This window comes from Nocardioides taihuensis, from assembly GCF_042657275.1.
Taxonomy (GTDB): Bacteria; Actinomycetota; Actinomycetes; order Propionibacteriales; family Nocardioidaceae; genus Nocardioides; species Nocardioides taihuensis.
In genome coordinates this window covers 224,486-280,618 of the sequence record NZ_JBHSKD010000027.1, presented here as the reverse complement: position 1 = coordinate 280,618, position 56,133 = coordinate 224,486, and the positions used below count along the sequence as shown (strand labels likewise).

51 protein-coding genes (2 of these 51 only partly in view) are annotated in these 56,133 nt (G+C 73.1%); 25 read left to right on the top strand and 26 right to left on the bottom strand.

Annotation, left to right across the window (positions count from 1 at the left end):
• Positions 1 to 60, bottom strand: partial view of a LacI family DNA-binding transcriptional regulator gene (locus ACFPGP_RS19350; RefSeq protein ID WP_378592587.1) — the 5' portion only. 978 nt of this gene lie to the left of the window's left edge; the window shows 60 of its 1,038 coding nt (coding positions 1-60); its start codon is at positions 58 to 60; the stop codon falls past the left edge of the window.
• A gap of 193 nt (positions 61 to 253) precedes the next feature.
• Between ACFPGP_RS19350 and ACFPGP_RS19345 the strand changes: the two genes are divergently transcribed.
• The 5 genes from ACFPGP_RS19345 to ACFPGP_RS19325 all read left to right on the top strand — a co-directional run bounded on the left by ACFPGP_RS19345 (position 254) and on the right by ACFPGP_RS19325 (position 7,816).
• On the top strand, positions 254 to 2,311 hold the full coding sequence (locus tag ACFPGP_RS19345) for an acyltransferase family protein (RefSeq protein ID WP_378592586.1): 2,058 nt from the start codon (positions 254 to 256) through the stop codon (positions 2,309 to 2,311).
• Positions 2,312 to 2,397: 86 nt separating this feature from the next.
• Positions 2,398 to 3,324 carry a CPBP family intramembrane glutamic endopeptidase gene (locus tag ACFPGP_RS19340; RefSeq protein WP_378592585.1) on the top strand — a complete coding sequence of 309 codons (927 nt, stop codon included), beginning with the start codon at positions 2,398 to 2,400 and terminating at the stop codon, positions 3,322 to 3,324.
• Positions 3,311 to 3,736 (top strand): hypothetical protein, encoded by a 426-nt coding sequence (locus tag ACFPGP_RS19335; protein ID WP_378592584.1) that lies wholly within the window; start codon positions 3,311 to 3,313, stop codon positions 3,734 to 3,736. Before ACFPGP_RS19340 ends, ACFPGP_RS19335 begins: the two co-directional genes overlap by 14 nt.
• A gap of 43 nt (positions 3,737 to 3,779) precedes the next feature.
• Positions 3,780 to 4,655 carry a CPBP family intramembrane glutamic endopeptidase gene (locus ACFPGP_RS19330; protein WP_378592583.1) on the top strand — a complete coding sequence of 292 codons (876 nt, stop codon included), beginning with the start codon at positions 3,780 to 3,782 and terminating at the stop codon, positions 4,653 to 4,655.
• 230 nt (positions 4,656 to 4,885) lie between these two features.
• Entirely contained in the window at positions 4,886 to 7,816 is a 2,931-nt protein-coding gene (locus ACFPGP_RS19325) for an nSTAND1 domain-containing NTPase (protein ID WP_378592582.1), read from the top strand.
• On the opposite strand, the gene ACFPGP_RS19320 is transcribed toward ACFPGP_RS19325, so the two are convergent.
• A complete protein-coding gene (locus ACFPGP_RS19320) occupies positions 7,813 to 8,574 on the bottom strand; it encodes a GDSL-type esterase/lipase family protein (RefSeq protein WP_378592581.1) in 762 nt (253 codons plus the stop codon). The genes ACFPGP_RS19325 and ACFPGP_RS19320 overlap by 4 nt on opposite strands.
• Positions 8,575 to 9,183: 609 nt before the next feature.
• Positions 9,184 to 9,903 carry a TetR/AcrR family transcriptional regulator gene (locus ACFPGP_RS19315; RefSeq protein ID WP_378592580.1) on the bottom strand — a complete coding sequence of 240 codons (720 nt, stop codon included), beginning with the start codon at positions 9,901 to 9,903 and terminating at the stop codon, positions 9,184 to 9,186.
• A 130-nt stretch (positions 9,904 to 10,033) separates the two neighbouring features.
• Here ACFPGP_RS19315 and ACFPGP_RS19310 point away from each other — a divergent pair, with 130 nt between their 5' ends.
• Positions 10,034 to 10,975: an NAD-dependent epimerase/dehydratase family protein gene (locus ACFPGP_RS19310; RefSeq protein WP_378592579.1), complete on the top strand. Its 942-nt coding sequence runs from the start codon at positions 10,034 to 10,036 to the stop codon at positions 10,973 to 10,975.
• A 15-nt stretch (positions 10,976 to 10,990) separates the two neighbouring features.
• Here ACFPGP_RS19310 and ACFPGP_RS19305 read toward each other — a convergent pair whose 3' ends face one another.
• Complete coding sequence (locus tag ACFPGP_RS19305) at positions 10,991 to 11,638, bottom strand: cyclase family protein (RefSeq protein ID WP_378592578.1); 648 nt, start codon at positions 11,636 to 11,638, stop codon at positions 10,991 to 10,993.
• Between the two features lie 103 nt (positions 11,639 to 11,741).
• On the opposite strand from ACFPGP_RS19305, the gene coaE reads away from it, so the two are divergent.
• Both coaE and ACFPGP_RS19295 read left to right on the top strand, forming a co-directional pair.
• Complete coding sequence (gene coaE / locus ACFPGP_RS19300; RefSeq protein WP_378592577.1) at positions 11,742 to 12,323, top strand: dephospho-CoA kinase; 582 nt, start codon at positions 11,742 to 11,744, stop codon at positions 12,321 to 12,323.
• Complete coding sequence (locus ACFPGP_RS19295; RefSeq protein ID WP_378592576.1) at positions 12,320 to 13,138, top strand: alpha/beta hydrolase; 819 nt, start codon at positions 12,320 to 12,322, stop codon at positions 13,136 to 13,138. Before coaE ends, ACFPGP_RS19295 begins: the two co-directional genes overlap by 4 nt.
• Positions 13,139 to 13,220: 82 nt before the next feature.
• On the opposite strand, the gene ACFPGP_RS19290 is transcribed toward ACFPGP_RS19295, so the two are convergent.
• The 3 genes from ACFPGP_RS19290 to ACFPGP_RS19280 form a co-directional block, all read right to left on the bottom strand.
• Positions 13,221 to 14,177, bottom strand: coding sequence for a sigma-70 family RNA polymerase sigma factor (locus ACFPGP_RS19290; RefSeq protein ID WP_378592575.1), 957 nt, complete (start codon positions 14,175 to 14,177; stop codon positions 13,221 to 13,223).
• A gap of 238 nt (positions 14,178 to 14,415) precedes the next feature.
• Positions 14,416 to 15,525: a prolyl oligopeptidase family serine peptidase gene (locus ACFPGP_RS19285; protein ID WP_378592574.1), complete on the bottom strand. Its 1,110-nt coding sequence runs from the start codon at positions 15,523 to 15,525 to the stop codon at positions 14,416 to 14,418.
• 17 nt (positions 15,526 to 15,542) lie between these two features.
• The gene (locus ACFPGP_RS19280; protein ID WP_378592573.1) at positions 15,543 to 16,532 is read right to left on the bottom strand and encodes a S9 family peptidase; all 990 of its coding nucleotides are present in this window, start codon (positions 16,530 to 16,532) and stop codon (positions 15,543 to 15,545) included.
• A gap of 22 nt (positions 16,533 to 16,554) precedes the next feature.
• Between ACFPGP_RS19280 and ACFPGP_RS19275 the strand changes: the two genes are divergently transcribed.
• The 3 genes from ACFPGP_RS19275 (at position 16,555) to ACFPGP_RS19265 (ending at position 19,177) form a co-directional block, all read left to right on the top strand.
• Positions 16,555 to 17,247, top strand: a complete 693-nt coding sequence (locus ACFPGP_RS19275) for a 5-oxoprolinase subunit PxpA (RefSeq protein ID WP_378592572.1) — start codon at positions 16,555 to 16,557, stop codon at positions 17,245 to 17,247.
• A gap of 422 nt (positions 17,248 to 17,669) precedes the next feature.
• On the top strand, positions 17,670 to 18,263 hold the full coding sequence (locus ACFPGP_RS19270; RefSeq protein WP_378592571.1) for a 5-oxoprolinase subunit B family protein: 594 nt from the start codon (positions 17,670 to 17,672) through the stop codon (positions 18,261 to 18,263).
• Positions 18,260 to 19,177 (top strand): 5-oxoprolinase subunit C family protein, encoded by a 918-nt coding sequence (locus tag ACFPGP_RS19265; RefSeq protein ID WP_378592570.1) that lies wholly within the window; start codon positions 18,260 to 18,262, stop codon positions 19,175 to 19,177. Before ACFPGP_RS19270 ends, ACFPGP_RS19265 begins: the two co-directional genes overlap by 4 nt.
• Here ACFPGP_RS19265 and ACFPGP_RS19260 read toward each other — a convergent pair.
• Entirely contained in the window at positions 19,104 to 20,486 is a 1,383-nt protein-coding gene (locus ACFPGP_RS19260) for a DNA polymerase IV (RefSeq protein ID WP_378592569.1), read from the bottom strand. The two genes, ACFPGP_RS19265 and ACFPGP_RS19260, sit on opposite strands and share 74 nt — an antisense overlap.
• A 127-nt stretch (positions 20,487 to 20,613) precedes the next feature.
• On the opposite strand from ACFPGP_RS19260, the gene ACFPGP_RS19255 reads away from it, so the two are divergent.
• Positions 20,614 to 21,549 (top strand): DUF4192 domain-containing protein, encoded by a 936-nt coding sequence (locus ACFPGP_RS19255; protein WP_378592568.1) that lies wholly within the window; start codon positions 20,614 to 20,616, stop codon positions 21,547 to 21,549.
• A gap of 39 nt (positions 21,550 to 21,588) precedes the next feature.
• The gene (locus ACFPGP_RS19250) at positions 21,589 to 23,052 is read left to right on the top strand and encodes a glutamate-cysteine ligase family protein (protein WP_378592567.1); all 1,464 of its coding nucleotides are present in this window, start codon (positions 21,589 to 21,591) and stop codon (positions 23,050 to 23,052) included.
• Positions 23,053 to 23,055: 3 nt separating this feature from the next.
• Here the strand turns inward: ACFPGP_RS19250 and ACFPGP_RS19245 are convergent, their stop codons facing one another.
• Both ACFPGP_RS19245 and ACFPGP_RS19240 read right to left on the bottom strand, forming a co-directional pair.
• Positions 23,056 to 23,550 carry a GNAT family N-acetyltransferase gene (locus tag ACFPGP_RS19245; RefSeq protein WP_378592566.1) on the bottom strand — a complete coding sequence of 165 codons (495 nt, stop codon included), beginning with the start codon at positions 23,548 to 23,550 and terminating at the stop codon, positions 23,056 to 23,058.
• Complete coding sequence (locus tag ACFPGP_RS19240) at positions 23,547 to 23,951, bottom strand: hypothetical protein (RefSeq protein WP_378592565.1); 405 nt, start codon at positions 23,949 to 23,951, stop codon at positions 23,547 to 23,549. Before ACFPGP_RS19240 ends, ACFPGP_RS19245 begins: the two co-directional genes overlap by 4 nt.
• Positions 23,952 to 24,133: 182 nt before the next feature.
• On the opposite strand from ACFPGP_RS19240, the gene ACFPGP_RS19235 reads away from it, so the two are divergent.
• The 3 genes from ACFPGP_RS19235 (at position 24,134) to ACFPGP_RS19225 (ending at position 26,767) form a co-directional block, all read left to right on the top strand.
• Positions 24,134 to 24,538 carry a universal stress protein gene (locus ACFPGP_RS19235; RefSeq protein WP_378592564.1) on the top strand — a complete coding sequence of 135 codons (405 nt, stop codon included), beginning with the start codon at positions 24,134 to 24,136 and terminating at the stop codon, positions 24,536 to 24,538.
• Between the two features lie 2 nt (positions 24,539 to 24,540).
• Positions 24,541 to 25,110: an HhH-GPD-type base excision DNA repair protein gene (locus tag ACFPGP_RS19230; RefSeq protein ID WP_378592563.1), complete on the top strand. Its 570-nt coding sequence runs from the start codon at positions 24,541 to 24,543 to the stop codon at positions 25,108 to 25,110.
• Positions 25,111 to 25,225: 115 nt separating this feature from the next.
• A complete protein-coding gene (locus ACFPGP_RS19225; RefSeq protein WP_378592562.1) occupies positions 25,226 to 26,767 on the top strand; it encodes an RNA polymerase sigma factor in 1,542 nt (513 codons plus the stop codon).
• Positions 26,768 to 26,779: 12 nt separating this feature from the next.
• Here the strand turns inward: ACFPGP_RS19225 and ACFPGP_RS19220 are convergent, their stop codons facing one another.
• Positions 26,780 to 28,318 (bottom strand): xylulokinase, encoded by a 1,539-nt coding sequence (locus tag ACFPGP_RS19220; RefSeq protein ID WP_378592561.1) that lies wholly within the window; start codon positions 28,316 to 28,318, stop codon positions 26,780 to 26,782.
• 7 nt (positions 28,319 to 28,325) lie between these two features.
• Positions 28,326 to 29,729 carry a pyridoxal phosphate-dependent decarboxylase family protein gene (locus ACFPGP_RS19215; protein WP_378592560.1) on the bottom strand — a complete coding sequence of 468 codons (1,404 nt, stop codon included), beginning with the start codon at positions 29,727 to 29,729 and terminating at the stop codon, positions 28,326 to 28,328.
• Positions 29,730 to 29,834: 105 nt separating this feature from the next.
• On the opposite strand from ACFPGP_RS19215, the gene ACFPGP_RS19210 reads away from it, so the two are divergent.
• Together ACFPGP_RS19210 and ACFPGP_RS19205 are read left to right on the top strand one after the other, a co-directional pair.
• Positions 29,835 to 30,533, top strand: a complete 699-nt coding sequence (locus ACFPGP_RS19210; RefSeq protein ID WP_378592559.1) for a zinc metalloprotease — start codon at positions 29,835 to 29,837, stop codon at positions 30,531 to 30,533.
• The gene (locus ACFPGP_RS19205; RefSeq protein ID WP_378592558.1) at positions 30,530 to 31,189 is read left to right on the top strand and encodes an HNH endonuclease family protein; all 660 of its coding nucleotides are present in this window, start codon (positions 30,530 to 30,532) and stop codon (positions 31,187 to 31,189) included. The genes ACFPGP_RS19210 and ACFPGP_RS19205 overlap by 4 nt, the downstream gene beginning before the upstream one ends.
• Before the next feature lie 14 nt (positions 31,190 to 31,203).
• On the opposite strand, the gene ACFPGP_RS19200 is transcribed toward ACFPGP_RS19205, so the two are convergent.
• The 3 genes from ACFPGP_RS19200 to ACFPGP_RS19190 form a co-directional block, all read right to left on the bottom strand.
• Positions 31,204 to 32,046 (bottom strand): EamA family transporter, encoded by an 843-nt coding sequence (locus ACFPGP_RS19200; RefSeq protein ID WP_378592557.1) that lies wholly within the window; start codon positions 32,044 to 32,046, stop codon positions 31,204 to 31,206.
• A 9-nt stretch (positions 32,047 to 32,055) separates the two neighbouring features.
• On the bottom strand, positions 32,056 to 32,532 hold the full coding sequence (locus ACFPGP_RS19195) for a DUF456 domain-containing protein (protein ID WP_378592556.1): 477 nt from the start codon (positions 32,530 to 32,532) through the stop codon (positions 32,056 to 32,058).
• 102 nt (positions 32,533 to 32,634) lie between these two features.
• Positions 32,635 to 32,889 carry a DUF7455 domain-containing protein gene (locus ACFPGP_RS19190; protein WP_378593557.1) on the bottom strand — a complete coding sequence of 85 codons (255 nt, stop codon included), beginning with the start codon at positions 32,887 to 32,889 and terminating at the stop codon, positions 32,635 to 32,637.
• A gap of 496 nt (positions 32,890 to 33,385) precedes the next feature.
• Between ACFPGP_RS19190 and ACFPGP_RS19185 the strand changes: the two genes are divergently transcribed.
• The gene (locus tag ACFPGP_RS19185) at positions 33,386 to 35,371 is read left to right on the top strand and encodes a DNA gyrase/topoisomerase IV subunit B (protein ID WP_378592555.1); all 1,986 of its coding nucleotides are present in this window, start codon (positions 33,386 to 33,388) and stop codon (positions 35,369 to 35,371) included.
• 13 nt (positions 35,372 to 35,384) lie between these two features.
• Here the strand turns inward: ACFPGP_RS19185 and ACFPGP_RS19180 are convergent, their stop codons facing one another.
• Positions 35,385 to 36,518 (bottom strand): site-2 protease family protein, encoded by a 1,134-nt coding sequence (locus tag ACFPGP_RS19180; protein WP_378592554.1) that lies wholly within the window; start codon positions 36,516 to 36,518, stop codon positions 35,385 to 35,387.
• A gap of 193 nt (positions 36,519 to 36,711) precedes the next feature.
• Here ACFPGP_RS19180 and ACFPGP_RS19175 point away from each other — a divergent pair, with 193 nt between their 5' ends.
• Positions 36,712 to 37,353, top strand: a complete 642-nt coding sequence (locus ACFPGP_RS19175; RefSeq protein WP_378592553.1) for a phosphoribosyltransferase — start codon at positions 36,712 to 36,714, stop codon at positions 37,351 to 37,353.
• 63 nt (positions 37,354 to 37,416) lie between these two features.
• On the opposite strand, the gene ACFPGP_RS19170 is transcribed toward ACFPGP_RS19175, so the two are convergent.
• From ACFPGP_RS19170 to ACFPGP_RS19140, 7 genes are all read right to left on the bottom strand, one after another.
• Positions 37,417 to 37,962 (bottom strand): hypothetical protein, encoded by a 546-nt coding sequence (locus ACFPGP_RS19170; RefSeq protein ID WP_378592552.1) that lies wholly within the window; start codon positions 37,960 to 37,962, stop codon positions 37,417 to 37,419.
• Positions 37,959 to 38,210 (bottom strand): DUF4242 domain-containing protein, encoded by a 252-nt coding sequence (locus ACFPGP_RS19165; protein WP_378592551.1) that lies wholly within the window; start codon positions 38,208 to 38,210, stop codon positions 37,959 to 37,961. The genes ACFPGP_RS19170 and ACFPGP_RS19165 overlap by 4 nt, the downstream gene beginning before the upstream one ends.
• An 84-nt stretch (positions 38,211 to 38,294) precedes the next feature.
• Entirely contained in the window at positions 38,295 to 40,907 is a 2,613-nt protein-coding gene (locus tag ACFPGP_RS19160) for an ATP-binding protein (RefSeq protein ID WP_378592550.1), read from the bottom strand.
• 43 nt (positions 40,908 to 40,950) lie between these two features.
• Positions 40,951 to 41,445, bottom strand: coding sequence for a beta-class carbonic anhydrase (locus ACFPGP_RS19155; protein WP_378592549.1), 495 nt, complete (start codon positions 41,443 to 41,445; stop codon positions 40,951 to 40,953).
• Between the two features lie 59 nt (positions 41,446 to 41,504).
• Entirely contained in the window at positions 41,505 to 43,268 is a 1,764-nt protein-coding gene (locus ACFPGP_RS19150) for an MFS transporter (protein WP_378592547.1), read from the bottom strand.
• Complete coding sequence (locus ACFPGP_RS19145) at positions 43,258 to 43,971, bottom strand: LppX_LprAFG lipoprotein (protein WP_378592545.1); 714 nt, start codon at positions 43,969 to 43,971, stop codon at positions 43,258 to 43,260. Before ACFPGP_RS19145 ends, ACFPGP_RS19150 begins: the two co-directional genes overlap by 11 nt.
• A gap of 5 nt (positions 43,972 to 43,976) precedes the next feature.
• Positions 43,977 to 46,430, bottom strand: coding sequence for a DNA gyrase/topoisomerase IV subunit A (locus tag ACFPGP_RS19140; RefSeq protein WP_378592543.1), 2,454 nt, complete (start codon positions 46,428 to 46,430; stop codon positions 43,977 to 43,979).
• 66 nt (positions 46,431 to 46,496) lie between these two features.
• On the opposite strand from ACFPGP_RS19140, the gene ACFPGP_RS19135 reads away from it, so the two are divergent.
• Entirely contained in the window at positions 46,497 to 49,205 is a 2,709-nt protein-coding gene (locus ACFPGP_RS19135) for a bifunctional acetate--CoA ligase family protein/GNAT family N-acetyltransferase (RefSeq protein WP_378592541.1), read from the top strand.
• Positions 49,202 to 49,591, top strand: coding sequence for a GFA family protein (locus ACFPGP_RS19130; RefSeq protein WP_378592539.1), 390 nt, complete (start codon positions 49,202 to 49,204; stop codon positions 49,589 to 49,591). Before ACFPGP_RS19135 ends, ACFPGP_RS19130 begins: the two co-directional genes overlap by 4 nt.
• 304 nt (positions 49,592 to 49,895) lie before the next feature.
• On the opposite strand, the gene ACFPGP_RS19125 is transcribed toward ACFPGP_RS19130, so the two are convergent.
• Positions 49,896 to 51,227, bottom strand: coding sequence for an HNH endonuclease signature motif containing protein (locus ACFPGP_RS19125; protein WP_378592536.1), 1,332 nt, complete (start codon positions 51,225 to 51,227; stop codon positions 49,896 to 49,898).
• A 263-nt stretch (positions 51,228 to 51,490) separates the two neighbouring features.
• Between ACFPGP_RS19125 and ACFPGP_RS19120 the strand changes: the two genes are divergently transcribed.
• The 3 genes from ACFPGP_RS19120 to ACFPGP_RS19110 are packed head-to-tail and all read left to right on the top strand — an operon-like array spanning position 51,491 to position 54,531.
• Positions 51,491 to 52,792 (top strand): MFS transporter, encoded by a 1,302-nt coding sequence (locus tag ACFPGP_RS19120; RefSeq protein ID WP_378592534.1) that lies wholly within the window; start codon positions 51,491 to 51,493, stop codon positions 52,790 to 52,792.
• A gap of 12 nt (positions 52,793 to 52,804) precedes the next feature.
• Complete coding sequence (locus ACFPGP_RS19115) at positions 52,805 to 53,392, top strand: DUF5998 family protein (protein WP_378592532.1); 588 nt, start codon at positions 52,805 to 52,807, stop codon at positions 53,390 to 53,392.
• Positions 53,389 to 54,531, top strand: a complete 1,143-nt coding sequence (locus tag ACFPGP_RS19110; protein ID WP_378592529.1) for an alkaline phosphatase family protein — start codon at positions 53,389 to 53,391, stop codon at positions 54,529 to 54,531. Before ACFPGP_RS19115 ends, ACFPGP_RS19110 begins: the two co-directional genes overlap by 4 nt.
• Positions 54,532 to 54,556: 25 nt before the next feature.
• Here the strand turns inward: ACFPGP_RS19110 and ACFPGP_RS19105 are convergent, their stop codons facing one another.
• Positions 54,557 to 55,150 (bottom strand): GNAT family N-acetyltransferase, encoded by a 594-nt coding sequence (locus tag ACFPGP_RS19105; RefSeq protein WP_378592527.1) that lies wholly within the window; start codon positions 55,148 to 55,150, stop codon positions 54,557 to 54,559.
• Positions 55,151 to 55,186: 36 nt separating this feature from the next.
• Positions 55,187 to 56,133, bottom strand: partial view of a multicopper oxidase family protein gene (locus ACFPGP_RS19100; RefSeq protein ID WP_378592525.1) — the 3' portion only. 502 nt of this gene lie beyond the right edge of the window; only the last 947 of its 1,449 coding nucleotides appear in the window; its start codon lies off the right edge, out of view; the stop codon is at positions 55,187 to 55,189.

Here is a 56,133-nt window from a genome sequence, read left to right as displayed (position 1 = left end):
CGCCAGCGCGGCCACCTGCTGCATGGTGGCGCGCCGCTGTCTCGGGTCGCCGACGGGCATCCGACAACGATGTCACCACGGTTCTTCTCGACCGTGGACTGGACCTCTGGCCTGCCAGGCGCGCTAGACGTCGGTGTGACGAACCTGTGCAGGCCGTTTCTTGCCGGGGCGCCGGTTCGTCACCCTTTCCTGACAACGTTGTCTGCCCGCCATGCCGCTGCCGGGCCCGGTCACCCGTGAGGAGAGGGTCCCGATGCCCCGTCCGGTCGACGGACGCGCCCCCTACCTGCCCGGGCTCGACGGCATCCGCGCGATCGCGGTGGCCGCGGTGGTCGCGTTCCACGTCGGGGTGCCGTGGCTGCCCGGCGGCCTGCTCGGGGTGAGCATGTTCTTCACCCTCAGCGGGTTCCTGATCACCTCGATCCTGCTGCGCGCCTGGGACCAGACCGGTGGCTTCGAGCTGCGCCGCTTCTACCTGCACCGGGCCCGGCGGCTGCTGCCGGCACTCGTCCTGGTGCTCGTGACCGTGTTGGGCGTGGCGTGGGTCGCCGACCGCACCACGTTCGCCACGCGGTGGCAGGAGACGCTCGCTGCGGTCTTCTACGTCAGCAACTGGCAGACGATCGCCCAAGGACAGAGCTACCTGGACTTCTTCGCGGGTCCCCAGCCGCTGAGCCACCTGTGGTCGCTGGCGGTCGAGGAGCAGTTCTACCTGGTGTGGCCGCTGCTGCTGCTGGTGATGATGCGGTTCCTGCGCGGCGACCGGCGCGCGGTGGCTGGGCTGACCGTGGGGCTGGCCCTCGTCTCCTTCCTGCTGCTCGCCATGCACACGGCGCCGGGGCTCGACCACACCCGCTCCTACGAGGGCACCGACACCCGCGCCGGCGAGTTGCTCGTCGGCGCGGTGCTCGCGCTGTGGCTGCGCCCGGCGAGGTTGCAGCGGCCGTTCACCCGGGCGCGACGGCTGCGCATGAACCTCGCCGGTCTGGCGGGGGTCGCGGTGGTCGGAGTGATGTTGGTGACCTCGGACTACTACGCGCTGTGGCTCTACCGCGGCGGGCTGCTGGTCTTCAGCGTCGCCATGGCGGTGGTGATCGCGTCCGTCGTCTACCCCGGTTCGGTGCTCGGCCGGGCCCTCGGGGTGACCCCGTTGCGGTGGGTGGGTGAACGCTCCTACGGCATCTACCTGTGGCACATGCCCGTGCTCGCCTTCGTGCCCGCCGCGGCCGCTGACGGGTTCTCCTGGCGGCTCGCGACCGTTCAGGTCGGCCTCACCGTGCTGCTGGCTGCCGCTTCGTGGGCGTGGGTGGAGGACCCGATCCGCACCCACGGCCTGCGGCACGCGTTCCGGCTGCCCCGCCTCGAGCTCGCGGACCTGCGGCCCGGACGGCAGGCCACCACCGCGGCCGTCGGCTGCGTCGCCGTGCTAGCCGTGGGCTGCGGCACCCTGAGCGCCACCAAGACGGTCGCCCCCCGCAGTGCGACCACGGCCGCGGCGTCGCCTGCCGACCTGGACATGCCGCCGATCCCCGACGACGCCACGGCCGCCGCGGGACCCTCCGGCCCCCACGTCCCTGCACCGGCGGCGGGGGCTTCCGGAGGCCGTGACCAGGTGACGGCACCGTCGACCGGGACAGGCGTAGCGGGGACGAAGGTCGCCGGAGCCGAGGCGGTGGCCGTGGAGACCTCGTGCGACGCGGTGGTCCATGTCGGCGACTCCACCTCCGTCGGGCTGGTGAACGCCGCCTACCTGCCCCAGGGGCGGTGGCGGATCCCTTCCCAGTACCGGCGCGTGGGTGTGGAGCGCCCCGACACCGACATCAGCGGCGCCCGCTCGATCGTGGAGACCTACCACGACGAGCCGAACGCCGAGACCGCCGTCGCCGGTCGCGTGGACGACGGGTACGACGGCTGCTGGGTGCTGGCCATGGGCACCAACGACACCGCGAACCAGTACGTCGGAGGTGTCTACCCGCTGGCAGAACGCATCGACAAGGTCATGGGCCACCTCGACGCCCAGCCCGTGCTGTGGCTGACCGTCAGGACGCTCCTGTCCAGCGGGCCGTGGGCCGAGCAGAACATGCAGGACTGGAACGCCGCCCTGCGCGACGCCTGCGAGCGGTACCCGAACATGCGGGTCTACGACTGGGCCAGCGAGGTCCAGGACTCCTGGTACGTCCCCGACGGCATCCACTTCACCTCCGCCGGCTACCGCGAACGCGCCCACCGCATCGCCGACGCCCTGGCGACCGCCTTCCCCGCCGTCGGGACGCCACCCGCGTCCTGCCTCGTCGGGTCCGGGGACCGGTGAGCGCCGTGAGGTCCGACCGACACTCCCGGACGCCGCACCAGCGCCGCCACCTGCTGCCCGCCACCCTCGCCTGAAGGAGCAGACGCATGAGTCACGCCGAACCCGACCTGCCGACCGAGGTCGACAACTACCTGGACTGGTCCGACAAGGGGCGAGCGGGCATCGCCCGCTACCTGGTCGGGCTGGTGCTGATCCTGGTCGTCTTCTTCCTGCTGGGTCAGGTCCTGAGCCTCCCGGTCGCGGTGGCCTACCCCGACCACGAGGACTCCCTGATCCAGAGCACCGTGATCCTGCTGCTGTCCTTCGTCATCCCGTTCTTCGCGATCCCCGCCCTCACGCACTGGGTCCACCAGCGTCCTTCGTGGAGCGTGGCCATGCCCCGCCGGGAGCTGCGGGGCTGGGACTTCGGCGTGGGCTTCGGGGTCTCGGCGGTGGTGGGGCTGGCGACGGTGGCCGGCGCGGCACTCGTCGGTGCGATCGACCTCGAGTGGGGCGGGATGGACTGGTCGCGGTGGCTGCCGCTGCTGGCCATCGGCCTGGTCGGGCTGTTGATCCAGACCGGTGCCGAGGAGATGCTCTTCCGCGGCTACCTCACCCAGCTGATGCGCCGGCTGACCAGCCACCCCGCGGTCTTCCTGGCCGTGCCGGCCCTCGTCTTCGCCGCTCCGCACATCTCCAACGTCAAGTCCCTCGGCGGCGGGCCGCTGGTCATGCTGCCCTACTTCGCCACCGGCCTGCTCTACGGCTGGGCGGCCTACCGCTCCGGCTCGCTCTACCTGTCGTGGGGCCTGCACTTCAACAACAACCTGTTCAACCTGCTCGTGGTCGGCGCCTCCGACGACATCTTGAAGTCGGTCGCCCCGCTGCAGTTCCCCGGGCCCGACCTCCTCGTCACCACCGTCATCATCGTCGTCCAGTGCGCGCTGACCCTGGCGGTGCTGCTGCCGCTGATCCGCCGGCGCGAGGCCGCTGGTTCTCTGCGCGTGAGCGAGGTGGCTCATGGCCACGCGTGAGACCTTCACCGACGAGGAGTGGCAGGACCTGCAGTGGGCGCTGATGCTGGCCGGGTCGCACGTGACGGCCTCCGACTGGCCGGGATGGCGCAAGTCGTTCAAGGAGGCGGCAGGTGGCTCCCGGTTCCTGACCCTCATGCAGTCCAGCGACAACGCCCTGGTCGCCGCCCTGACCAGCGACCAGGCCCGCCGGCGCCCGCCCGACGTGTCCGACCGGTCCACGCTGGCCGGTGAACCGGCACTCGCGCGGATCCGGGCGGCGACCGCGCTGGTGCGCGAGAAGGCACCCGAGGATCTCGAGGACTTCCGGCAGGTCCTGCTCGGTGTCGCCCAGGTGATGGCCGACGAGGTCGACGGCACCTCCGAGGCGGAGGGCCTCGCACTCGAACGGATCAGGGAAGCACTTGCCTGACCAACGCTCACCCCAGGGTGAGCCCCACCCCGAGGAGAAGACGATGAGACACCGCAGCTCGCCCCGCGCCGTACGCCGGGACGACCCGGCGCTCGACACCCGCCGCCTCGTCGTCTTCTTCGCGGGCCTGGTCATCACCTACCTCGGCGTGATCGCCGTGGCTCGGCCGGACTGGAGCCAGGGCGAGGACGCCCTGAAGCCGATCGCCGTCGGCATCATGTTCGCCCCCACGGTCGGGGCACTCGCTGCGGTGCTGCTGGCCCAGGGACGGATCGTCCTGGGCCGCCCCAACCGGTGGCTGCTGGCAGCGTTCGTCCCCGTCCTGGTCATCTTCGTCGCCACCCTGCTGGTGGGCGTGTCGGGCGGCGTGGACCTCCACCTCGGGAACGCCCTCCCCGCCCTGCTGCTCACCCCGGTCTTCGCCGTGGTCGGCAGCCTCACCGCGGTCGGTGAGGAGCTCGGCTGGCGCGGGTTCCTGTGGCCGCTCCTGCGTCGTCGCAGCACCTTCTGGGTCAGCTCGGCGTTCTTGTTCGTGGTCTGGTGGGCCTACCACGCGCCCTTGGTCTTCCTCGGTGTGTACGGCAGCCTCGGCGGCCTCCCGGCGTTCACCCTCGCCGTGGCCGGCTTCGTCCTCTTCGTCGGCGTCCTGACCGACCGGTCCGCCTCGGTCTGGCCCAGCGTGCTCACCCACGGAGCCTGGAACGCCATGGTGATCAAGCACTTCAGCGCCACCGGCAGCGACGGGAGCCACGAGACCTTCACCGGCAGCAGCAGCCTGCTCGGCGAGTTCGGCTGGATCGCTGCGCTCTGCATGCTGGCCTGCGGGCTGGCAGCCGCCCGGTGGCACCTCCAACACCCGATGACGACCCACGAAGCGGCCATCACCACGACCACCTCCTCCGCGACAACCGAGGCATGAGGACCGCGGCGACGTAGGCCTTCTGGACTCCGGCTGTGACCCGCGAGGCGAAGTCGACATCGAGGTTTCGAAAGGCCTCCTGAGCCATCCGCACATGCCGCGGGTCGCGCGCGTGACCCTCGTTCGGTCGCGGCCACCGTCACGATCCGACGGCGATTGCGAGCGATTGCGTAGGAGGGCGAGGCATCCGGAAGGCGTGACGATCATGACCCGGTGTGTGACATTGGGGCGTGGAAATCAGGGTCCTGGGTCCGGTCGGGGTGCCTGGGCGGGATGAGCTGCAACCTCGGGATCGAACAGTCCTGGCGGCGCTGGTGGCACGTCGCGGATCCGTGCTGACAGTCGAGGAGATCGGCTCTGCGTTGTGGGGCGACGACCCTCCTCCGTCGTACCGCAAGGTGGTGCAGGGGGCTGTGGTGCGGCTGAGGCGGACGTTGGGCCCTGACGCGATGCTCGCGACCGAGACAGGCGGGTACCGCCTGACTGTTCCCGAGGCTGAGCTGGACCTGACCTGCTTCGAGGTCCGGGTGCGTCACGCCCGGGAGACGTTCGCGTCGGGGCTGGCGGACCGCGCTGCTCGGGAGGTCTCCGAGGCGCTGGAGCTGTGGCAGGGTTCGCCCTTCCCCGAGCTGGGGGACTGGCCGCCGGCGGTGGCCGAGGCTACCCGTCTGGAGGGCCTCCTGGAGTCGGCGCAAGACCTGCACCTGGAGGCGATGCTGGCTGCCGGTCGTGCGGTGGAGGTGGTGGAAGAGGCGCGTCGGCTTGCCGAGCTGACACCGTTTCGTGAGGCGCGCTGGGTGATCTTCGCGCGCGTGCTCTATGTCGCGGGAAGGCAGGCCGATGCCCTGGCCGCTCTCGATCGCCTCCGGTTGACCTTGCGGGAGGAGCTGGGGATCGACCCGAGTCCCGAGGCAGCTGCCCTGGAGCTGGCGATCCTGCGGCATGAACCCGGTCTCGAGGTCCCGCCCGCCGTCGATCCGCGGGCCGGGTGTCCCTGGCCGGGGCTGCTCGCTTACCAACCGGACGACGCGGACGTCTTCTGCGGCCGCGATGAGGAGATCGCCGTCTGCCTGGACCGCCTTCACAGCGCGGGCAGCCTGGTCGTGGCTGGGGTGTCTGGCAGCGGCAAGTCCTCGCTGGCCAGGGCCGGGCTGGTTCCACGCCTCCCGGGAGCTCGGGTGCTCACGCCGGGCTCGCACCCGTTGACCGCGTTGGAGGGCGTGGACGCGAACGAGGGGCTGGTGATCGACCAGGCCGAGGAGGCCGTCACCTTGTGTGCGGACCCCGAAGAGGCACACGCCTTCTTCCACAGGGTTGCCGCGCACCCCGGACACGTGGTGGTGGTGACCCGGGCGGACCACCTCGAGGCACTCTCGGCGTACGACGGCTTCGTGACCCTCGTCGAACGAGGTCTGTACGTCTTGCGGCCGCTGGACGAACCAGGACTCCGCCGGGCCATCGAGGATCCGGCGAGGCAGGTGGGACTGCGTCTGGAGCCGGGTCTGGTGGAACTGCTCGTACGGGACTGTGGCGGCGAACCGAGCGCGTTGCCCCTGCTCTCCCACGTGCTGGTCGGCACGTGGCAGCGAGTGGAGGGGAACACCTTGACGGTCGTGGGCTATCAGGCGTCGGGCGGCGTTCGTCAGGCAGTCGCGAGCACCGCCGATGGGGTCTATCAGGGCCTGGATCCGCATGATCGAGAACGCGTCCGCTCGTTGTTCCTGCGGCTGGTCACCTCCGACGGCGGCACACCGGTGCGCGTCAGCGTGCCCAGATCGACCGTCCCCGACCACCCGGTCATCGACCAGTTGCTGGACGAGCGGCTGCTCGCCCTGACCGAGCAGGTGGAGCTGCAGCTGGCCCACGAGGCCCTTGCTCAGCACTGGCCCCGGCTGGTGGGCTGGCTCGAGGAGGATCGCGAGGAGCAGCGGTTGTTGCGGCACCTCTCGGTGGAGGCACTGGAGTGGGACCGGCTCGCGCGTGCCCCCGAGGCGCTGTACCGCGGTGCCCGGCTCGACGCCGCACTCCAGTGGGGCAGCGCGCACCCGCAGGAGCTGACCGACCTCGAACGCGAGTTCCTTGCTGCGTCCCGGGACCAGGCCGATGAGGAGCTGCGACGCACTCGCGAGCTGCTCGCCGCGCAGCACCGCGCGAACTCGCGGCTACGGCTCGCGCTCGGGGTGGGCGTGATCTTCCTCGTCGCCGCCCTGGCCGCATCGGTCGCCTCGGTTCGCCAGACCGGCGCGGCCAGAGCCGCGCGCGACCAGGCGGTGAGAGCCGAGCAGCAGAGCGAGGCACTGCGCATCGGTGCGATCGCCGAGACGGCCCGCAACCCCACGGTCGCCTTCGCCCTGGCAGCGCAAGCGCTCAGCATGGACGACTCCGAAGCGGCCCGGCGCCACGCCCTGGAAGTCTTCGCCAGGTTCCCCGGCCTGGTCTCCGTCGACCCGGCACCACGCTCCACTGACGGACTGGTGCTCGACCGATCGGTCGTGTTCCACCCGACCAGGGACAGGCGGATCGAGATCGACGTCGCGCGCTCGCGCGTGACGTCGTACGACGCGCGCTCGGGGAGGCCGCTCGCGCGCCTGTTCGTCGACGGCCTGTCCGACGAGCCGGACCAGCCCGGCTTCGCGGCGCTCTCACCCGACGGGCAGAAGCTGGCCGTCGCGGGGCCGGTGGGCATCGAGGTCCTCGACGCACGCACCCTGGACACGACCAGGAAGATCCCGACTCCGTCCACGCCCAACGCTCTCGCCTTCAGTCCCGACGGTCGGCTGCTGGCATGGGGCATCAGCGAGGACGGGTTCTCCGACGAGGGAACGACGACTGTCTTCGACCTGGTCGCGGGACGCGAGGTCATGCAGGTCAAGAACAGCGACGATCCGGTGTGGGCGCACACCTTCGACCCCGCAGGAACCACAGTGACGGCCTCCGGGCCGGGGGGCAGCCGGACCTGGGCGCTGCAACCGGTTCGTGGCGTGATCCGCGACAACGAGGGCGAGGTCGTGTCGTTCCGTCTCGACTCGACACTGATCTCGCCCTGGGACGAGTCCGTCCAGCCGTGGATCGCCGAGGCGTGCCGCCTGGCGGGCCGAGGCCTGAACAGCGAGGAGTGGCGCACGAGCATCGGCGCCACTCCCGCCGTCTCCACCTGCTAGTTGGGATCGAGCGCGCTGAGGTCCACCTGGGCGATCAGGTCGGCGATCAGGTCGTGACCCGCCTGGTTCGGGTGACCGCCTCCCGCGCTGAACTGCGCGCCGGGGTCCGTGCCGTCCGGTCCGTTCAGGGCGTGGTAGATGTCGACCAGCTGGAAGCCGGCAGCCCGGGCCCGCTCAGCGAGCATCTCGTTCCAACGGTCGTTGGCGGCGACGGCGAACCGCTTCGCCCAGGCTCGCTCGACACCCTGGACCTGGCCCAGCAACGTGTCGGGACCACCGACCTCGAGGTTGTAGTCGGGCACGTTCATCGCGATGAACACCGTGGGCTTGCCTGCGCGCAGCTTGTTGATCTCGGCGAAGACGCTGTCGTACAGCAGTCCGTAGGTCTTGATCATCTCCGCCAGGCAGGCCGGTTTCGTCGTCCGCGCCCATGCGGCGTACGTCGGCTCCTCGGTGGCGGCCGGCGGGCACCCGATGCCGGTGTCCGGGTCCGGCAGGGAGTTGAAGGCGCCGGTCGCGACGACGACGACGGACGCGTCGGCGATCGCGGCGCGCGTGTCGGAGTCCCCGGAGACCAGCTCTCGCGCCTCAGGCACGCCGGGGGCCCGGAAGGACGTCACGCTCGCCTCGCGTCCGGCCACCTGCGCGACCTGGTCAGCGAACTGCGTCGGCCACCGCGAGCACCCCGGGCACGAGTCCTCCTCCCCCTCCTTGGGTCCGAGCGAGCCGATGCCGTCGTCGACGAGCACGACGGACATCTTGTCCGCGCTCTCACCAGCGGAGCTCGTGCCCGACGGCGTATCAGCCTGCGTCCCCGAGCACGCGGCAAGAAGGGCAGCTGACAGCCCTGCGATCCCGATCGTCCAGCGGTTCATGGTGGCCTCCTCGGCCGATTGTGGACCGAGCACCGCAGCCCGGTCGCCTTCGACCCACAACTCAGCCAGAGCCCGGTATCGCCGCGGTAAGTGCGCGACTCCCGCACAGAGAACGCGGCCGTGAGATCGACCCATGGGGCCCAGGCGCGTTCTGCGCCCGTTCGGGCACGGTCGGGAAGTGGTGCCAGTCCAGTGCGTTCTCGTCGTCGCGGGCGTGAGGCCGACGGCCGCGTCGCCCGTGCCACACCATGTTCCGGGGTCCGACGTCGCCGTGACACCACACGGTCTCCCCGTCGGACGTCACGTCGGGTACGCGGAAGACGGCATCCGTGGGCGGGTCCCATCCGACGGACGCGTCGTGGACGGACCGCAGGAGCCGGACGCCGAACGCCGGAGCCACGAACGGACCTCGACCACGCCACTGGCTCTGCTCAGCGTCCTGCCGACGAGCGCAGGCGGCGCACAGCCGCAGCGGCCGTCCCCGCGAGGTCGTCAGGGACGCAGCCCCAGATCGGCGGCGAGCTGGTCGACGACGTGGGCGAAGTGGGTGTCGTAGTCGAGGACGGCGTTGTGCATGTGGCCGAACAGCTCGAGCGAGACGTGCCCGAACAGCGTGCTCCACGCCATCAGCGACCGGACCATGAGCGCGTCGTCGAGGTCGGACTCGAGCGCCGCCTGCACGCCGGCGACCGCCTCGTGCTCGGCCGGGGGCACCGGCAGGGGCGGTGCGCCGAGCGCCACCTCCTGCTCCGCGAGGCCGGTGGCGACGCCCAGGAGCGCCGCGGGCACGCGCGTGGCCGACGCGATCGTGTCGGTGGGGGCCGCGTAGCCGGGGACGGGGGAGCCGTAGATCAGGGCGTACTCGTGCGGGTGCGCCCGGGCCCAGCCGCGCACCGCGTGGGCGATGGCGCCGAACCGTGCGCGGAGGTCGGTGCGCTCGGGAACGGCGGCCTCGGCCTGCTCGACGGCCGTGCCCAGCTCGTCGTACGACTCGATGATGAGGGCGGTCAGCAGGTCGTCGCGACTGGGGAAGTAGCGGTAGACCGCGGAGGACACCATGCCGACCTCGCGCGCGATGGCCCGCAGCGAGAGGCCAGCCGGCCCCGTGTCGGCGAGGTGGCGGCGCGCGGTCTCCTGGATGGTGCGGGTGATCTCGGCCCGCGCGCGCTCACGGGCGGTGCGGGGCAGGGACTCCTCGGGGGCGGCGGTCACGGGCCCATCCTGACGCATGTCGAGAGCATCGGCAACAAACAAGAGCAGCGCTCTTGCATTTCGGTTCGACGGGTGTCAGGATCAGAACGAGAGCGGTGCTCTCGCCCGTCGTCCCTCGAAGGAGAACCCCATGTCCCAGCGTCACCTGGTCCTCGGTGCCGGTCCCGTCGGCCGCGCCACTGCCGCCCTTCTCGCCGAGCAGGGTGAGGACGTCGTCCTCGCCAGCCGGTCCGGCCGCGGGCCTGAGGTGCCCGGCGCCCGCCGCGTGGCCGTCGACGCCGCCGACGCGGGCGCGCTGACGGCCCTGGCCGCCGGCGTCGACGTGCTCCACAACTGCCTCAACCCCGCGGACTACACCGCGTGGACGCGCGACTGGCCCCCGATGGCCGCCGCGGTGCTGGCGGCTGCGGAGGCGTCCGGCGCGCTCCTGGTCATCACCGGCAACCTCTACCCCTACGGCCCGGTCGACCGCCCGATGGTCGAGGGCATGCCCGACGCGGCCACCGACACCAAGGGCGTGCTGCGGGCGCGGATGTGGGCCGACGCGCTGGCCGGGCACGAGGCCGGGCGGCTGCGGGCCGTCGAGGTGCGCGGCTCCGACTACGTGGGGCCGGGCGTGGGGGACAACGGGCACGTCACGCGGCTGGTGCCGGCGCTGCTGGCCGGCAAGGCGGTCCGGGTGCTCGGCAGTCCCGACCAGCCCCACTCGTGGACCGACGTGCGCGACATGGCGCGGGCGATGGTCGCCGTGGCCGGACGTCCCGACGCCTGGGGCCGCGTGTGGCACGCCCCCACCAACCCGCCGCGCACCCAGCGCGAGGCCCTGGCCGACGTGTGCCGGGCTGCCGGCGTCGAGCCGGTGTCGGTGCGTTCCTACCCGCGCCTGCTCGTCGACGCGGCGGCCCCGGTCGTGCCGATGCTGCGCGAGCTGCGGAGCACGCGGTGGCAGTTCGAGCGGCCCTACGTGCTCGACTCCTCGGCGATCACCCGCGACCTCGGGCTCGCACCGACCCCGTGGGACGACGTGTGCCGCGCCACCGCGGCGGGCAACGCCGCGGTGTCAGTGGGCTGACCGGCGAGTCGCGCCTCACTCCACCGTCGCGAACGCGCGCACCGGGAAGGTCGCCATGCCCCGGACGGCGGGCGGAACGGCGGTGAACCGGAACCCGGTCGCCGGCAGGCCGTCGAGGCCGGTGAGGTGCTCGACCACCGGGATCCCGGCGGCCAGGAGCACCGAGTGCGCGGGGCGGGCACCGGCGCGGGTGTCGTCGATGTTGACGGAGTCGATGCCCACGAGTGCCGCGCCGCCCTCCGCCAGCCGGTGGGCACCCGCCTCGGTGAGGAAGGGGTGCGCGGGGTCGCCGTACGCGTCCGTGGCCCAGTGCCGGTCCCACCCGGTGCGGAGCAGGACGGCCCGGCCGTCGACGTCGAGGCCCTCCAGCTCGTCCGGCCCGATCACGGGCCCGGCCCCGACCACGATCCCGGGCAGGAGCGCGCACCGCTCCAGCGGCAGGCGGCTCAGGTCGTCGGCACCCCGGTAGCGGTGGGCCGGTGTGTCCAGGTAGGTCCCGGTGTTGGCCACCATGCTGATCCGACCGATGGCGAACTCGGTGCCCGCCGCGTAGAGGTCGTGGGAGTCGTCGAAGCCCAGGTGCTCCGAGATCTCGGGTGCCGGCAGCCCCGGGTAGGTGATCGTGCCGTCCTCGATGACGTGGCTGAGGTCGATGAGCTCCATCCCCGGATGCTCGCACCTCGTGCGAGGTGCGGCACAGTGGGTGGGCACTCCCCGGGACGGCCGGGAACCCGATCGGGCTTCGGTGTTGCCCTACAGTCGGCGCGTGCGGGTGGGACTGACCGGGGGCGTGGCGTCGGGGAAGAGCTCCGTGTCGGCGATGCTCGCCGAGCTCGGAGCCGTGGTCATCGACGCCGACCAGCTGGCCCGCGAGGTGGTGGCCCCCGGCACCGAGGGGCTCGCCGAGGTGGTCGCCGCCTTCGGGCCCGGGGTGCTGACGCCCGAGGGCGAGCTCGACCGGCCGGCGCTGGGCGCCATCGTGTTCGCCGACGAGGCCAGGCGGCGGGTGCTCGAGGCGATCGTCCACCCCCGCGTGCGGGCCCGCGGCGCCGAGCTCGAGGCGGCGGCTCCGCCCGGCGCTCTCGTCGTGCACGACATCCCCCTCCTGGCCGAGACCGGGCAGGCGGACGCCTTCGACGCGGTGATCGTCGTGGACGCGCCGGCGGAGCTCCAGGTCGAGCGGATGGTCGGGCAGCGCGGGATGACGCGCGAGGACGCCGAGGCACGGATCGCCGCGCAGGCGTCGCGGGAGGACCGCCGCGCCATCGCGACGTACGTCATCGACAACACCGGGACCCTCGAGGACCTGCGGGCCCGCGTGGCGGAGATCGTCGCGGAGCTGACGTGATCTCGCGACGGGGGCTGCTGGTCGGCGGGGGAGCGGTGGCGGGTGTCGCCGCGGCCGGTGCGGTGGGCTGGGAGCTCGCGCCGGCACCGGTGACCTACCGGGTCCGCCGGACGCTCGGCCTCCTGCCCGAGCCCTGGGTGCCCGACGTCCCCGAGGGGACCGTCCGGGTCGAGCAGGTGGACTCCGAGCACCTCGGTCCGATCGACCTGTTCACGGCCGTGCCCGCCGGGTACGGCGACGGCGCCGGCCTGCCGGTGGTCGTGGTGCTCCACGGCTCGAGCGCGACCGCCGCCGGATTCCGCGACCTCGGCCTGCCCAGGTTCGTGACCGCGGCGGTGCGCGCCGGCGCCCCGCCGTTCGTGCTCGCGGGCACCGACGACGGGCCGGCCGGCTGGGTGCCGGTCCCCGGAGCCGACCCGCAGGCGATGCTGCGCGACGAGCTGCCCGGCTGGCTCGACGAGCGGGGGTACGACGCCGACCGCCGGGCGCTGTGGGGCTGGTCGCGCGGCGGCTACGGCGCGCTGCGCTTCGTCGAGGTGGAGCCCGACTGGCCAGCGGCGCTGGCGCTCTTCAGCCCGGCCCTGCACGCGGGTGACCCCGCGCTTGCCGACGACGCGGGCCTCGACGCCCTCGCGACGCTGCCGTGGGGCCTGTGGTGCGGCGAGGACGACCCGTTCCGCGACGGCGCCGAGGCACTCGCCGCCGCAGCGCCCACGCCGCCCGACCCGTGGGTGGGCGGACCCGGAGGGCACACCCGGGTCTACTGGAACGCCCAGACCGTCGACATGCTCGTCTGGCTCACCTCGAACCTCTGAGCCCCGAGGACCCCGAGGACGCCACGAGCCCCCGTCGCGATCGACGGGGGCTCACGGGAGTGGCGGTGGGGCTGGCCCGGGCTCAGGCGGCCATGTCGGGGTCGCCGAGGCGACGCAGCTTCTGCAGGGCCTCGCGCTCGAGCTGGCGGACGCGCTCGGCGGAGATGCCGTGCTTGGCGCCGATGTCGGCCAGCTTGTGCTGGCGGCCGTCGACGAGCCCGTAGCGCGAGCGGATGATGTCCGCCGAACGGTCGTCGAGCAGGCCCACGAGGCTGTTGAGCCGGTCGCGGGACTCGACGTCGAGGACCGTCAGGTCCGGGCCCGGCGAGGTCTCCTGCGCCATCAGGTCGCCGAGCGAGGTGTCTCCGTCCTCGTCGACGGGGGTGTCGAGGCTGACGTGCTCGCGACCCCACGCCATCAGGTCCAGGACCCGGTCGAGGTCCATGCCGAGCTCGGCGGCGATCTCGTGCGGCTCGGGGTCACGGCCGAGCTGACGCTCGAGCGTGCGTCGCGCGCCACCGACCTGGTTGAGCTCCTCGACGACGTGCACCGGCAGCCGCACCACGCGCGCCTGCTGGGCGATACCGCGGGTGATCGCCTGGCGCACCCACCAGGTCGCGTAGGTCGAGAACTTGTAGCCCTTGGTGTAGTCGAACTTCTCGACCGCGCGGATCAGGCCGGTGTTGCCCTCCTGGATCAGGTCGAGCATCGGCATCTGCGCCCGGCCGTACTTGCGGGCGATGGAGACCACCAGCCGCAGGTTGGCGGTGATGAACGTGTCGACGGCCTTGCGGCCCTCCTCGGCGAGCCACTCGAGCTCCTCCTCGGTCGCCGACAGCGGGGCGCCGCCCTTGCGGCGCCCGACCCGTCCGGTCGCGAGCAGGTGCTCGGCCATCAGGCCGGCCTCGATGGTCTTGGACAGCTCGACCTCGGTGATCGCGTCGAGCAGGGGGTTGCGGGCGATCTCGTCGAGGTACAGGCCGACGCTGTCGCGGCCCTCGATCTCGCGAGTCCCCATGGTTGCCGTGCGTGTGGCCATCCCTGTCGCCTCCTTCGTCGTGGGGAGACGACCCGGTCCCCCCGGCGCCGCCCCACATCACGTCCAACGGCTCCGTACCCCGGGAGATTCCCTCCATGTGATCCGGTGCCCTCACCCCCAACGACGTCTGGACAAGGCATCGAGTTGCCGTGGGGAGGAACTCTCAGGGACTTCTCAGGGGAGTCCCTACCGGGTGTTCGGAGCCGACGGGACCGCGGTTGGGTCCGAACGGGGACTTTCAGCCGTCGGCCAGCCCCATCCGGTCGAGGATCCAGGCGAGGGTGAAGGCCCGGTCGTGCCACGACTTGTACCGACCGGACACGCCGCCGTGGCCGGCCGCCATCTCGGTGCGCAGCAGCACGTCGCGCCGGCCGGTGGCGGTGTGCCGCAGCCGGGCCACCCACTTGGCCGGCTCGACGTAGAGCACCCGGGTGTCGTTGAGCGAGGTCTCGGCCAGGATCGGCGGGTAGTCGACCGCCGCCACGTTGTCGTACGGCGCGTAGCCGGCCAGGTAGTCGTAGGCGACGGCGTCGTGCTCGGGGTCGCCCCACTCGTCGTACTCGGTCACCGTGAGCGGGAGGCTCGAGTCGAGCATCGAGGTGAGCGCGTCCACGAACGGCACCCCGGCGACGATCCCGCCGAACGCCTCGGGCGCGAGGTTCGCCACGGCCCCCATCAGCAGCCCGCCGGCGCTCGCGCCCTCGGCCACGGTCAGGTCGGGCGTGGTCCAGCCCGCCTGGGCCAGGTGCCGGGCGCAGGCGACGAAGTCGGTGAACGTGTTGCGCTTGGCGAGCAGCTTGCCGTCGTCGTACCACCGGCGCCCGAGCTCGCCGCCCCCGCGCACGTGCGCCACCGCGAAGGCCGCCCCCCGGTCGAGCAGCGCGAGCCGGGAGACGGAGAAGGAGGGGTCGATCGAGTGCTCGTAGGCGCCGTAGCCGTAGAGCAGCAGCGGCACCGGGCGGTCCAGCCCCCGGCGTGCCACCAGCGAGATCGGCACCTGCTCGCCGTCGTCCGCCGTCGCCCAGAGCCGGTGCTCCTCGTAGTCGTCGGGGTCGTAGCCGCCGAGCACCGGCATGCGCTTGAGCAGCGTGAGCGAGCGCGTCGCCACGTCGTAGTCGTAGACCGAGGAGGGGATCCGCAGCGAGGTGTAGCCGAGCCGCACGACGGGGGAGTCGAACGACGGGTTGCCGCCGGCGCCGACGGTGTAGACCTCCTCGTCGAACTCCACGAGGTGGTCGTCGGCGACGCCGTCGGCGTCGAGGTCGAGGATCCGCAGCTGGGTCAGGCCCCCGCTGCGCTGCCCGACCACGAGGTGGGTCGCGTAGGCGTCGACGTCCTCGAGGCGCACGGCGGGGTCGTGCGCGATCAGGGGCTCCCACTGCTGGCGCGGTGTCGGATCGATGCCCCGACGCCCAGCTCGAAGTCGGGCCCCGCCCCGTTGTGCAGCACGAGGAAGACGTCGCGCCCGCCGAGCACGGCGTGCTCGAGGTGGTACTCCAGCCCCTCGGCGCGCTCCGCCCAGACCCGCAGCCCGAGCTCGGGCCGCTCGGTGTCCAGCACCCGGTACTCGGTGGTCGTCTTCGAGCCGCTCACCACCACCAGGAACCGGTCGGAGCGCGAGCGGCCGACGCCGACGTAGAAGCGCTGGTCGGTCTCGTGCAGGACCAGCTCGTCGTCGGCCTGGGGGGTGCCGAGCCGGTGCCGCCAGACCTTGTCGGAGCGCCACGCGTCGTCGACGGTCGTGTAGTAGAGGTCGCGCCCGTCGGGCGACCAGGTCACTCCGCGCAGCACGCCCGTCAGCACGTCGTCGTGCAGGGCGCCGGTCGCGACGTCCTTGACCCGCACCGTGTAGCGCTCGTCGCCCTCGGTGTCGACCGACCAGGCGAGCATCCGGGCGTCGGGCGAGACCGACGAGCCGCCGAGGGAGAAGAACTCGTGCCCCTCGGCGAGCGCGTCGAGGTCGAGCAGCAGCTCCTCGCCGGGCAGGGCCGGCTGGTCGGGGGCGCAGTCCTCGTCGGGCTGCGGGGGCGTCCAGTCGTCCGGACCGCTCACCGGCACGCGGCACGACGCGCCGTACTCGCGGCCCTCGAAGGAGCGGCCGTAGTACCAGTGGTCGCGGATCCGCACCGGCACCGACAGGTCGGTCTCGAGCGTGCGCGCCCGGATCTCCTCGAACACCGTCTGCCGCAGGTCGGCGAGGTGGGCGGTGCGCTCCTGGGTGTAGGCGTTCTCGGCGTCGAGGTGGGCCCGCACCTCGGGGGAGTCCTTGTCGCGGAGCCAGTCGTACTCGTCGACCCGCTCCCGACCGTGGTGGGTGCTGGTCACAGGACGGCGGTCCGCCACGGGAGGCTGCATGCCGGGGACGATACTGACCGGTGTGGACGAGCGGGTGGTGGACCTCAACGCCGACCTCGGGGAGGAGGTCACCGACGACGCCGCGCTGATCGCCGTGGTGACCAGCGCCAACGTCGCGTGCGGCTACCACGCCGGCACCCCGGACACCATGCGTGCGGTGTGCGCCGAGGCGGTGCGGCGCGGGGTGAGCATCGGTGCGCAGGTCTCCTACGACGACCGGCCGAACTTCGGCCGCGTCGCCCGCGACATCGCCTCCGAGGTGCTGCGCGAGCAGGTGGCCGACCAGGTGGGACGCCTCGCGGAGATCGCTGCGGCCGAGGGCGGGCAGGTGCGCTACCTCAAGCCGCACGGGGCGCTCTACCACCGGGTGCACGAGGACGGTGAGCAGGCCGAGGGCGTGCTGCGCGGCTCGGGGGACCTGCCGGTGCTCGGCATGCCCGGATCGCTGCTGCTCGACCTCGCCCGGGGCGCCGGGCGCGACACCTGGCACGAGGGCTTCCCCGACCGCGGGTACGACGCCGACGGGCGGCTGCTGCCCCGCGACCGGCCGGGGGCGCTGGTCGACGACGTCGACGAGGTGGCGGCCAACGCGGTGCGGCTCGCGGCCGTCGTGGACTCGGTCTGCGTCCACGGCGACTCGCCCGGCGCGGTGGCCCACGCGACCGCCGTACGACGGGCGCTCGAGGTGGCCGGGTACCGGCTGCAGCGGCTCTGACCTCCTCCACAGCACCCTCCGGAACCTGTGGACGACCGGTCCCGTCCTGTGGAGCACGGACCCCGGGCTGTGGACGCGCCTGTGGGACCGCAGGAATGTCGGACTTCTTTGCCCCGAAGCCTTGCGCCACGCGGGTTCCGGGGCATAGAACTCTCCCACCAGCTCAACCGCTTGCGGGGGAGCTGGGGATCAGGTCGAAGACGACGATCCGCACGGCGAGGCAACTCGCCGCGTCGGCCCGGTGACGGGGACGGCGGGATCGGAAGACCGACCGGGTCCGACCGGACGTCACCCAGCCGGTCGAGCCGAGGGCCTCTTGACGCTCATACCGCCAAGAGGCCCTCACCCATTTCCGGCCATTCCGGCCCTGCCCGGTGGCCCGGTGCTCGTCCGGGCCGCGACCAGCATGCCACGCTGGAGGCGTGCTGACCCGTCCCTGCGGCCCCCACGCGCTCCTCGTCGAGGTCGACGACGCCGCGTCCGCCCGTGCCCTCGCGGCGTGGGCGCGCGAGCACGGCGTGGCTGCCGACGAGGTGGTCCCTGCTGCCGCGACGGTGCTCTTCGACGGAGTGCCCGACCCGGCGGCGCTCGTCGCGGGCCTCGCGGACTGGGAGCCGGGCGCGGCGCCCGCTGCCGGTGAGGTCGTCGAGGTGCCGGTGACCTACGACGGCGCCGACCTCTCGTTCGTCGCGGAGGCGTGGGGAGTGGGCGTGGACGACGTCGTCGCGGAGCACGCCGCGACCGAGTTCGTCGCCGAGTTCTGCGGCTTCGCGCCGGGCTTTTCCTACCTGGCCGGTCTGCCGCACCACCGGGCCGTGCCGCGGCTCGACACTCCCCGGGTTCGGGTCCCGCGCGGCGCCGTGGCGCTCGCGGGGCACTGGTGCGGGGTCTACCCGACCGCCTCCCCGGGCGGCTGGCGGGTGCTCGGCACGACGGATGCCGTCCTGTGGGACGAGCGCCGCGACCCGCCGGCGATGCTCCCGCCCGGCACGCGCGTGAGGTTCGTGCCGCGGTGAGCCGGCCGACCGACCACCTGGAGGTGCTCGCCGCGGGGGCCCTCACCACGGTCCAGGACCGCGGCCGCACCGGCGTCGCCCACCTCGGCGTCCCGCGCGCCGGTGCCCTCGACGCGCCCGCCGCCGAGCTGGCCAACCGGGTGGTCGGCAACGGCGCCGACGCGGCCCTGCTGGAGGTGACCTTCGGCGGACTCGTGCTGCGGGCGGGCGCCGGCCGGTGGGTGGCGGTCACGGGTGCTCCGGGGCCGGTCACCGTGGCGGGCGCTGCCGTTCCCCACGGTGAGGCGGTCTGGCTGCCCGCGGGCGGCGTGCTGGAGGTCGGGCACCCCGTGCGCGGCGTCCGGTCCTACGTCGCGGTGGCGGGCGGGATCGACGTGCCGCCCGTGCTCGGCTCCCGCTCCACCGACACGCTCGCCGGCGTCGGCCCGGCGCCCGTCGCCGCTGGCGACCGGCTGCCGCTCGGTGTGGCCGTCGCCCCGCCGGCCCACCACGACGCGCCCCACCCGGCCCGGCCCGGGCCGCTGCGCCTCCTGCCCGGCCCGCGGGCCGACTGGTGCGAGCCCGACGTGCTGCGGGCGCTGGCCGCGGCGCCGTACGCCGTGCAGGCCGACTCCAACCGCGTGGGCCTGCGGCTGCAGGGGCGCCCCCTGGCGCGGGTCCGCGACGAGGAGCTCCCCAGCGAGGGGATCGTGCTGGGGGCGGTGCAGGTGCCGCCCGACGGGCAGCCGGTCGTGTTCCTGGCCGACCACCCGCCGACCGGCGGCTACCCCGTGGTGGCCGTCGTGGTCGCCGACGACCTCTGGCGCTGCGCGCAGCTGCGGCCCGGCGAGGAGGTGCGGTTCACGCCGGCGTCGGTGACTGCGGGGTCACCGGCGCATCGGGGGCAGGCGGCTCGGGCGGACGCCAGGGGGTGAGGGCCGGGTCGTCGTCGGCGAACGACCGCACCGGCCCGGACGGCGTCTCCGCTGTCTCGAAGCGCACGGTGACCACGCCCCGGCCGGCGCCCCACACCCAGCCCCGGCCGAGGTCGGCGTGGACGACGTCCATGCCCGGCGCCCAGCCCGACCGGTGCCGCGCCGGGAGCCCCGGCAGCGGCACCTCGGGCACGGCGTCGTCCGCCTCGTCCGCGTCGCCGGGGCCGTCGCCGAAGTCGTCGCCGAACAGGTCCTCCTGGATCCAGTCGGCGAGGCCGGAGACACCCACCCCGAGCAGCCGGACGCCACCGGAGGTGTCGAGCTCGGCGAGGAGCCCCCGGGCCAGCCGGGCCACGGTCGAGGCGGTGTCGGTGGGGGAGGAGAGCGTGGTCGAGCGGCTGAGGGTGGTGAAGTCGTAGAGCCGCACCTTGATCGACACGGTGCGTCCCGAGAGGCCGCTCGCCCGCAGCCGGCGTGCCACGTCTCCCGCTTGGCGGGTGAGCACGCTCTCCATCACCTTCCGGTCGGTGAGGTCGGTGTCGTAGGTGCCCTCGACGCTGACGCTCTTGGTCTCGCGGTCGGGCTCGACCGGTCGGTCGTCCTCGGCCCGGGCCAGCGACCAGAGGCCGGCGCCGTGCGCCTTGCCGAGCAGCCGCACGAGCTCGTCGAGGCTGACCCGCTCGAGGTCGGCGACCGTGTGGATGCCGGCCCGCCGCAACCGCTCCGCGGTCGCGGGCCCGACGCCCGGGATCACGGTGACGTGCATCGGCCGCAGGAGCTCGACCTCGGTGCCGGGCGCGACCACCACCAGGCCGTCGGGCTTGTCGAGGTCGCTGGCGACCTTGGCGATGAACTTCGAGGTGCCGATGCCGACCGACGCGGTGAGGCCGTCGGTCACCTCGTGCACACGGGCCCGCATCTCCTCGGCGACCTCGGTGACCGTGGGCACGCTCAGGTCGGGCAGGCCCGCGGCGGCGAGGTCGACGAACGCCTCGTCGAGCGACAGCGGCTCGACGAGCGGCGAGACGCTGCGCAGCACCTCCATCACCCGCTCGCTCGCCTCGCGGTAGGCGTGGAACCGCCCGGTGAGGAACGCCGCGTGCGGGCAGCGCGACCGCGCCTCGCGGGTCGACATGGCCGAGCGCACCCCGTACCTGCGCGCCTCGTAGGACGCCGTGGCCACCACGCCGCGCCCGCCGACGCCGCCCACGACGACCGGCTTGCCGCGCAGCGAGGGCTTGTCGCGCTGCTCGACCGCGGCGAAGAACGCATCGAGGTCGAGGTGCAGCACGGACGCGTCCGGTCGCATGGCGAGGAACCTACCGGCGGCCGCCGACGGCCCGCGGGACGTCCACAGGCCTGCTCCCGGACACCGTCGTCCACAGGCAGCCGTCCTGCCCGCCCCGGACCGGCCCGACGTGGACGAGCGTGGCCCCATGACCGCACCCGCTCCCACCCACCTCACCGCCCGTGGCCCGGAGGACCTCCTGGCCCTCGTGCCCGTCGTGCTCGGCTTCGTGCCGGCCGACTCGGTCGTCATGCTCACCTTCGGGCCCGAGCACGGCTTCCACGCCCGCCTCGACCTGCCGCCGCCCGACGTGTCGGTCGACGAGTGGGCCGAGATGCTGCTCGCCCCGGCCCGCCAGCACGGGGTCGAGCGGGTGGCGTTCGTCGCGTACGCCGAGGCCGCCGAGCCCGCCCGTCGCACCCTGGGCCGGCTGGTCCGGCTGTTCCGCGAGGCCGGGATCGACGTGGTCGAGGCGCTGCGGGCCGACGGGTGCCGCTGGTGGCCGGTGCCGCCGGGTGGGGAGCCGCCGGGCGCCGGCACGCCGTACGACGTGGGGAGCCACCCGTTCGCGGCGCACGCCGTCGTGGAGGGGGTCGTGGTGCACGAGTCGCGCGCCCACCTCGCCGCGACGCTCGACCCGGTGGCCGAGCGGCTCGCGCCGGGTCGGGGCATCGTGGTCGCCCCCGGTCCGCTGTGGGTGTGGAGCACGCTCGCACGGCTGGCGCGCGAGCGAGCGGTCGCCGACGCCGGCGACGCGGTGCGGCTGCTCCGGGCCGTCCACGACGACGAGGCGGCCCGCGACGCGGCCTGGCTGGGGGTCTCGCGCGCCGACGCGGCCGCGCACGTCGGGGTCTGGACCGACCTGGTGCGGCGGGCGCCCGACGAGCTGCTCGGCGACGCCGCCGCCGTCCTCGCGATGGTCGCCTGGATCGCCGGCCAGGGGGCGCTCGCCTGGTGCGCGGTCGACCGCTGCCGCACCGTGGATCCCCACCACACGCTGGCCACGGTGGTCTCCGACCTGCTCGCGGCAGCGGTGTCCCCGCGGGCCTGGGACGACCGGGGGCGATCGGACCACCCGTGGTGAGTCTCGCCAAGGCGACCGTCGGGTGCCTAGGGTCTGGTCATGGGAGAAGAGGTCGAGGCACAGGAGTTCACCCGGGCAGACCGGACCCGGCACCGCGAGAAGGTGCGTCGCTGCCTCGACGTGTTCGCGCGGATGCTGCGCGAGGCGCGCTTCGACACCGACGACCCGATGACCGGTCTCGAGGTCGAGCTCAACCTGGTCGACGACCACGGGGACCCGGCCCTGAAGAACACCGAGGCGCTGGCGGCGATCGCCGACCCGTCGTTCGTCACCGAGCTCGGGCAGTTCAACATCGAGATCAACGTGCCGCCGGCCCGGCTCCGCGAGCACGGGCTGAGCACCTTCGAGGAGACCCTGCGCCGCAGCCTCAACGAGGCCGAGAAGCACTCCTCCGACGTCGGGGCCCACCTGGTGATGATCGGGATCCTGCCGACGTTGGCCGAGGGGCACTTCTCGCTCGACTCGATCACGGCCAACCCGCGCTACCGCCTGCTCTCCGAGCAGATCATGGCGGCGCGCGGCGAGGACATCCGGATCGCGATCGCCGGGCCCGAGCGCCTGGTCACCACGGCCGACTCGATCGTCCCCGAGGCGGCGTGCACGAGCATGCAGCTGCACGTGCAGACCTCGCCCGACCAGTTCGCGGCGTACTGGAACGCCTCGCAGGCGATCTCGGCGGTCCAGCTCGCGGTGGGGGCCAACTCGCCCTACCTGCTGGGCAAGGAGTTGTGGCGCGAGACGCGGATCCCGCTGTTCGAGCAGGCCACCGACACCCGCAGCGAGGAGCTGAAGGCGCAGGGGGTGCGTCCCCGCGTGTGGTTCGGCGAGCGCTGGATCACCTCGGTGTTCGACCTCTTCGAGGAGAACGTGCGGTTCTTCCCCGCACTGCTGCCGATCACCGACGACCAGGACCCGCTCGAGGTGCTCGAGACCGGCGGGGTGCCCGACCTCGCCGAGCTCCGCCTCCACAACGGGACGATCTACCGCTGGAACCGGCCGGTCTACGACATCGCGCTCGGCGTCCCGCACCTGCGGGTCGAGAACCGGGTGCTCGGCGCCGGTCCGACGGTGGTCGACATGATGGCGAACGCCGCCCTCTACTTCGGCCTGGTCCGTGCCCTCGCGGGCAGCGAGCGACCGCTGTGGTCGCAGATGTCCTTCAGCGCCGCCGAGGAGAACTTCCACGTGGCCGCCGAGCACGGCATCGACGCCCAGATCTACTGGCCGGCGATCGGCCAGGTCCGGGCGACCGAGCTGGTGCTGCGCCGGCTGCTGCCCCTCGCCCACGAGGGGCTCGAGGAGTGGGGGGTCGGCGCGGACGAGCGCGACCGGCTGCTCGGCATCATCGAGCAGCGCTGCCTGACCGGTGTGACCGGGGCGGACTGGTTCGCCGGCAAGATGCACGCGCGTTCGAGCCTCGACCGCTACGACGCGCTGCGCACCACGCTGATGGAGTACCGCGAGAACATGCACAGCAACGAGCCGGTGCACACCTGGAGCTGACCCTCAGACCTCCTGCCGGAGCAGCACCTCGAACGGCCGTCCGTCGTACGCCGCCTCGAAGCCGTCCACCCGCTCGAACCCGAGCCCGGCCAGCACCCGCAGGGCGCGGGTGTTGAACGCCGCGACCGTCACGCGGAAGGCGGTCGGCGCGAAGAGTGCCCGGCCGTGGGCCAGCCCGGCCGCGATCGCCGCGCGCCCCAGGCCCCGGCCGGTCAGGTCGGGCCGGAGGCCACCACCGGTGTCGAGCGCTCCGGGGTGGTGGCCGTCGTAGTCCCAGCCGGGCACGCGGCCGTCGGCTCCGTAGGAGCGGAAGCCGACCAGCTCCTCGCCCGCCAGCAGCGCGTGGAAGCCGGCGTCCGGGTCGAGCAGGTCGGCCGGGTCGGCGTCGGCGAGGTCGTAGACGTCGTACGGCGCCGGGTAGCGCCACGTGACCAGGGCGGCCGCGTGCGCGGGCGCCAGGGGCGCCAGCCGCAGGTCGCTCGGGTCGGGCAGGCTCACGGCGCGGAGCCTGCCACACCGGACCGGTCGCGCAACCGTCGCCAGCTGCGGCGCTCGCCGGTCGCCGGCTCCCACCAGCCGCTCCGGGTGACCACGACGAACGTGCACGGCAGGCCGGCCTCCGCGCAGGCGGCGCGCGCCGCGGTCGACCACCGCGGGTCGAGGTCGTGGGTGGTCAGGTCGCCGGGCCGCACCAGCCACGTGACCGGGTCGTCGCCGGCCCGGCGCAGCAGGGCGGCCACGAGGTCGGTGGCGGCGCCGTGGTCGGGCGGGGGAGCGGCCGGGTGCCCGGCGTACCGCCCGTCCGGCCGGCCGACCCTCAGCTCGGGCGCGAACCAGCCCCGCGGGTGCGCGACCCGCAGGTCGAGCACCGCGCGTCGCAGGCCGGCAGCGGTGTCCACGGACCCAGCCTGCCCGGCCGCGACACCCGTGACCGGCGTCCCTCCACAGGTCCGCGCGCAGGCTCGTCCGTGGCGGGTCTGCCGCTGCGGGTGCCGATCCGTTAGCGTGCCCGGGGAGGCCCGGCTGCAACGGCAGGGCGTTGGACGAGTCGTCGTACGCACGACAGACAAGGAGGGCCCCGATGGGGACCGTGGTGGTGGGGTACGTGCCGAAGCCCGAGGGTGACGCGGCGCTGGACCGGGCGATCGACGAGGCGAAGCTGCGCGGGTCCAAGATCGTCGTGGTCAACTCCCACCGGGGTGGTGCCGACTTCGACAGCGTGGCCTCGCACCAGACCGAGGCCACGCTCGACGACGTCCGCAGCCGGCTCGACGCGGCGGGGGTCAGTTACGACGTGCGCCAGCTCGTGCGCGGCTTCGAGCCCGCCGAGGACCTGATCGGGATCGCGGACGAGAACGACGCCGAGCTGATCGTCATCGGCCTGCGCCGCCGTTCGCCGGTCGGCAAGCTGATCCTCGGCAGCAACGCCCAGCGGGTGCTGCTCGACGCCAAGTGCCCGGTGCTCGCCGTCAAGGCCGCCGACTGACGATGGCCTTCCACATCGCCAACCAGCCCGAGGCCGACCGGGTGCTCGACGAGTACCCGTTCGCCCTGGTGGTCGGGATGATGCTCGACCAGCAGTACGGGATGGAGCACGCGTTCCGGGGCGGGTGGAAGGTCCTCAGCCGCTTCGGCACCCTCGACCCGGCTGCCATCGCGGCCGCGGACCCCGAGGCGTTCAAGGAGCTGTGCAGCCAGCCGCCGGCCATCCACCGGTTCCCCGGGTCGATGGCCCGCCGGCTGCAGGAGCTGGCCACCCTCGTCGAGGAGCGGTACGACGGGGACGTGACCCGGCTGTGGTCGGAGGCGACGACCGGCAAGGACCTGCTGCGGCGGGTCCAGGAGCTGCCCGGCTTCGGCAAGCAGAAGTCCCAGATCTTCGTGGCACTGCTGGCCAAGCAGCTCGGCGTCCGGCCCGAGGGCTGGGAGGCGGCCGCCGGTGACTACGCCCTCGAGGGGCACCGCTCGGTCGCCGACGTCGTGGACGAGGCGTCGCTGCAGAAGGTGCGTGACTTCAAGAAGGAGAAGAAGGCCGCGGCCCGCGCCGCTGCCGACTGACCTCACCCGACCGGCGACGGGGCGAGTTCAACCGGCGCTGGGGTGCCGTGGCAGAATGACCACGCGGCTCTTGACGTATCCGGGCCTTGCCGCGCCCCGAAAGCCCTGACGAGAGGTGTTCGTGTCCTCGAACGCGCGCAGAACCCTTCCTGCCGAGGTGCTTACCCACCCGGCCGTCGTGTCCCTCATCGAGGAGGGCACCCCCACGGGGTCGGTCACCCCCGAGGCACTGCGCCAGACCAGTGAGGACGCCGCCATCGAGCCGCGGCACCTCAAGGCGCTGCTGTCCCACCTGAGCGGCCTCGGCATCTCGGTGCACCTCCCGGCCGCGGGCTCGCGCGCCGTGGCGGCGCGCACCGCCCGCAAGGCGACCACGGCCAGCACCAGCAAGACCGCCGCGAAGAAGACGGCGGGCACGGCGACCGCCGACAAGCCGGCCGCCAAGAAGGCCGCCGCCCCGGCGAAGAAGGCCGCGGCCAAGACCGCCGCCCCGGCCAAGAAGGCCGCTCCCGCCAGGAAGACCGCCGCGAAGAAGGCTGCCTCGGCCGAGCCCGTGACCGTCGACGACGCCGCCGCCCCGGTGGTGGGACCCGACGGCAAGAAGGTGCTGCCCGACATCCCCGACGACCAGTTCGAGAAGGACGTCGCCACCGACCCCTCCATCAAGGAGGACGAGAAGGAGGCCACGTTCGTGGTCTCCGACGCCGACGACGCCGGGGAGCCCGAGCAGCAGGTCATGGTTGCCGGTGCGACCGCCGACCCCGTCAAGGACTACCTCAAGCAGATCGGCAAGGTCCCTCTCCTCAACGCCGAGATGGAGGTCGAGCTCGCCAAGCGGATCGAGGCCGGCCTGTTCTCGGAGGAGAAGCTCGCCAAGGGCGGCAAGATCTCTCCCAAGCTGCTCGAGGAGCTCGAGTGGATCGCCGAGGACGGCCGCCGCGCGAAGAACCACCTGCTCGAGGCCAACCTGCGCCTCGTGGTGTCGCTGGCCAAGCGCTACACCGGTCGCGGCATGCTCTTCCTCGACCTGATCCAGGAGGGCAACCTCGGCCTGATCCGCGCGGTCGAGAAGTTCGACTACACCAAGGGCTACAAGTTCTCGACGTACGCGACCTGGTGGATCCGTCAGGCGATCACCCGCGCCATGGCCGACCAGGCCCGCACCATCCGCATCCCGGTGCACATGGTCGAGGTCATCAACAAGCTGGCCCGCGTCCAGCGCCAGATGCTGCAGGACCTCGGTCGCGAGCCCACGCCGGAGGAACTGGCCAAGGAGCTCGACATGACCCCCGAGAAGGTCATCGAGGTCCAGAAGTACGGCCGCGAGCCCATCTCGCTGCACACCCCGCTCGGCGAGGACGGCGACTCCGAGTTCGGCGACCTGATCGAGGACTCCGAGGCGATCGTCCCGGCCGACGCCGTGTCGTTCACCCTGCTGCAGGAGCAGCTGCACGCCGTCCTCGACACGCTCTCCGAGCGCGAGGCGGGCGTGGTGAGCATGCGCTTCGGCCTCACCGACGGCCAGCCCAAGACACTCGACGAGATCGGCAAGGTCTACGGCGTGACCCGCGAGCGGATCCGCCAGATCGAGTCGAAGACGATGTCCAAGCTGCGCCACCCGAGCCGCTCCCAGGTGCTGCGCGACTACCTCGACTGAGCCTCGCTGGCCTCAGTCGGCGGCGTTGAGCCGACGGAACATCCCGCGCTCGGCGCGGTGGAGGCGCGTGAACTCGTGGTAGAGGCGGTCGTAGGTGCCCCGCCGGGCCGGGTCGGGGCGGAAGGTGCGGTCGACCGGCACCAGCCCGCGGATGTCGGACGGCCGGTGCTCGCCCAGCGCGAGGCCGGCGGCGAGGGCGACGCCGCGCAGCCCGCTCAGCAGCGGCTCGGCGGGGCGCTCGACCACGTGGTCGGTGACGTCGGCCACCACCTGCGACCACAGGTCGGACTGCGCGCCGCCGCCGACGAGGCGGAACGGGTCGAGGCGGTGCCCCGCGAAGTGCTCGGCGGCCTCGAGCAGCCAGCGGGTGTTGAGCGCGACGCCCTCGAGGACCGCGCGCGCGAGGTCGGCGCGGGTGGTGGAGAGCGCGACGTTGTGGAAGCCGGCGCGCGCGGCGCGGTCGTCGACCGGGCTGCGCTCGCCGGTCAGCCAGGGCGTGAAGATCACGCCGCCCGCGCCGGGCGGTGAGGTGGCGGCGAGCGCCGTCACCTCGTCGTACGACGCGTCGGGGGCGAACGTGTCGCGCCACCACTGCAGGCAGCGGCCGGCGCTGTCCTGGCTGTTGCCCATGAGGTACCCGCCTCCGCCGAGCCCGGGCACGGTGGCGATCTGGCGCAGCAGGTCGGTCTTCTTGCGCCGCAGCGGGCAGCTGATCCAGCCCGAGGTGCCGATCGAGACGTGCCCCTCGCCCTCGAGCACCGCCCCGGACCCGAGGGTGATGCCGTGGAGGTCGGGCATCCCGGTGATCACCACGGCGCGCTCCGGGAGGCCCAGCTCCGCGGCGGCCGCGGCCGACACCGGCGCCACCACCGATCCCGAGCGCACCAGCGGCGGCAGCTTCGCCACGTCCACGCCAGCCAGGGCGACCAGCTGCTGGTCGTAGGCCAGCAGGTCGAGCCGGCGGTTGTCGGTGAGCCAGGCGGCGGTCATCGACATCGGGGACGCAGCGGCGACGCCGGTGAACCGCATCGTCAGGTGGTCGACCGGCTCGAGGTACCAGCGGGTCCGCGACGCCACCTCCGGCCGGTCGCGCTCGAGGTGCAGCATGTGGCCGACCGGATCGGCGCCCGACGTGGTCGGGATCCCCGCGCTGTGCCGCACCCACGTGGCCAGGGGCCGCGCGGCGTAGCCCTGCAGGTGCCCGCCGACCACCGCCCGCGAGTACCTCGCGCCCCGGGTGTCGGTCCACATCACGCAGTCGCCCACCGGCAGCCCGTCCGCGTCGACGGGCACCGTGCTCGCCCACTGCCCGGTGACCCCGACCGCGACCACGTCGTCGCCGGAGACGCCGCTGCGCGCGAGCCCGCGCCGGGTCGCGTCGACGACCAGGCGCCACCACTCGTGCGGGTCCTGCCACGCCGCCCCCTCCTCGCCGTACGACGTGCGGACGGCGTGGTGCTCCCACCACCGGACCTCGCCGCGGGTGGTGACCAGCCCGACCTTGGGTCCGCCGGTGCCCAGGTCGACCGCGAGGACGAGGTCGTCGCTCACGGCGCGGTCACCCGGTGCCCACCGGTGGCAGGCCCTGCTGGATGTCGAGCATGTCGCTCATCACCGCGACGATCAGGTCCTCGACCTCGGTGGTCAGACCGCCCGCGACGCCTCCGTAGATCGCGCTGCTGAAGGCCTCCTTGCCGGCCGCGTGCTGCTCGCGGGCGTAGGCCACCGCCTCGGCCAGGTCGGTCGCGAACTCCTCGGCGACGCCCGGCCGGGTCTGCGGGCGGGTGACGGCCATGTGGATCGCATTGGGGTACTGCTGCCCGTTGAAGCGCCATCCGCGCTCCCGCATCCGGTCCGCCACGTGGTAGATGTCGAAGTCGTCGGAGGTGAAGCTGAAGCAGAACGTCGGGTGGCCCATGATCCGCAGCTCGGGGTGGCTGCGCACGGCCGCCATCATGGACGCCGCCGTCGCGAAGATCTCCTGCGCGTGGGCGCGGTAGCCGGCCCGGCCGTAGTGCACCATCGCCGCCCAGGTGGCCGCGAGCAGCCCGCCGGAGCGCGAGCCCTCGATGCCGGGCGACATGTACTTGCCGCCGCTCCAGCCGGCGAGGTGGAAGTACTGCGCGTTGCGCAGCGCCTTGTCGCGGAAGAGCAGCGTCGAGGAGCCCTTGAACGAGTAGCCGTACTTGTGCGTGTCGGCCGAGATGGTGGTCACGCCGGGCACCCGGAAGTCGAAGGCCGGCACGTCGTACCCGAGCTCCTCACCGAAGGGCAGGATGAAGCCGCCGAGGCAGCCGTCGACGTGCAGCCCGACCCCGCGCTCGAGCGCCAGCTGGCCGAGCTCGGCGATCGGGTCGATGGTGCCGTACCCGTAGTTGCCGGCCGAGCCCATCACCGCGATCGTGTCGCGGTCGACGAGGCGGGCGACGTCGGCGGGGTCGACCACGGTGTTGGCCGGGTCGACGGGTGCGGTGCGCAGCTCGATCCCGAACAGGTGGCAGGCCTTGTCGAACGCCGGGTGGCCGGTCTCGGGCTTGACGAAGTTGGGACGCCGGCCGTTGAGCCGCGCCGCGGCCTGCTCGCGGTAGGCGAGCACCGCGTGCAGGATGCTGCCGGTCCCGCCGCTGGTGACCATGCCGGCCGTGGTCGTGTCCTCGACCGCGCCGGCGTGCATGAGGTCGAGCGCCATCGCGATGATCTCGCCCTCGAGCTTGGTCGCGCTCGGGCACATGTCGCGCTGGAGCACGTTGACGTGGGCGAAGTCGCCGAAGGCCTCGGCGAGGAACCGGTAGTGCTCGTGGTCGCCGGAGTACATGGTCCCGGAGCACTTGCCCGACTCCCAGAAGGCGTCCTCCTCCTCGGCCATCGCGTGGAGCTCGGCGAGCACGTCGGCGCGTGGCCTGCCCTGCTCGGGGAGCGTGCGGTTGACGGTGAACCGGTCGGCGTACGGGAAGTCGCCCATGCGCCGATGCTAGGAGTGCGCGACGCCCGGCGCCCGGGCCGAAAGTCACCGGCCCCCGCGGCGTGGGACCCCGTCCGGGGCGCCCGACCGGGCACCATGGGCCGCATGAGGATTCCCGGTACCCTCCTGGCTCTCGTCCTCGCCGCGACCCTCGTCGGTCCCGCCGCCCACGGCGAGGACCCCGCGGTGGTCGAGCCCGAGGCGATCCCGATGATGACGGTCTTCGGCGGCAGCTACCAGGGCTACTGGTGGGACCACGCCGACCTCACCGTCGCGGTGCGGGTGGCGCCGACCGCGCCCGCCGACTTCGCCGAGGTCGCGCACGACGCGATCGCCGGCTGGGACGCCGCCCTGCGCGCGGAGTACGGCGGCGTGATCACGCTGACCGACGTCAGCAGCACCCCCGGCGCGGCGGCGACCGCCGACATCGTCGTGCACTACGTGCCGCGTTACGGCGGCACGGTCTACCTCGGCCGCACCCTGTGCGGCGGCAACGTCGGCGGCGGTGGCGGCAACCGGTGCAACAACGTCATCGTGAAGAGCGACGTGCCGCAGAAGTTCGTGGGTGACGCGACCCCGGAGGAGTTCTTCACGCTCGTGCAGCACGAGCTCGGTCACGCGCTGGGCATCGGCCACACCCTGCCGATCGACGCCTGGGACGTGATGGGCTACGGCTGGGTCTACACCGGTCAGGGCGTCCCGCTCTCGCAGTGCGACCTCGACGCGGTCGGCGCCGCCTTCGGGTGGGCGCTCGCGGGCGAGCAGCCCCACCCGCCCACGGTCGAGGCCGTCTACTGCTCGTGAGGGGACCTCGAGTCCTGCTCGGGGCCGTGCTGGCGGCGGCGCTGACGGTGACCGGCGCGCTGGCGCTGCCCGCGCCGGCCGACGCCGGCACGTCGTACCACCACCTGTTGCGGTGGGCCGTGCGGCACCTGCCGGTGGCCGACGAGACCCGGGCGGGCTACGACCGCGACAAGTTCGTGCACTGGATCGACGCCGACGGCGACTGCCAGGACACCCGCGACGAGGTGCTGGACGCCGAGTCGCTGGAGGCGGTCTCCGGCTGCGACATCCAGCGCGGACGCTGGTTCTCGACCTACGACCGCGTCACGGTGCGGCGGTCCACCAACCTCGACATCGACCACATGGTGGCGCTCGCCGAGGCGTGGGACTCCGGTGCCAAGCAGTGGAAGCCGCGCACCCGCAAGCGGTTCGCCAACGACCTCGGGGACCGGCGCAGCCTGGCGGCGGTGACCGCGTCCTCCAACCGATCCAAGGGTGACTCCGACCCGGCGGAGTGGCTCCCCGAGTTCGGCACCTGCGCGTACGTGCGGCACTGGGTCGCGGTGAAGGTCCGCTGGCAGCTCACCGTCGACGACACGGAGCGGACGACGTTGCGTCGGCTCGCGCGGGGCTGCGACAACGACGTGATCAGGGTCGAGCGGGTCCGTACCCCCTGACCGGGGCGTCCCGGTCAGCCGGTGGCGACCAGCGCCACGGCGACCCCGCACAGCACCAGGCCGACGGCCTGGCCGCGGTGCACACGCTCGCGCAGGACGGTGGCGGCGAGCAGCACCGTCACCGCCGGGTAGAGCGAGGCGAGCACCGCCGTGACCGTGAGGTAGCCGGTCTGGGTCGCGAGGAGGAAGGCGCCGGTCGCCAGGGCGCCCAGCGTCCCGCTCACGGCACCGAGCAGCGCGACCGGCTGCCGGGGCAGCCACGGGGTCCGCAGCGCCGAGGCGACCGCGATGATCACGACGGCGGCGACGACCTGGTTCATGGCCAGCGGGTAGAGGCCGGCGGTGTCGGGGATCTGGGCCAGGGCCGCGAACAGCCCTCCGAAGCCCAGACCGGCCAGCACGCCGTCCACCAGGCCGCTCGACCGCGGCGGGTCGCCGCCGACGTCCTCCGGGACCGGTTCCCGTGCCACCAGCCAGATGCCCGGCAGGGCGGCGAGCACGCCGAGCCACACCAGTGCGGCGGGGCGCTCGCCCGTCGCCAGCGCCACCACGACCGGGACCAGCGTCGCGCCGACGCCGGACACCGGGGCGACCACGCCCATCCGGCCCGAGGAGAGTCCCCGGTAGAGGAACGCGGTGCCGAAGCCGTTGCCCGCGCCGGCCACCACCGCCCAGGCGGCGTCACCGCCGGTGGGGGAGCCCCCGACCAGCCACGCCGTGACCAGCATCACGCACGCGCCGGCGAGCTGGCCGACGAGGGCGACCGACCACGGGCTGGTGCGCTTGGAGGTGACCCCGCCGACGAAGTCGGAGAGCCCGTAGGACAGGGCGGAGAGCAGGGAGAGCAGGACGGCCACGTCGTCCCCTCAGGTCAGCGCCACGCCGACGACCCACGCCCACGCTGCCAGCAGGCCGGCCGCGAGCTCGATGAGCACGCTCAGCCCGGCCGCCTTCAGCGCGTGCTTCGTGGACGGCCACGCCTCGGGGTGCCCGAGCCGGCGCAGCTCGGCGAGGTAGATGCCCAGCACGAAGCCCACGAACAACCCGACCACGGGGATGACGAAGAACCCGACCAGCCCCAGGGCCACGCCGACCCACTGGGTGGACGCCGGCACCCCGGCGTCCTTGAGGTGACGGCCCGGGACGGTGTACTTCACGACCGCCCCCACCAGCAGGAACGCCGTGGCGACGCCGGCGACGGTCCAGGCGGTGGCACCGCCGACCGAGAAGGCCCAGACCCAGATCGCGCCCAGGATGAGCAGGAAGCCGGGGAGGACCGGCACCAGGATGCCGAGCAGGCCGATCGCGATCGCGAGGGCGACCAGGACCTCGAGCGGGCTCACGCGGGCAACCCTCCCACAGGGATCTGCGGCGGAGACGCGACGACCCCGGACCTGGCGGTCCGGGGTCGTCGAAGTCTGGACGGCTGGGCGGTGCTGCCCGGGTCAGCGCTCCTCGGCGGGCGCCGAGGGGCGGGTGGTGGTGAGCTTGTCGGTCTCGTCCACCACGGTGGCCGCGATCTCGCGCAGCTTGTCGCCGTGCTCGCGGGCGTGGTGGGCGCAGAAGAGAAGCTCGCCACCGGACTGGAGCTCCACGCGGAGGTATGCCTGGGCACCGCAGCGGTCGCAGCGGTCGGAGGCACCCAGCGAGCGAGCGGCAGGGGCAACGGCGGTGGTCACATCGGCCTCATTTCTCTTCATCGGTGTCGGGTTCAACGTAGCCACGGGGGTCAAGATTCCCCGCCGCACGTGGCGCCCGCCACGTCATGGGTCTCGCTGGTCTTCACTCGTCCTGCCCACCCGGGTCGCTTTCCATGCCTCACGGCGGTGACCCGTACAGACAACCTGCTGACTGGCTGGTGGTCGTTGGTGCCTTCTCCTGGTGAGTCTGACGCTCCGACGTGCCCCGAGGTGCCCGATTCCCGCCCCTCGGACGGTAACCGTTCCCACATCGTTACGTGCGGGGTGCTGCCTGTGGTGCTCTCACTGTCGGCAACCGTAGTGCGCGGCCGAGGCTTTCCCCGTCATCGCGAGCCTACGTCGGTCCCCGGCGTGTCGCAGGTAGATTCGGAACCGACGCCCCACCGGATGGCCGCACTGCACGGCCGAGCTCAGGAGCAGCACGATCGACAACACCTACAACGCCGCACACCTGCTGGTCCTCGAGGGCCTCGAGGCGGTCCGCAAGCGACCCGGCATGTACATCGGCTCGACCGACACCCGCGGCCTCATGCACTGCCTGTGGGAGATCATCGACAACGGTGTCGACGAGGCCCTGGCGGGGTCCGCGCACCGGGTCGAGGTGACGCTGCACCGCGACGACTCGGTCGAGGTGCACGACGACGGACGCGGCATCCCGACCGACAAGGAGCCCAAGACCGGGCTGCCCGGCGTCGAGGTGGTCGCCACCAAGCTCCACGCCGGTGGCAAGTTCGGCGGCGGCTCGTACGTCGCCACCGGCGGCCTGCACGGCGTCGGCCTCTCGGTCGTCAACGCGCTCTCGGCGCGGATGGACATCGACGTCGACCGCTCGCCCTCGCAGCAGGGCCTCAGCTTCCGGCACGGCCAGCCCGGCGTCTTCGACGGCGAAGGGCCGGACGCGCCGTTCACGCCGCGGTCCGGGCTGACCCGCAAGGGCAAGCGCGTGGCGAAGGGGAAGACCGGCACCCGGATCCGGTTCTGGCCCGACCGCCGGATCTTCACCAAGGACGCCCGTTTCGAGTTCGAGGGGCTCCTCGGCCGCGCCCGGCAGACGTCGTTCATCGTGCCCGGCCTCGAGCTGGTGATCCGCGACCTGCGCGGCGACACCCCCGTCGAGGAGAAGTTCCGCCACGACGGGGGGATCGGGGAGTTCGCCGAGTTCCTCGCCAAGGACGAGCCGGTCACCGACGTGCTGCGGCTGCAGGGCCAGGACACCTTCACCGAGACCGTGCCGCTGCTCGACGACCGCGGCCACATGATGCCGCAGGAGGTCGAGCGCGAGCTGGTCGTCGACGTCGCCGTGCGCTGGGGCACGGGCTACGACACCGAGCTGCGCTCGTTCGTGAACGTCATCGCCACCCCCAAGGGCGGGACCCACGTCAGCGGCTTCGAGGCGGCGCTGACCAAGACCTTCAACGAGGTCATGCGCGGCACCAAGGCGCTCAAGCAGGCCGACGCCGACGTGATCAAGGACGACGTCCTCGAGGGCATGACCGCTGTGGTGGCCGTGCGCCTGGCCGAGCCACAGTTCGAGGGCCAGACCAAGGAGATCCTCGGCACGCCCGCCGCGCGCGCGGTCGTGAGGCGGGTGGTCTCGCAGGAGCTGAAGAAGTTCCTCACCTCGACCAAGCGGGCCGAGAAGGCCCAGGCCCGGCTGGTCATGGAGAAGGTCGTCGGCGCCTCCAAGACCCGGCTCGCCGCTCGTCAGCACAAGGAGACCCAGCGTCGCAAGAACGCGCTGGAGTCCTCTGCGCTGCCCTCCAAGCTCGCCGACTGCCGCACCACCAGCGAGCGCAGCGAGCTCTTCATCGTCGAGGGAGACTCGGCGCTCGGTACGGCGAAGCTGGCCCGCGACTCGGAGTTCCAGGCGCTGCTGCCGATCCGCGGCAAGATCCTCAACGTCCAGAAGGCCTCGGTGGGCGACATGCTCAAGAACGCCGAGTGCGCCTCGATCATCCAGGTCGTGGGGGCCGGCTCGGGGCGCACGTTCGACCTCGACGCCGCCCGCTACGGCCGGATCATCTTCATGGCCGACGCCGACTCCGACGGTGCCCACATCCGGTGCCTGCTGGCGACGCTGTTCTTCAAGTACATGCCCGAGCTGATCAGCGAGGGGCGGGTCTTCTCGGCGGTGCCGCCGCTGCACCGCATCGAGCTGTCCAACCCCAAGAAGGGCATGGAGAAGTACGTCTACACCTACTCCGACGACGAGCTGCAGCGGAAGCTCGCGGAGCTGGCGAAGAAGGGCGTGCGCTGGAAGGACCCCGTCCAGCGCTACAAGGGGCTCGGCGAGATGGACGCCGACCAGCTGGCCGAGACCACGATGGACCCCCGCCGTCGCACGCTGCGCCGGATCACCGTGGACGACGCCGACGCCGCCGCCCGGGTCTTCGAGCTGCTGATGGGCTCGGAGGTCGCGCCGCGCAAGGAGTTCATCGTGCAGGGTGCCTACGAGGTCGACGTCGAGGCGATCGACGCCTGAGCGGGCCTCGGAGTCACGCGGGGTGCGTCAGCAGAGCCCGAGCCTCCACGGTCCGGCTGACGTCGGCCAGCGTCACGATACCCACCAGCCGGTCCTCGTCGAGGACCAGCGCGCGGCGCCCCGAGCCGGGCGTCAACCGCGGGAGGAGCCCCGGCAGCGGTTCCGTCGGCGCGGCCGTCGCGACCTCTGAGAGCGGCAGGACCACGTCGCGGACCCGCGTCACGTCGCGGCGCTGCGCGGGCACGGTGCGCAGCTGGCGCAGCGTGACCAGCCCCACCACGCGACCGTCTTCGTCCACGACCGGGTACGCCGAGTGCCGGCCGCTCAAGACCTGGCGCTCGATGAGATCCTCGACACTCAGGGCCGGGTCAGCGGTGACGACCGGGGAGCTCATCACGTCCCGGACCAGGACCGCGCCCAGCAGCGTGCGGGTGACGGTGGCCTCCTGCTCCGCGTTGGCGGCGGCGAGGATGAACCACCCGATCAGCACGGTCCACACGCCCCCGACCGGGTCGCCGAGCAGCAGGAAGACCAGGCCCAGGCCAACCAGCGCGTAGCCCATCGCCCGGCCCGCGCGGGTGGCGCTGACCGCCGCGCGCTCGCGATCGCCCGTCCGGGCCCAGAGCACGGCCCGCAGGACCCGCCCACCGTCGAGCGGCGCCCCCGGGACCATGTTGAAGACGGCGAGCACCAGGTTGATCGTGCTGAGCCACCCGGTCACGCCCGCGGCCAGGTCCAGACCGGGGGACCGGTCGAGCGCCACCCAGGCGAGCCCGGACCCGAGGGCCACGGCGAGGCTGGTCAGAGGGCCCGCCACGGCGATCCGGAGGTCGTCGCGCGGCGAGGGAGCCTCGCTGCGGAACGTCGCGACCCCGCCGAAGAGCCACAGGGTGACCCCCTCCACCTCGACGCCGGCGCGCCGGGCGACCACCGCGTGGGCGAGCTCGTGGGCCAGCAGGGAGCACAGCAGCAGAAAGCTCCCCACCAGGCCGCCGAGCCAGTACGTCGCCGCGCTGTGCCCGGGAGCAGTCTGGGGGAGCACGCCCCCGGCCAGGACCCAGGCCAGGAGCAGCAGGATCACGCCGACGCTCCAGTGCGCCGACACCGGGAACCCGGCGACGCGGCCGAGTCGCACGCTGTCACGCATGGCTATCTCATCCCTCCGCCGGACCCCTCGTGACCAGCGTGCGCCCCCGTGCGGTGGCGCCGTAGGGCAGATCGGCCCGTGGGCCCTCGTCGAAGGACCCGAATCCGGCGCGCGAAGGGACGTCCGCCTCTGGGAGCGACCTCCTTTCGAGGTGAGGCTGGGTGGTGTCTTTCCTCCGGGATCCGAGGGGACGATGAGGACGTTCGCGAACCGCGTCGAGGCGGGGCAGCGGCTTGCCGCTGCCCTGGAACGTCTCCGCGGACGGGACTTCGTGGTGCTCGGCCTGCCGCGCGGCGGGGTGCCCGTGGCTGCCGAGGTGGCTCGGGCGCTCGGCGCGCCGCTGGACGTGATCGTGGTGCGCAAGCTGGGGGTCGCCTGGGCGCCTGAGCTGGCGATGGGGGCGATCGGCGAGGGCGGTGTTCGGGTGCTCAACGAGTCCGTCCTGCGGGAGTACCGGATCGCGGACGGCGACGTCGCGCAGGTGGAGTCGCGCGAGCGCGCCGTGCTCGAGGAGCGGGTACGCCGCTTCCGTGGTGGCCGGCCGCCGGTGGCTGTGAACGGACGCAGCGTCGTCGTCGTGGACGACGGCGTGGCCACGGGCGCCACGGCTCGGGCCGCGTGCCTCGTGGTGCGGGCGTTGGGTGTGGAGCGCGTCGTGCTGGCCGTCCCCGTGGGTCCGCCACGCCTCGACGTGATCTTCGAGGCGGTCGCCGACGAGGTCGTCTGCCTGCAGACACCGCGGTGGTTCGGTGCCGTCGGCGAGGCTTACCGCGACTTCGCGCAGGTCACCGACGACGAGGTGGTCGCCCTGCTCGAGGCCGCACGCACGGCATGACGCGGCGGAGGTTCGGCGCCGGAGACCGGCGCCGAACCTTCGTGCGGATCCTCGGCTCCGCCGTCAGCTGGTCGGGCAGGTGACGCCGGGGTTGTAGTCGGCGAAGAGACCGCTGGGGTTGGACTGCCACAGCCACACGTGCAGCTCGTAGAAGTCGGGGAGCCCGTAGCGGTTGCCGGCCTTGACCAGGGTGAACTTCTGGCCGAACAGCTTCGGCGGCTGCTTGCCGTGCGCGGCGTGCCACGCGTCCGCCAGGACCACGTACTCCGAGGCGACGAGCACCAGCGAGCCGTCGGGCGCCGGTGCGTAGACCATCAGCTCGGGGGTCTGCATGACGATGTCGGGGTCACCGACCAGCCCGGGGTTCACGTAGTGGATCCCCATCCCGCCGGCCGAGCTGTCGATGCAGGCGATGCCGGCGGCGTCACGCAGCTCGGTGTAGCCGTCGGCCTCGGCCGTGGCCACGTCGAAGTACTTCGCGGTGGCCTGGCGCAGGTCGTCGATGTGCTGGCCGCCCTGCGACGAGGCCGAGGCGAACGGGCTGGTCACCGCGACCAGCAGGCCGCCGGCGGCGACGGCGGCCGCGAGCACCCGGCGCCGGGCGCTCACGAGCCCTCCTTGACCAGGTGGACCTCGTCGGCCACCAGCCCGTGCGCCTCGCGGTGCACGGTGTTGGCGGCGTCGGGGGAGGGCGCCTCGACGAGGCAGAAGATCTTGCCCTGGTCCTCGTCGACCCAGTAGCGGAGGTAGTTGACCTCGTACTTGTCCTGGACCGAGAGGTCCGCGGCGTGGGCCTTGGCGACGTCGTCCATGGTGACGCCGGGCTCGAGGTGGTGGACGTCCATGTAGAGAGGCATGCGGTGCTCCTGGTGAAGTGGTGTCGGTCGTTGACGGCCACGACGCTAGGAGCGGAGCGGGGGAGGCGGATCGGGAGCGTCTCCCTAGGTTGTCGCGAGAGGCTCCCCAGATTGGCCGACGAGCCCGCGGCGCCGGGCCTCGTCACCGGCCTCGCGCCGGTTGGTCACCCCGAGCTTGGCGAGCACCGACGAGACGTGGTGGTCCACGGTCTTGGCGGAGATGAAGAGCCGGGTCGCGATCTCGTCGTTGGTGAGGCCGCCGGCCAGGTGCTCGAGCACCTCCTGCTCGCGCCGGGTCAGGCCGCAGGGGTGCGCCCGGGTGGTGGCGCGCACGCCGTGGGGCACCGAGCGGGCGCCGGCCTCGCGCAGCATCCGGCGGACGACGCCGGCGGTCGCCGAGGCCCCGAGCGCGTCGAGGCGTTCGAGGGCCTCGCGCAGGTGGGGCTCGTCCCCCGCGTCGACCAGCGCCAGCGCAGCGTCGTAGGAAAGGCCGCGCTCGTCGAGCCCGGCAGCAGCGGCGACCGCCTCGCCGCGCACCAGCGAGGCGTACGGCTCGCCGAGATCGCCCCCAGGGCCGGGGATGTCGAGGCGCCGGGCCCAGGCTGCGACCGCGCCGCGAACCCACGGGTCCACGAGCCCGGCCAGCTCCACGGCGTCCTGCAGCTCGGCCCGTGCCGCCCCGAGGTCGCCCGCGAGCCAGTGGGCCTCGGCACGGGCGACCCGCGACGGGACGACGTACTGCGGTTGGGCGGAGGCGACCGCGAGCTCGAGCGCGGTGTCGAGGTTGGGCCAGACGGCGGGGGCGGAGCCACGGCGGGCTGCCACCGACCCCAGCGTGACGTAGGTGCACAGCCGGTTGACCGGTGAGAGGTACGGCACCGCCATCCGCGCCTCGGACAGCGCGACAGCCTCGTCCCACCGGCCGCTCAGCTCGAGGACGGTCACCTGCGCCCCGACCAGGCAGTTGGCGTAGGTGCTGAGGTCGTGCCCCTCGCAGTACTCCATGCCCACGCGGAACCAGTGCTCGCTGCGGGCCAGGTCGAGCTCGGTCGCGTTGCCGGACTGGAGGTTGGTGTAGGCGCGCGCCGCGGCCTCGACCGCGCCGGCAGCGAGGCCGACCTCCAGCGATCGCTCGAGGTCGGCGCGCCACGGTTCGCCGGCGTTGAGCCGGGCGCAGCCCCGGGTGTTGAGCGCCTGGCTGACGACGTCGGGCAGGCCGAGCTGCTCCCCGAGGGCGATGGCCTCGTCGGCGGACCGGATCGCCTCCTCGTCGTGGCCGTTGATCATCCGCTGGGAGGCGAGCAGGCTCAGGGCACGCGCCAGCTCGGGGGTCGGCCCCAGGGAGCGCAGGACCCCGAGGCCGTCGAGGACGGCGTCCTCCGACTCCGGGCCCTGGCAGAGGCGGTAGTGGCAGGTCGAGATCTCTCGGAGCGTGTCGCCCTCCCGCAACCGGTCCCCGCAGGAGCGCCACAGCTCCAGCGCGGTGAGCCGGGAGTCCAGCGCCTCACCCCAGCGGTCGAGGAGCCCGTACTCGTGGGCGAGGCGGTCCTGCAGGTCGGCCCGGGTGCGGTCGTCCGCGGACGCCGCCCAGCGCAGGGCGCGCTCGTACTGCAGGGCGGCCTCGCGGTGGGAGGCGAGGGACGATGCCCGGGTGCCGGCCGCGGTCGCGTGGCGCAGGACGGCGGCCGCGTCGGCCGCGCCCTCGGCGTGGTGGGCCAGCCGGGCGTCGTCGACGTCGTCACGGTCGGTCAGCAGCGCCAGCACGCGGGCGTGGACGGGGGCCGCGCGGTGGGGCGGTACGGTCTCCTGCACGGCGAGGCGGGTGATCTCGTGACGGAACCGCAGGTCGCCGCCCTCGGCGACGAGCAGGCCCGAGTCGAGCAGCGCGTCCCAGGCCTCGGGCTCGGGGGCCACCAGCTCGTCGAGGAGGTCGAGGTCGGCGCGCGCACCCAGCAGCGAGGCGGTCTCGAGCAGCCGGCGGGGACCGCGGGCCAGCCCGTCGACCCGGCCGAGCACGGCGTCGCGTGCGGACGTCGGCAGCTGGTCGCCGGGGGCGCCCCGGAGGAGCTCGGTGACGAAGTAGGGGTTGCCGCCGGTGAGGTCGTGCAGCACGTCGGGCTCGAGGCCGCTGCCGCGGGCGAGCTCGGCGACGGCGGCGGGGGAGAGGCGGGGCACGTCGACGCGTCGGGCGCTGCGCTCGGTGGCGAGCTGGGCCAGGCACCGGCGCAGCGGGTGCCCGGGCGGCACCTCGTCGTCGCGGTAGGTGACGACCAGCAGCACCGGTGCACGACGGATCCGGCGGGCGACGAAGCGCAGCAGGTCGAGCGTCGCCTCGTCGGCCCAGTGCGCGTCCTCGACGACCAGGGCGGCGTACGGCGTGCAGGCGGCGAGGTCGGACAGCAGGGCTTGGAAGATCTCCTCGCGCGGGCGTTGGTCGCGGATGGTCGTGCGCAGGCCGCCGCCGAGGGTGGCGGCGATGTCGAGCAGGGGACCGAGCGGGCGCGGGGTGAAGAGGCCGTCGCAGGTGCCCCACGCCCAGACGGCGTCGGCCTCGCGGCGCTCGAGCTCCTCGAGCAGGGCGGACTTGCCGACCCCGGACTCCCCGGAGACGAGCACCAGGCGTCCGTCGCCCCGTCGGGCATCGGCGGCGTACTCCGCGAGGGCAGCGAGCTGCGGCCCCCGCTCGAGAAGACCCATGACCGGGATTGTCCGCCCGGCGGCGGTGTTCCCGACCGGTGGGCTAGACCTCCTGGCTGAGCAGGCCGGTGTCGACGTCGTAGAGGAAGCCGCCGACGGCGACGGTGTCCGGCACCAGCGGGTGGGCGCGCACGCGCGCCACGTCGTCGGCCAGGGCGGCCCGCTGGTCGGCGATGACGTGGAAGTGCTGCCAGGACGCGTCCTGGCCCGCGGACGCACCGACCCGCTCGCGCAGCTCGTCCTCGGTGCTCGCGGCCATCGCGCACCGGGTGTGCGGGATGACCAGCACCCGCGTGACCCCGAGCAGGTGGACGCCGAGCACCAGCGCCTCGAGGGCCTGGTCGGTCACCCGCCCGCCCGGGTTGCGGAAGATCTTGGCGTCGCCGTGGCGCAGCCCCAGCATCCGCAACGGATCGATGCGGGAGTCCATGCAGGTCACGATCGCGACGCCGGCATGGGCGACGCCGTCGAAGCCCCCGAGCGAGAAGTCGGCGGCGAAGGCCCGGTTGGCCTCGAGGAGGTCGTCGAATTCGGTCACGCGGGCGACGCTAGCGGACGATCCGCGGGGGCACCGCGGTGCCTGTCACACGCCTGGCGTCAGCCGCCGGCGCGGAGCAGCTCGCCGGCGGCGAGGCCGCGGGTCTGCGCACCCCGGAAGAGCACCAGCGCCAGCACCCCGGCGACCGCGGCGCACACCGCGGCGCCGAGGAAGACCGTGTGCTCCTGGGCGATGCCGGCGACCCGCAGCAGGTCGGTGAACTCCGAGCAGCGGCTGCTGCCGTCGCAGACCTCGCGCACCGGCGGCAGGTCGGCCTGCTCGGCGTAGTAGCGGCGCAGGCCGATCGCGGTGAGGGCCGAGATGCCGACCAGCATGCCGACCATCCGGGCGACGACGACCAGGGCGCTGGCCAGGCCGTGCACGGCGTCGTCGGTGCTGGCGAGCACCGCCGCGTTGACCGGTGCGAGCGCGAGCCCGAAGCCGAGACCGCCCAGGAGCAGCGGCCACGTGGCCGACGCGTGCTCGAGCGCGGTCACGTCCCACCGCGACATCAGCACGAACGACACCGTCGTGCAGGCCATCCCGGCCGCGGTGACGACCCCGGCGGGGAAGCGCCGCGTCAGGTAGCCGCCGGCGACAGCGCCGACGGGCAGCGCCACCAGCAACCGCAGCAGCACCAGGGCTGCCGAGAGCTGGGAGTCGCCGTAGATGGTGGTGCGGGCGAAGATCGGGATGTCGATGAGCGCGGCGATCAGGGCCGCGCCGACGAAGAAGCTGACCGCCAGCGAACCCCAGGCCGGGGTCCGGGCCATCGCGCGGTGCGGCACCAGCGGGGAGGCGGCGCGACGCAGGTGCCACACGAGCCCGGCCGTGGCGACGACGGAGGCCAGGAGGTACCACGGGCCGCGCTCGGAGAAGACCTGCACCTGCGGGTCGGCCGTGGCGAAGGCCAGGATCACCCCGGCCAGGGCCACGGCCAGCAGCAGCGCTCCGACGAGGTCGGCCCGCCGGGCGGTGGCTGCCCAGCCGCGGAGGTCGCTCACCGGGTGCGCGGCGGTGAGGCAGCGGACGACGAAGGCGATCGCGGCCCCCACCGCGACGACGCCGATCGGGCTCAGCCAGCGCCCGTCGCCGACGAACGGGATGAACAGCTGGCCCCAGGTGAGGTCGCGCAGCAGGTCGGGCGGCTGGAGCATCGTGAGGGCCCCGGCCACCAGCGCCACCAGCAGCAGCGCGAGCCCGAGCAGGTCGGGGACGCCGCGGGCCCGGGGGCTGCCGGCGTCGCGCCCGATCCGGGCGAGGGCGGCCGCGAGCACGAGCCCGACGGCGAGGTTGATCGCGAAGATGACGCGCCAGTCCGCGTAGGCCACCACGACGGCGCCGAAGAGCGGGCCGAGCACGCTGCCGAGCTCCTGGACCGCGGAGACCACACCGAGCGGGACACCGCGGCGCTCGGCCGGGTAGAGGTCGGCGACGAGCGCGAGGGTGGCCGGCACCAGGCCGCCGCCGCCCACGCCCTGCAGGAACCGCCCGGTGACCAGGCTCGGCAGGTCGTAGGCGAGCGCGGTCACCAGCGAGCCCAGCGAGAACAGCACGAGCGCGGCGACCAGCACCGGCACGCGACCGCGCAGGTCGGCGATGCGGCCGATGAGCGGCAGCATCGCGACGTACCCGAGCAGGAAGCCGGAGACGATCGGCGCCGCCCGCTGGAGCTGGTCGAGGGGGATGCCGACCGACGCCATCATCTCCGGCAGGGCCAGCACGACGACGTAGGTGTCGGCGGCCGCGAACGCCACCGAGACCGCGGCCAGGCCGAGCAGCCAGCGGGCCCGGCCGGTGGCCGGCCCCGGCTCAGGGGGCAACGATGTCCTTCTCGGTGCCGTAGTCGTCGAAGCCGATGGTGTAGGTCATCGCCTCCGTGTCGGGGTAGAAGACGCCGGTGAGCTCGGCCGTGCGGAGCTCACCGTCGGAGCTGATCGAGTACGTCGCGTCGAAGTCGCCCTCCGCGCTCGGGATCACGTTGCTGACCACGTCGCCGGGCACGGTGCCGGTGTACTCCGTCAGCACCTCCTTGTTGTCCTCGCCGCCGCGGACGCTGTCGCCCTCCTCGAGGTCGGTGGTCGCGGGGAGCAGCGAGGAGAAGCCGCTGTCGGTGCTCATGAGCGTGGCCGGGTCGGGCGCGCCGTAGTCGGCGGGGTCGATGTCCTGCCATCCGAACGTGAACGGGAGCCTGGCGTAGACGGTGCCGTCGACGGCCACGACCGGCACGTCGACCGGCGCGCCGGCCACGATCACGCCGATGGTGCCCTCGAAGGCGGGGGCGTGGGTGCCGACGCCCTCACCGGAGGACAGGCCGGCCACGCCGTCGGGCAGGCCGTCGCTCTCGAGCGTGATCGAGACGCCGCTGGTCTCGTCGAGGGTCTTCTTGGTGAGGTCCATCACCTGCTCGGGCGTGCGGCCCTCACCGACGGAGTCCTCGCCGCTGCACGCGGTGAGGCCGGGCAGGAGCAGGACCCCGAGCGCAGCCGTCGCGAGGGCGCGCGCGGTCGCGCGGGTCGGACGCATGCGCGTCACCCTTCCACACGGACGGCGACCGGACCCGCGCAGGCGGCGATCGGCTGGCTGCCGGGCACGCCGGACCCGTCACGCCGCCCCGTGGCCTCCGGCAGGTCGACCGGTGCGCCGCTGCTGGCCGCCGCGCGCGCAGGAGCCGCGCCGGCCCAGGCGAAGACCAGCGTGTCCTCGCCCTTGAGGAAGCGGTGGCAGCGCACGCCGCCGGTGGCCCGGCCCTTGGCGGGGTACTCGGAGAACGGGGTCACCTTGACCGCGCCGGGCTCGGTGCCGGGCAGCGCCGTCGAGGAGCCGGACGCAGTCACCACGACCGCGGACGCCGGGTCGAGCGCGCCGAAGAACGCCACGCGGTCGCCGGCGCCGAGCTTGACGCCGGCCATGCCGCCGCCGCCGCGGCCCTGGGGCCGCACCGCAGCGGCGCCGAAGTGCAGCAGCTGCCCCCCGGCGGTGACGAAGCAGAGCGTCTCCTCGCCGGTGGTGAGCTCGACCGCGCCCACGACCTCGTCGCCGTCCTTGAGCCCGATCACCTCCCACTCCTCGCGGGCGAGCACCTCGGGGTTCACCCGCTTCACCACGCCGTCGCGGGTGCCGAGGGCGAGCCCCGGGCCGTCGGTGCGCAGCGAGGTGAGCGCGAGCGCGCGCTCACCGGGGTCGAGGCTGACCAGCTCGCTGAGGGGGAAGCCGCCCTGCAGGTTGGGGTGGTTGGCACCGGCCGGGATCTCCGGGAGGTCGAGCACGCCCTGCTTGATGACCCGGCCCCGCGAGGTGAGCACGCCGATCTCGCCGCGCGCGGTGGTGCGGACGGCGGACACGATCACGTCGTGGTTGGTGCGGTCGCCCTCGGCGCCGGGCGTCTCGTCGCTGCTCGACCGCGCCAGCAGGCCCGAGGAGGAGAGGTAGGCGAAGCACGGGTCGTCGGCCACCTCGAGCGGGGCCGCCGCCGACACGACGGCGGTGCCGGCGGACTTCAGCAGGACCGTACGACGGGGGGTGCCGTAGGTCTTGGCGACGTCGGCGAGTTCGTCGGAGACGACCCGGCGCAGCAGCGCGTCGTCGGCGAGGATCGCGTCGAGCTGCTCGATCGTGGCCTGCAGCTCGGACTGCTCCTTCTCGAGCTCGAGGCGCGAGAACCGGGTCAGCCGACGCAGCGGCATGTCGAGGATGTAGTCGGCCTGGGCCTCGCTGAGGTCGAAGACCGTCATCAGCCGCTCCTTGGCCGCGGCGGCGTTGTCGGAGGAGCGGATCAGCTGGATGACCTCGTCGATGTCGAGGATCGCGATCAGCAGGCCCTCGACGAGGTGCAGCCGGTCGGCGGCCTTGCCCCGCCGGAACACCGAGCGGCGTCGTACGACGTCGAAGCGGTGCTCGAGGAAGACCTGGAGCAGCTCCGTGAGCCCGAGGGTGCGCGGCTGGCCGTCGACGAGCGCGACGTTGTTGATGCCGAAGGAGTCCTCCATCGGCGTCTGGCGGTAGAGCTGCTCGAGCAGGGCCTCGGGGTGGAAGCCGTTCTTGACCTCGATCACGAGCCGCAGCCCCTTCTCGCGGTCGGTGAGGTCCTTGAGGTCGGCGATGCCCTGGAGCTTCTTGGACTGGACGAGCGTCTTGATCCGCTCGACGACCTTCTCGGTGCCGACGCCGTAGGGCAGTTCGGTGACCACGATGCCCTTGCGGCGGCCGACGGTCTCGACGCGGGCGGTGGCGCGCATCCGGAAGCTGCCGCGACCCGTCTCGTAGGCGTCGCGGATGCCGTCGAGGCCGACGATCTTGCCGCCGGTGGGCAGGTCGGGACCGGGGATGAACCGCATCAGGTCGGTGAGCGACGCGTCCGGATGGGTGATCAGGTGCCGCAGGGCCTGGACCACCTCGACCAGGTTGTGCGGGGCCATGTTGGTGGCCATGCCGACCGCGATGCCGGTGGTGCCGTTGACCACGAGGTTGGGGATCGCCGAGGGCAGCACGACCGGCTCGAGCTCGCGGCTGTCGTAGTTGGGCCGGAAGTCGACGGTGTCCTCGTCGATCGAGGCGGTCATCGCCACCGCCGGCGGCGCCATCCGGCACTCGGTGTAGCGCATCGCGGCCGGGGAGTCGTCGGGCGAGCCGAAGTTGCCGTGGCCGTCGATCATCGGCAGCCGCATCGACCAGGGCTGGGCGAGGCGCACGAGCGCGTCGTAGATCGCGCCGTCGCCGTGCGGGTGCAGCCGACCCATGACCTCACCGACGACGCGGGCGCTCTTGACGTGGCCGCGGTCGGGCCGCAGGCTCATGTCGTTCATCGTGTAGAGGATCCGGCGCTGCACCGGCTTGAGGCCGTCCCGGGCGTCGGGCAGGGCCCGGGAGTAGATGACCGAGTAGGCGTACTCCAGGAACGACGACTCCATCTCCTGCTTGATGTCGGTGTCGAGGATGTGCTCCTCGAAGTCGTCGGGGAGCGGATCCTTGGTGCGCCGGGCCATGGCGGCATTCTCCACGGTCGCCGCTCGCCGTCGGACCCCCCACGCCGGTCGGCTAGATTCACGGTCGTGACCGCCTCGACGGGACCCACCACCGACGTGTCGCCCCCGCGCCACTGGGAGGCGGACGTCCTGCTGCGCGACGGCCGCGCCGCCCACATCCGGCCGATCCGGCCCGAGGACGCCGACCTGCTCGTGGAGTTCTACAGCCGGGTCTCGGACGAGTCGAAGTACTACCGCTTCTTCAGCCCCATGCCGCGGCTCTCGGACCGCGACGTCGCCCGGTTCACCCAGGTCGACCACCAGGCGCGGGTCGCCTTCATCGTGCTGCTGCAGAGCCAGATGATCGCGGTCGGTCGCTACGACCTGGTCAAGGACGGCGAGGCCGAGGTCGCGTTCCTCGTCGAGGACGCCCACCAGGGCCGCGGGATCGGCCAGCTGCTGCTCGAGCACCTCGCACAGGCCGGCCGCGAGCGGGGGATCGAGCGGTTCACCGCCGAGGTGCTGCCCGACAACCAGGCGATGATCCACACCTTCCGCGACGCCGGCTACCGGGTGGTCAGCCACTACGACGAGGGCGTGATGGTGCTCGACTTCCCGATCGCGGCGAGCGACACGGCGATGGGCGTGATGGCCGGGCGCGAGCACCGGGCCGAGTCGGCGTCGATCGAGCGCTTCTTCCACCCGCGCTCCGTCGCGGTGATCGGAGCCAGCCGCCGCCAGGACACGATCGGGCAGGCGCTGGTGCGCAACCTGGTCACCGGGAACTTCACCGGCCGGGTGTACGCCGTGAACCAGTCGGCCGAGGCGGTGTCGGGCGTCCCGGCGTACGCCTCGGTGTCGGAGATCCCCGGCGACGTCGACCTCGCGATCGTCGCGGTGCCGGCCGAGTCGGTGCAGGACGTCGTGATCGACTGCGCCGCCAAGGGCGTGCACGGCCTGGTCGTGATCTCCTCGGGCTTCGCCGAGACCGGCGAGGAGGGGCGGCAGCGGCAGCGGCGGCTGGTCGGCCTGGCGCGGTCCTACGGCCTGCGGCTGATCGGGCCCAACTGCCTGGGGATCATCAACACCACTCCCAGCGTGGCGCTCAACGCCTCGCTGTCGCCGCTGATGCCGCCGCGCGGCCGCGCCGGGTTCTTCTGCCAGTCGGGCGCTCTCGGCTCGGCGATCCTGGAGAAGGTCAACAACCGCGGCCTGGGGCTCTCGACGTTCGTGAGTGCCGGCAACCGCGCCGACGTCTCCGGCAACGACCTGCTGCAGTACTGGGAGGAGGACGACACCACCGAGGTGGTGCTGCTCTATCTCGAGTCGATCGGCAACCCGCGCAAGTTCTCGCGGATCGCGCGGCGGGTGTCGCTGCGCAAGCCGATCATCGCCGTGCGGTCGGGCCGCACGACGCAGGGCGTGCCGATGGGCCACGCCGTGCGGCAGATCGCCGCGCCGCCGGCGGCCGTGGACGCGATGTTCCGCCAGGCGGGGGTGATCCAGGTGGACACGCTCGAGGAGATGTTCGACGTCGCGCAGCTGCTCGCGCACCAGCCGCTGCCCCGCGGGCGCCGGGTGGCGATCGTCGGCAACTCCGACGCGCTCGGGCTGCTGGCCGCCGACGCCGCGGCCGCGGTCGGACTGGTGGTGAACAAGTCGGTGGCGCTCGGCGCGGACGCGACCGCGGACGACTTCGAGGACGCGCTCGACGACGCCATCGACGACCCCGACGTCGACTCCGTGGTCGCCGTCTACATCCCGCCGCTCAACGTCTCCGGCGAGGACGTCGCGAACGTGCTCGCCGCCGTCGGCGAGCAGTCGGACAAGCCGCTGGTCTCGACGTTCCTCGGCACCGAGGGCGTGCCCGAGCTGCTGCGGGTGCCCGACGTCGCCGGCCACACCGCCGGCCGCGGGTCCGTCCCCTCCTACCCCGCGGTCGAGGCGGCGGTGCGGGCGCTCGCCCGCGTGGTCGGGTACGCCGTGTGGCTGCGCACCCCCGACGGCGCTGCCGTCGAGCCGCCGGCCGCCGACGCCGAGGCGGCCAAGGCCCTCGTGGGCCGCGTGCTGGCCGAGCACCCCGACGGCGCCGACCTGGCGCAGGCCGACCTCGCCGCGCTGCTCGCGTCGTACGGCATCGACCTGTGGCAGTCGCGCCCGGTGACGACGCTGCGGCAGGCGCAGGCCGCCGGGCGCGAGCTGGGCTGGGATGTCGTGCTCAAGGCGACGGCCGAGCACCTGCGCGAGCGCCCCGACCTGGCGCACGTCTGGCGCAACATCGACACCTCGGCGGAGATGCGTGACGCGTGGCAGTCGCTCAACGAGCTGATCACCGATCCGGAGCGGGCCGGGTTCGTCGTCCAGAAGAACTCACCACCGGGCGTCCCCGTCGCGATCCGCAGCATCGAGGACCCGCTCTTCGGACCGGTGGTCTCGTTCGGGATCTCGGGGCCGCTGATCGAGCTGCTCGAGGACAAGGCGTACCGGATCCCGCCGCTGACCCACAGCGACGCCGCCGCCATGGTGCGCGAGATCAAGTCCTCGCCGATGCTGTTCGGCTACCGGGGGAGCGAGGTGGTCGACGTGGCCGCCGTCGAGGACCTGATCCTGCGCGTCTCCACGCTCCAGCACGACCTGCCCCAGGTGGCCTCGCTCGACCTGTCGCTCGTGCTCGCTGGCGCTGACGGCGTCAAGGTGCTCACCGCCGCCGCCCGCGTCGAGCCGGTGCTCGACCCGCGCTCGGACTGGTTCGTGCGCCGCCTGCCCACCCCGCCCGGGGACACGCTCCCCACATGACGCTCGAGGGCGGGTGCCTGTGCCGGGGCGTCTCGTACGTCCTGGACGGCTCGCCGCGCGACGTCGTGAACTGCCACTGCGAGCGCTGCCGGCGGTTCACCGGCCACTTCATGGCCGCCACCCGGCTGCCCGTCGCCGACCTCGACCTCAGCGATCCCGACGAGCTGATGCGCTGGTGGTGGCCGGTCCCCGAGGCCGGCTACGCCTTCTGCTCGCGCTGCGGCTCCTCGCTGTTCTGGCGCGCCGCCGACGACCCGTCGTACTGGTCGGTCTGCGCCGGCACCCTCGACCCGCCCACCGGCCTCACCACCACCCTGACCGTCTGGGCCAGCCAGGCCAGCGACTACCACGTCCGGCAGGAGGTCAGGGAGCTCGAGACGGAGTAGGCGTGCCTCGACCGGGACGCACGCTGCCAGCCGGGCCGCCGCATCACCGTGACGGCCGGCCCTGGCGGCGAACCGGCCAGACGACGACCCCCGCGACGGCGGCCACGGCCGCCAATCCGGGGACCAGCACGACCAGCAGCAGTACCAGTGAGCTCGCGCTTCCCCCTTGTCCGACACGACAGCGTGAGGCTCGCCAGGCTCGCCAGGCGCGGCATCAGGGCTTGTGTGGACTGCCGGAGGACCGCGTCGGTGACCTCGGGCATGCCGGTGGCCCCGCCGTGGGGCGGGGTGTGGGGCGGGGTGGTCAGGTGTGGCCGGGGCCGGGGAGGAGTCGGGTGCCGGTGTGGTCGCGGAGCAGGTGGAGGCCGTGGGGTGAGCGCCACAGGCAGGTGCCGGGGGAGGGCATGGTGAGGTGCCAGCCGGCGTGGGTCTTGGCACGGTGATGTCGGCGGCACAGCGGCGCGGTGTTGTCGGTCGACGTCGGTCCGCCGGCGTCGAACGGCTGGACGTGGTCGGTGTCGCAGGTCTCGGCGGGTCGGGTGCACCAGGGGAAGACGCAGGTGTGGTCGCGCAGGGTGAGGTGTTCCTTGATGCGGTCGGGGACCTCGTAGGCGTTGACGTGGATCCGCTGGTTGAGGTCGATGACGGGCTTGATGACGAGGTGGTCGGCCTGGCCGCACCAGGTGCGGATGGTGTCGGCGGTGACGGGGGTGTGGGTGGTGCCGACCCGGCCCAGCGGCTCGGCGTCGGGTTCCGTGCCCAGCGCGGTGTCGGAGAGGTGGAGGTGGAGGACGACCTGCTTCGGCGTGCGACGCGGTGCAGTCGGCTCGACCGACCCTGCTGTCTCGGTGGTGAGGTCGAGGGGGAGCTGGGCGCGGGCCATCTCTCCCAGGGCGGTCGCGCGGCGGGCGTCGAGGGACTCGGTGTTGCCCAACGACGCGAGGTCCGAAGCTCCCTGGGCGAGGGCTTCGTCGAGGGCGAGGGCGTCGGGGAGGTCGAGCTCGCCGTGCAGGGGCACGGTCCCGGCCAGGCTGGTGCGGGTGGTGTCGAGGTGGATCCCGCGGCGGTCGGTGGCCGCCTGGGTGCGGCGGGCGAGCTGGTCGGGGTCGTGGCGGGTGGCGGCTTCCTCGACGAGTCGGTCGAGGGCGGTGGGGCGGATCTGGTGGGCGACGGGGGCGAGGTGCCGGTCCACGTGGGCGGCAGCGGCGGGGGAGAGCCAGAGGGTGGCCTCGGCGATGCGGCGGGCGCGCCAGGCCTGGAGGTCCCCGGCCATGACCCGGGCCCAGACCTTCGGGAGGCGGTGGCGCAGCTCGATCGCGGCACCGAGGTAGGCGGCACCCCAGTCCGAAGACATGCCGAGGGCGGCGGCGAACTCCAGGACGGAGAACTCCAGGATCCCGGGGGCGCCGGGGCCGGCGAGGGCCTTCACGGTGTCGCCCCAGGTGGACTCGCTCGGGTCGAGCGCCGCTTCGGAGTGCATGGCCGCCCACTGGGCCGCGGCCTTGAGGATGTTCGCCTCGGCCGCGTCGGAGAGTGCCCGCTGCTCGCGCAGGAAGCCGAGGACCTCGACCGGGGAGTCGGTCGCCAGCGTGCGCTCACGCCCGCGTTCCGTGGTGTCCCGAGACAGGTCCTGCATGGGTCCACTCAAGCAGCGACCACCGACAGGAACCCCAGCAGACAAGGGGGTTTCCACAGCGCTGGACCTCAATGTCTGATCAGGGTCTCGAGCAGTGACCACGAGGGTCGAGTGGCACCCCGCGAGGGCCGACCTCGGCGGCGTGGTCTCGACGAGCTCGACCGACGGCGTCGGGCTCGATCGACGACCCCCACCCCCACCGTGAGGCGCGGAACAGCGATAACGACTGGATCACGGCAGGGGTGGGGGCGGAGAATTCACGGGTGACCGACCCCCTGACCGAGAGCGTGCAGCCGGAGCCGGGGCCGGTCGCGTTCCGCGACCTCGACCCGCGGGTGCACCGCATCTTCGTCGGGTTCGCGTTCTCGGCGCTGGGCAGCGGGCTCACGATGCCGTTCCTGTTCGTGTACCTCGCCGAGGTGCGCGACTTCCCGACGTCGACGGTCGGGCTGGTGTTCGCGTGGATGGGGCTGCTCGGGTTCGTGACGGCGCCGATCGGCGGCACACTGATCGACAAGGTCGGCCCGCGGCCGGTGATGATCTTCGGCCTCCTGGTCGAGGCCGCGGCGGCCGCCACCCTCGGGCACATCGAGACCGTCACCCAGGGCGTGGTCATCGCGTCGTTGATCGTGGTCGGCACGGTCGGCCTCTACCCGGCGTCGACCGCGATGCTCACCCGCCTGGTGCCGCCGTCGACCCGCGAGCGCGTCTACGGCATCAACTTCATGCTGATGAACGCCGGCATCGGCCTCGGTGGCGCGATCAGCGCGCTGATCATCGACGTCGACTCGGTCGAGTCGTTCCAGCGGCTCTACTACCTCGACGGCCTGTCCTTCCTGGTGTACGTCGCGGTCCTGGTCTCGCTGCCGAAGGGGACCGGCGCGCTCCCGGTGCCCGACGAGGGCCCGCTGGAGGAGCAGGTCGACCAGCCGTCGTGGCGGGTCGTGCTCGCCGACCGCACGCTGCTGCGCGTGGCGGCGATCTCGGTGCTGGTGATCACCTTCGGCTACGCGCAGATGGAGACCGGCGTCGCGGCGTACGCCACCCAGGTCGCCGACGTGCCGGCCAAGGCGCTCGGCTGGGCGTGGACCGCCAACACGGTGGCCATCGTCCTCGGGCAGCTGCTGACCCTGAAGTTCATCCAGGGACGCCGTCGCTCCGCGATGCTCGCGCTCTGCGCGGCGACCTGGGCGGTCAGCTGGCTGGTGATCGCCTCGTGCAACGTGGTCGACGGCTGGGTCGCGATCGCGTCGGTGGTGCTGGGACTCGCGATCTTCGGGTGGGGCGAGACGCTGTGGGCGCCGGTCGCGCCGGCGATCGTCAACGACCTCGCGCGCGAGGACGCCCGCGGGCGCTACAACGCACTGCAGGGCATGGTGTGGACCGTCGCCTCGATCATCGGACCAGCCAGCGCCGGCCTGCTCATCGGGCACGGCCTGACCACGGTCTGGGTCGGCTGCGTCGTCGGCGGGACTGCCCTGGCCGGCGTGCTCTTCCTCGACCTGCGTCGCCACCTCACGCCCCAGCAGGACGGGCTGGCCGCCGCGCCGGCTGCGGTCGCGTGACAGACTGCGGGCATGCGCACACGCACGACCGACGACCGGGACCGCGCCCGGGACCTGCGCCGATCCATCGACCGCACCGGCTACTACCCCGAGGTCGTGGGCACCGGGGTCGAGGCAGCCGTGGCGGGCGAGCAGGTCGTGTCGTACTACGTGCACCACGAGCCGACCTTCGACCACGACGAGGTGCGGCGGCACCTGACCGTCGTCGTGCTCACCCCGAGCCGGCTGATCCTGGCCCACACCGACGAGCACGCCGGTGACGACCTGCTGCCCGAGCCCTACACCTCGACCTCGACCGAGGCGATCGCCCTGAGCTCGGTGCGCTCTGTCGTGGTCACCCGGATGACCGCCAACCCCACCCACGGCCCGACGCCGCCGGCCGAGGCCGTGCTCACGATCGGGTGGGGCGGGGTGAGCCGGATCGACCTCGAGCCGGCCGGCTGCTCCGACCCCGAGTGCGACGCCGACCACGGCTACACCGGGGTGCTCGCCTCCGACGACTTCTCGCTGCGGGTCTCGGCCGCGGCCGACGGCACCGACGCCGTCGACGGCCTGCTCGTCTTCGCGGAGGCGCTCTCGGCGCGCACGCAGCACCCATGAGCGCCGCCCCGGTCACCGGACCGGAGGGGTTCGTCGACCCGGCGTACGCCAGCCGCTCGCTCGGCGACGTCGTCCCTGCGGTCGCCTCCGCCCTGGGCACGCCGATCGGGGGCGAGCCGTCCGGACTGGTGCTGCCCGACGCGCCGTCCTACGTCGTCTTCCTCGTCGACGGGCTCGGCGCGCAGCTCCTGGCGGAGCACGCCCACGCAGCGCCGTTCCTGTCCTCGCTGCTGGCCGAGCAGCAGCCCGGCACCGCCGGCGTCCCGTCGACGACGGCCACCAGCCTCACCTCGCTCGGCACCGCCCTCACCCCCGGCGCGCACGGCCTGGTCGGCTTCACCTCCCGGATCCCCGGCACCGACGACCTGCTCAACGCCCTGTTCTGGGACCGCAACGTCGACCCGCTCGAGTGGCAGCCGCACCCGACGGCGTTCGCGCGGCTCGCTGCCGCGGGCGCGAGCGTGACCGTGGTGAACAAGCGCGAGTTCAAGGGCACCGGCCTCACCGTCGCGGCCCACCGCGGCGCCGAGTACGTCGGCGCCGACCGCGTCGGCGAGCGCCTCGCGGCCGTGGTGGCGGCGTCGACCCGGGCGCCCGCGCTCACCTACATGTACGACGGCGACCTCGACTGGACGGGCCACCGGTTCGGCATCGCCTCGAGCCACTGGCTCCAGCAGCTCGCCATGGTCGACGCCGAGGCCGAGCAGCTGCGCGACACCCTTCCGGCGACCACACGTCTGCTCGTCGTCGCCGACCACGGGATGGTCGACAGCCCGACGTCGAGCCGCGTCGACGTCGACGACCACCCCGAGCTGCGCGACGGGCTGGCGCTGATGGGCGGGGAGGCGCGGTTCCGCCACCTCTACTGCCGCGGCGGTGCGGTCGCGGACGTCGTGTCCACCTGGCGCGGCGTGCTCGGCGACCGGGCCGACGTGCTGACCCGCGAGGAGGCCGTGCTGCGGGGCTGGTTCGGCGGTCTCGACGCCCAGGTGCGTCCGCGCGTCGGCGACGTCGTCGTCGCCTGCCGCGGCGACGCCGCGGTGATCTCCACGAGCCAGTTCTCCTACGAGGCGACGCTCGTCGGCCTCCACGGCTCGCTCACGCCCGCGGAGATGCTGATCCCGATGGTGGTCTGCTGAGCACCGCACCGGAGATCACGCCGGGTCAGGGGTCCCGCCGCATGAACCAGACGTGCGGGCCGCCCGCGGGCGGGTCGGCCTCCTCGACGACGTGGAACCCGAGACGCTCGTAGAGCGTCACGTTGCGCGGCGTGCCGGTCTCGAGGATGACGGCGTTGTTGCTCGCGCGTGCCTGCTCGAGCCCGAACTCGACGAGGGCCGAGCCGATCCCGCGTCCCTGCCAACCGGGCTCGACCGCCACCGAGTCGAGGTGCCAGAGCGGTTCCGGCGGGATCTTCGAGGCGACCCAGTCCCAGAAGCGCTCGTGCCGCAGTCCGCCGTCATCGGTGACGTCGTGGGTGGTCGAGTCGTCGACGTGAGCGACCGCGTCGTCCCACACGTCGGTCCGGTCGGGCGGGACGAGCACGAGGGCACCGTGCCCGTCCGTGGTCTCCCAGACGAGCCCGGTGTCCAGCAGCGGCGCGAGGTACAGGGCATACGCCCGGGTGCAGCGTTCCTCGAGGTCGTCGCTCCCACCTCCGAGCGGCCACGTCATCATCGGCTCGGTGACGAACGCACGGCCGAACACCTCGGCGATCCGCTGGAGGTGGCTCGGGTCGGCCGAGCGGATCTCAAGCACGGTTGGAGTCCACGAGAGTGTCGGAGCGCATGAGCATCATTCCGGCCGGTTCTCGTCGCCGACGCGGAACGACGACGTGACGCCGTCGTACATCAGGTGCGCGACGAGGCCGTTCTGGGCGTGCGGCAGGTTGTGGCAGTGATCCATCCAGAGACCGGGGTTGTCGGCCACGAAGGCGATCTCGTAGGTCTCGCCCACGCCCACCTCGAGCGAGTCGGTCCACCAGGGGCTGCCGGTCGCCGGCTCCCCGTCGCGCGAGAGCACGACCGCGTGGTGGCCGTGCAGGTGCATCGGGTGGGCGTCGTCGCTGTCGTTGGTGATCGCGAAGGTGACCACGTCGCCCTCGCTCACCATGAACATCGGCACGTCGGGGTAGAGGTGGCCGTTCACGGTCCACCACAGCCCGGGCATCCCGTCGAGGAAGCCGGGCTTCTTGCCGATCGTGTACTCGAAATCCCGGTCGGGCTGCGTGGGGTCGAAGTCGAGGTCGGCGGGCTCGCCGTACGAGAGGAGGTCGACGTAGCTGTCCGGGGCGATCGCCTGGGTGCCGCCGGTCGGGTCGCCCGCGAACGTCATCGCGGCGGACCCGCCGAGGTCGACCCGGACGCCGTCCCGGGGCACCGTGAAGCCCAGGTCGACGCGGCCACCGGCCGGCACGGCGTAGGCGTCGCCGGTGACCTCGTCGGGCTGGTTGACGTCGGTGCCGTCGACGGCGAGGACGCGGTACGGCGCGCCGGTCACCCACACCGGGTTCACCCCGTTGTCGGTGTTGACCACCCGCAGCCGCACCTCCTGCCCGACCTGCGCGTGGGACGCGACGACGCCGCTCTCGCCGTTCACGGTCGGCCCCTCGTCGTACTGGTGGATGACGGCGACCTCGTCCACCACGCCCTGGTCGGTCTGCTCGGGGCGCACCACCAGCGGGCCGAGCAGCCCCTGGCGCACCTGCTCGTGGGAGACCTGGTGGGAGTGGTACCAGAAGG

Bases quoted from the DNA above. Each gene is read 5' to 3' on its own strand.
- ACFPGP_RS19175 (WP_378592553.1), top strand. From the start codon at position 36,712: ATGAGGACGTTCGCGAACCGCGTCGAGGCGGGGCAGCGGCTTGCCGCT.
- ACFPGP_RS19140 (WP_378592543.1), bottom strand. From the start codon at position 46,430: ATGGCCCGGCGCACCAAGGATCCGCTCCCCGACGACTTCGAGGAGCAC.
- ACFPGP_RS19115 (WP_378592532.1), top strand. From the start codon at position 52,805: ATGCGCACACGCACGACCGACGACCGGGACCGCGCCCGGGACCTGCGC.
- ACFPGP_RS19310 (WP_378592579.1), top strand. From the start codon at position 10,034: ATGTCCCAGCGTCACCTGGTCCTCGGTGCCGGTCCCGTCGGCCGCGCC.
- ACFPGP_RS19330 (WP_378592583.1), top strand. From the start codon at position 3,780: ATGAGACACCGCAGCTCGCCCCGCGCCGTACGCCGGGACGACCCGGCG.
- ACFPGP_RS19320 (WP_378592581.1), bottom strand. From the start codon at position 8,574: ATGTCCGTCGTGCTCGTCGACGACGGCATCGGCTCGCTCGGACCCAAG.
- ACFPGP_RS19260 (WP_378592569.1), bottom strand. From the start codon at position 20,486: ATGCGACCGGACGCGTCCGTGCTGCACCTCGACCTCGATGCGTTCTTC.
- ACFPGP_RS19250 (WP_378592567.1), top strand. From the start codon at position 21,589: ATGGGAGAAGAGGTCGAGGCACAGGAGTTCACCCGGGCAGACCGGACC.
- ACFPGP_RS19180 (WP_378592554.1), bottom strand. From the start codon at position 36,518: ATGCGTGACAGCGTGCGACTCGGCCGCGTCGCCGGGTTCCCGGTGTCG.
- ACFPGP_RS19280 (WP_378592573.1), bottom strand. From the start codon at position 16,532: ATGCAGCCTCCCGTGGCGGACCGCCGTCCTGTGACCAGCACCCACCAC.
- ACFPGP_RS19215 (WP_378592560.1), bottom strand. From the start codon at position 29,729: ATGGGCGACTTCCCGTACGCCGACCGGTTCACCGTCAACCGCACGCTC.
- ACFPGP_RS19210 (WP_378592559.1), top strand. From the start codon at position 29,835: ATGAGGATTCCCGGTACCCTCCTGGCTCTCGTCCTCGCCGCGACCCTC.
- ACFPGP_RS19130 (WP_378592539.1), top strand. From the start codon at position 49,202: ATGACGCTCGAGGGCGGGTGCCTGTGCCGGGGCGTCTCGTACGTCCTG.
- ACFPGP_RS19335 (WP_378592584.1), top strand. From the start codon at position 3,311: ATGGCCACGCGTGAGACCTTCACCGACGAGGAGTGGCAGGACCTGCAG.
- ACFPGP_RS19345 (WP_378592586.1), top strand. From the start codon at position 254: ATGCCCCGTCCGGTCGACGGACGCGCCCCCTACCTGCCCGGGCTCGAC.
- ACFPGP_RS19255 (WP_378592568.1), top strand. From the start codon at position 20,614: ATGACCGCACCCGCTCCCACCCACCTCACCGCCCGTGGCCCGGAGGAC.
- ACFPGP_RS19230 (WP_378592563.1), top strand. From the start codon at position 24,541: ATGGCCTTCCACATCGCCAACCAGCCCGAGGCCGACCGGGTGCTCGAC.
- ACFPGP_RS19185 (WP_378592555.1), top strand. From the start codon at position 33,386: ATGTACATCGGCTCGACCGACACCCGCGGCCTCATGCACTGCCTGTGG.
- ACFPGP_RS19290 (WP_378592575.1), bottom strand. From the start codon at position 14,177: ATGGCCACACGCACGGCAACCATGGGGACTCGCGAGATCGAGGGCCGC.
- ACFPGP_RS19165 (WP_378592551.1), bottom strand. From the start codon at position 38,210: ATGCCTCTCTACATGGACGTCCACCACCTCGAGCCCGGCGTCACCATG.
- ACFPGP_RS19235 (WP_378592564.1), top strand. From the start codon at position 24,134: ATGGGGACCGTGGTGGTGGGGTACGTGCCGAAGCCCGAGGGTGACGCG.
- ACFPGP_RS19110 (WP_378592529.1), top strand. From the start codon at position 53,389: ATGAGCGCCGCCCCGGTCACCGGACCGGAGGGGTTCGTCGACCCGGCG.
- ACFPGP_RS19190 (WP_378593557.1), bottom strand. From the start codon at position 32,889: ATGAAGAGAAATGAGGCCGATGTGACCACCGCCGTTGCCCCTGCCGCT.
- ACFPGP_RS19340 (WP_378592585.1), top strand. From the start codon at position 2,398: ATGAGTCACGCCGAACCCGACCTGCCGACCGAGGTCGACAACTACCTG.
- ACFPGP_RS19125 (WP_378592536.1), bottom strand. From the start codon at position 51,227: ATGCAGGACCTGTCTCGGGACACCACGGAACGCGGGCGTGAGCGCACG.
- ACFPGP_RS19145 (WP_378592545.1), bottom strand. From the start codon at position 43,971: ATGCGTCCGACCCGCGCGACCGCGCGCGCCCTCGCGACGGCTGCGCTC.
- ACFPGP_RS19305 (WP_378592578.1), bottom strand. From the start codon at position 11,638: ATGGAGCTCATCGACCTCAGCCACGTCATCGAGGACGGCACGATCACC.
- ACFPGP_RS19160 (WP_378592550.1), bottom strand. From the start codon at position 40,907: ATGGGTCTTCTCGAGCGGGGGCCGCAGCTCGCTGCCCTCGCGGAGTAC.